At 54.7% G+C, this 57,671-nt stretch carries 52 protein-coding genes and 1 pseudogene (1 of these 53 running past the window's edge); 36 read left to right on the top strand and 17 right to left on the bottom strand.

All coding sequences use genetic code 11. From position 1 onward, the window contains the following. Positions 1-331 carry the 3' portion of a DUF1178 family protein gene (locus B2T33_RS08135; protein WP_063088954.1) on the top strand. Its footprint begins 104 nt before the window's first position, so 331 of the gene's 435 nt are visible here — the last part of the coding sequence; its start codon lies off the left edge, out of view; its stop codon occupies positions 329-331. 15 nt (positions 332-346) lie between these two features. On the opposite strand, the gene ubiG is transcribed toward B2T33_RS08135, so the two are convergent. After that, positions 347-1,105, bottom strand: coding sequence for a bifunctional 2-polyprenyl-6-hydroxyphenol methylase/3-demethylubiquinol 3-O-methyltransferase UbiG (ubiG, locus tag B2T33_RS08130; RefSeq protein WP_197145499.1), 759 nt, complete (start codon positions 1,103-1,105; stop codon positions 347-349). 423 nt (positions 1,106-1,528) lie between these two features. Between ubiG and B2T33_RS08125 the strand changes: the two genes are divergently transcribed. The 11 genes from B2T33_RS08125 to B2T33_RS08075 all read left to right on the top strand — a co-directional run bounded on the left by B2T33_RS08125 (position 1,529) and on the right by B2T33_RS08075 (position 16,533). Beyond that, the gene (locus tag B2T33_RS08125) at positions 1,529-2,749 is read left to right on the top strand and encodes an aspartate kinase (protein WP_008891699.1); all 1,221 of its coding nucleotides are present in this window, start codon (positions 1,529-1,531) and stop codon (positions 2,747-2,749) included. Positions 2,750-2,888: 139 nt separating this feature from the next. Beyond that, positions 2,889-3,917: an NAD(P)H-dependent flavin oxidoreductase gene (locus B2T33_RS08120; RefSeq protein ID WP_197145498.1), complete on the top strand. Its 1,029-nt coding sequence runs from the start codon at positions 2,889-2,891 to the stop codon at positions 3,915-3,917. A gap of 5 nt (positions 3,918-3,922) precedes the next feature. Then, complete coding sequence (ptsP, locus tag B2T33_RS08115) at positions 3,923-6,205, top strand: phosphoenolpyruvate--protein phosphotransferase (protein WP_008891697.1); 2,283 nt, start codon at positions 3,923-3,925, stop codon at positions 6,203-6,205. Positions 6,206-6,373: 168 nt separating this feature from the next. Then, complete coding sequence (locus B2T33_RS08110) at positions 6,374-7,576, top strand: helix-turn-helix domain-containing protein (RefSeq protein WP_252723958.1); 1,203 nt, start codon at positions 6,374-6,376, stop codon at positions 7,574-7,576. A 180-nt stretch (positions 7,577-7,756) separates the two neighbouring features. Then, a complete protein-coding gene (ispG, locus tag B2T33_RS08105; protein ID WP_197145496.1) occupies positions 7,757-8,881 on the top strand; it encodes a flavodoxin-dependent (E)-4-hydroxy-3-methylbut-2-enyl-diphosphate synthase in 1,125 nt (374 codons plus the stop codon). A 128-nt stretch (positions 8,882-9,009) separates the two neighbouring features. Beyond that, positions 9,010-10,251 carry a histidine--tRNA ligase gene (hisS, locus tag B2T33_RS08100; RefSeq protein WP_286791665.1) on the top strand — a complete coding sequence of 414 codons (1,242 nt, stop codon included), beginning with the start codon at positions 9,010-9,012 and terminating at the stop codon, positions 10,249-10,251. Positions 10,252-10,258: 7 nt separating this feature from the next. Beyond that, positions 10,259-11,605 (top strand): glutamyl-tRNA reductase, encoded by a 1,347-nt coding sequence (gene hemA / locus B2T33_RS08095; RefSeq protein WP_008891693.1) that lies wholly within the window; start codon positions 10,259-10,261, stop codon positions 11,603-11,605. Then, positions 11,602-12,684 (top strand): peptide chain release factor 1, encoded by a 1,083-nt coding sequence (gene prfA, locus B2T33_RS08090; RefSeq protein ID WP_197145495.1) that lies wholly within the window; start codon positions 11,602-11,604, stop codon positions 12,682-12,684. The genes hemA and prfA overlap by 4 nt, the downstream gene beginning before the upstream one ends. A gap of 2 nt (positions 12,685-12,686) precedes the next feature. Then, positions 12,687-13,589 (top strand): peptide chain release factor N(5)-glutamine methyltransferase, encoded by a 903-nt coding sequence (gene prmC / locus B2T33_RS08085; protein WP_197145494.1) that lies wholly within the window; start codon positions 12,687-12,689, stop codon positions 13,587-13,589. Between the two features lie 292 nt (positions 13,590-13,881). Next, the gene (locus B2T33_RS08080) at positions 13,882-14,658 is read left to right on the top strand and encodes a DUF4167 domain-containing protein (protein ID WP_197145493.1); all 777 of its coding nucleotides are present in this window, start codon (positions 13,882-13,884) and stop codon (positions 14,656-14,658) included. Positions 14,659-14,940: 282 nt separating this feature from the next. Next, positions 14,941-16,533 carry a type IV secretory system conjugative DNA transfer family protein gene (locus B2T33_RS08075; RefSeq protein WP_197145492.1) on the top strand — a complete coding sequence of 531 codons (1,593 nt, stop codon included), beginning with the start codon at positions 14,941-14,943 and terminating at the stop codon, positions 16,531-16,533. Between the two features lie 9 nt (positions 16,534-16,542). Here B2T33_RS08075 and B2T33_RS08070 read toward each other — a convergent pair whose 3' ends face one another. Beyond that, positions 16,543-17,313 (bottom strand): MOSC domain-containing protein, encoded by a 771-nt coding sequence (locus tag B2T33_RS08070; protein WP_197145491.1) that lies wholly within the window; start codon positions 17,311-17,313, stop codon positions 16,543-16,545. A 373-nt stretch (positions 17,314-17,686) separates the two neighbouring features. Here B2T33_RS08070 and clpB point away from each other — a divergent pair, with 373 nt between their 5' ends. After that, positions 17,687-20,278, top strand: a complete 2,592-nt coding sequence (gene clpB / locus B2T33_RS08065; protein ID WP_197145490.1) for an ATP-dependent chaperone ClpB — start codon at positions 17,687-17,689, stop codon at positions 20,276-20,278. Positions 20,279-20,403: 125 nt separating this feature from the next. After that, positions 20,404-21,207 (top strand): DUF4197 domain-containing protein, encoded by an 804-nt coding sequence (locus B2T33_RS08060; RefSeq protein ID WP_286791664.1) that lies wholly within the window; start codon positions 20,404-20,406, stop codon positions 21,205-21,207. 10 nt (positions 21,208-21,217) lie between these two features. Here the strand turns inward: B2T33_RS08060 and B2T33_RS08055 are convergent, their stop codons facing one another. Both B2T33_RS08055 and B2T33_RS08050 read right to left on the bottom strand, forming a co-directional pair. Next, positions 21,218-21,640, bottom strand: coding sequence for an ATP-binding protein (locus B2T33_RS08055; RefSeq protein WP_197145488.1), 423 nt, complete (start codon positions 21,638-21,640; stop codon positions 21,218-21,220). A 27-nt stretch (positions 21,641-21,667) separates the two neighbouring features. Next, a complete protein-coding gene (locus B2T33_RS08050) occupies positions 21,668-23,488 on the bottom strand; it encodes an AMP-dependent synthetase/ligase (RefSeq protein WP_197145487.1) in 1,821 nt (606 codons plus the stop codon). Between the two features lie 417 nt (positions 23,489-23,905). Here B2T33_RS08050 and B2T33_RS08045 point away from each other — a divergent pair, with 417 nt between their 5' ends. The 7 genes from B2T33_RS08045 to B2T33_RS08015 all read left to right on the top strand — a co-directional run bounded on the left by B2T33_RS08045 (position 23,906) and on the right by B2T33_RS08015 (position 32,303). Then, entirely contained in the window at positions 23,906-25,681 is a 1,776-nt protein-coding gene (locus B2T33_RS08045; protein ID WP_064779479.1) for a M3 family oligoendopeptidase, read from the top strand. 1 nt (position 25,682) lies between these two features. Continuing rightward, complete coding sequence (locus tag B2T33_RS08040) at positions 25,683-27,062, top strand: ABC1 kinase family protein (protein WP_286791663.1); 1,380 nt, start codon at positions 25,683-25,685, stop codon at positions 27,060-27,062. Between the two features lie 773 nt (positions 27,063-27,835). Continuing rightward, complete coding sequence (locus tag B2T33_RS08035; protein ID WP_008891681.1) at positions 27,836-28,999, top strand: Re/Si-specific NAD(P)(+) transhydrogenase subunit alpha; 1,164 nt, start codon at positions 27,836-27,838, stop codon at positions 28,997-28,999. Continuing rightward, the gene (locus tag B2T33_RS08030) at positions 28,992-29,423 is read left to right on the top strand and encodes an NAD(P) transhydrogenase subunit alpha (protein ID WP_286791662.1); all 432 of its coding nucleotides are present in this window, start codon (positions 28,992-28,994) and stop codon (positions 29,421-29,423) included. The genes B2T33_RS08035 and B2T33_RS08030 overlap by 8 nt, the downstream gene beginning before the upstream one ends. Before the next feature lie 12 nt (positions 29,424-29,435). Beyond that, positions 29,436-30,833, top strand: coding sequence for an NAD(P)(+) transhydrogenase (Re/Si-specific) subunit beta (locus B2T33_RS08025; RefSeq protein WP_286791661.1), 1,398 nt, complete (start codon positions 29,436-29,438; stop codon positions 30,831-30,833). Between the two features lie 132 nt (positions 30,834-30,965). Then, on the top strand, positions 30,966-31,700 hold the full coding sequence (locus B2T33_RS08020; protein ID WP_286791660.1) for a hypothetical protein: 735 nt from the start codon (positions 30,966-30,968) through the stop codon (positions 31,698-31,700). Between the two features lie 15 nt (positions 31,701-31,715). Then, positions 31,716-32,303, top strand: a complete 588-nt coding sequence (locus B2T33_RS08015; protein ID WP_286791659.1) for a hypothetical protein — start codon at positions 31,716-31,718, stop codon at positions 32,301-32,303. Positions 32,304-32,424: 121 nt separating this feature from the next. On the opposite strand, the gene rpsU is transcribed toward B2T33_RS08015, so the two are convergent. After that, on the bottom strand, positions 32,425-32,628 hold the full coding sequence (gene rpsU / locus B2T33_RS08010) for a 30S ribosomal protein S21 (protein ID WP_008891676.1): 204 nt from the start codon (positions 32,626-32,628) through the stop codon (positions 32,425-32,427). A 361-nt stretch (positions 32,629-32,989) separates the two neighbouring features. Here rpsU and B2T33_RS08005 point away from each other — a divergent pair, with 361 nt between their 5' ends. From B2T33_RS08005 to B2T33_RS07990, 4 genes are read left to right on the top strand one after another with little or no spacing between them, the layout of a single operon-like run. Further along, on the top strand, positions 32,990-33,403 hold the full coding sequence (locus B2T33_RS08005) for a hypothetical protein (RefSeq protein ID WP_286791658.1): 414 nt from the start codon (positions 32,990-32,992) through the stop codon (positions 33,401-33,403). Continuing rightward, complete coding sequence (locus B2T33_RS08000) at positions 33,396-34,628, top strand: HlyD family secretion protein (protein ID WP_286791657.1); 1,233 nt, start codon at positions 33,396-33,398, stop codon at positions 34,626-34,628. Before B2T33_RS08005 ends, B2T33_RS08000 begins: the two co-directional genes overlap by 8 nt. A 52-nt stretch (positions 34,629-34,680) precedes the next feature. Then, positions 34,681-35,265, top strand: coding sequence for a peptide deformylase (gene def, locus B2T33_RS07995; protein WP_197145481.1), 585 nt, complete (start codon positions 34,681-34,683; stop codon positions 35,263-35,265). Further along, a complete protein-coding gene (locus tag B2T33_RS07990; protein ID WP_286791656.1) occupies positions 35,266-35,961 on the top strand; it encodes a COQ9 family protein in 696 nt (231 codons plus the stop codon). 113 nt (positions 35,962-36,074) lie between these two features. On the opposite strand, the gene B2T33_RS07985 is transcribed toward B2T33_RS07990, so the two are convergent. From B2T33_RS07985 to purE, 3 genes are all read right to left on the bottom strand, one after another. Further along, positions 36,075-36,755 carry a thermonuclease family protein gene (locus B2T33_RS07985; RefSeq protein WP_286791655.1) on the bottom strand — a complete coding sequence of 227 codons (681 nt, stop codon included), beginning with the start codon at positions 36,753-36,755 and terminating at the stop codon, positions 36,075-36,077. Positions 36,756-36,934: 179 nt separating this feature from the next. Then, positions 36,935-38,020 carry a 5-(carboxyamino)imidazole ribonucleotide synthase gene (locus tag B2T33_RS07980; RefSeq protein ID WP_286791654.1) on the bottom strand — a complete coding sequence of 362 codons (1,086 nt, stop codon included), beginning with the start codon at positions 38,018-38,020 and terminating at the stop codon, positions 36,935-36,937. A 103-nt stretch (positions 38,021-38,123) separates the two neighbouring features. Next, positions 38,124-38,624: a 5-(carboxyamino)imidazole ribonucleotide mutase gene (purE, locus tag B2T33_RS07975; RefSeq protein WP_008891667.1), complete on the bottom strand. Its 501-nt coding sequence runs from the start codon at positions 38,622-38,624 to the stop codon at positions 38,124-38,126. 283 nt (positions 38,625-38,907) lie between these two features. On the opposite strand from purE, the gene B2T33_RS07970 reads away from it, so the two are divergent. Then, the gene (locus B2T33_RS07970) at positions 38,908-39,720 is read left to right on the top strand and encodes a GGDEF domain-containing protein (protein WP_286791653.1); all 813 of its coding nucleotides are present in this window, start codon (positions 38,908-38,910) and stop codon (positions 39,718-39,720) included. Positions 39,721-39,768: 48 nt separating this feature from the next. Here B2T33_RS07970 and B2T33_RS07965 read toward each other — a convergent pair whose 3' ends face one another. Further along, complete coding sequence (locus tag B2T33_RS07965) at positions 39,769-39,975, bottom strand: YdcH family protein (RefSeq protein WP_008891665.1); 207 nt, start codon at positions 39,973-39,975, stop codon at positions 39,769-39,771. A gap of 120 nt (positions 39,976-40,095) precedes the next feature. Here B2T33_RS07965 and B2T33_RS07960 point away from each other — a divergent pair, with 120 nt between their 5' ends. Together B2T33_RS07960 and B2T33_RS07955 are read left to right on the top strand one after the other, a co-directional pair. Further along, on the top strand, positions 40,096-41,202 hold the full coding sequence (locus B2T33_RS07960; protein WP_286791652.1) for an ATP-dependent 6-phosphofructokinase: 1,107 nt from the start codon (positions 40,096-40,098) through the stop codon (positions 41,200-41,202). Positions 41,203-41,230: 28 nt separating this feature from the next. Further along, entirely contained in the window at positions 41,231-41,695 is a 465-nt protein-coding gene (locus B2T33_RS07955; RefSeq protein ID WP_286791651.1) for a TIGR02444 family protein, read from the top strand. A 12-nt stretch (positions 41,696-41,707) separates the two neighbouring features. Here the strand turns inward: B2T33_RS07955 and B2T33_RS07950 are convergent, their stop codons facing one another. Beyond that, entirely contained in the window at positions 41,708-42,325 is a 618-nt protein-coding gene (locus tag B2T33_RS07950) for a UbiX family flavin prenyltransferase (protein WP_064779464.1), read from the bottom strand. 115 nt (positions 42,326-42,440) lie between these two features. On the opposite strand from B2T33_RS07950, the gene B2T33_RS07945 reads away from it, so the two are divergent. Both B2T33_RS07945 and B2T33_RS07940 read left to right on the top strand, forming a co-directional pair. Next, the gene (locus tag B2T33_RS07945) at positions 42,441-42,605 is read left to right on the top strand and encodes a YdcH family protein (RefSeq protein WP_008891661.1); all 165 of its coding nucleotides are present in this window, start codon (positions 42,441-42,443) and stop codon (positions 42,603-42,605) included. 395 nt (positions 42,606-43,000) lie between these two features. Next, a complete protein-coding gene (locus tag B2T33_RS07940; RefSeq protein ID WP_286791650.1) occupies positions 43,001-44,896 on the top strand; it encodes a propionyl-CoA synthetase in 1,896 nt (631 codons plus the stop codon). A 97-nt stretch (positions 44,897-44,993) separates the two neighbouring features. Here the strand turns inward: B2T33_RS07940 and B2T33_RS07935 are convergent, their stop codons facing one another. Beyond that, a complete protein-coding gene (locus B2T33_RS07935; RefSeq protein ID WP_286791649.1) occupies positions 44,994-45,566 on the bottom strand; it encodes a GNAT family N-acetyltransferase in 573 nt (190 codons plus the stop codon). A gap of 100 nt (positions 45,567-45,666) precedes the next feature. On the opposite strand from B2T33_RS07935, the pseudogene B2T33_RS20390 reads away from it, so the two are divergent. After that, positions 45,667-45,846 (top strand): annotated as a pseudogene (locus B2T33_RS20390) (helix-turn-helix domain-containing protein); the annotation flags it as partial. A 51-nt stretch (positions 45,847-45,897) separates the two neighbouring features. Further along, on the top strand, positions 45,898-46,569 hold the full coding sequence (locus tag B2T33_RS07930; protein WP_414716636.1) for a LysR family transcriptional regulator substrate-binding protein: 672 nt from the start codon (positions 45,898-45,900) through the stop codon (positions 46,567-46,569). Between the two features lie 5 nt (positions 46,570-46,574). Here B2T33_RS07930 and B2T33_RS07925 read toward each other — a convergent pair whose 3' ends face one another. The 3 genes from B2T33_RS07925 to B2T33_RS07915 all read right to left on the bottom strand — a co-directional run bounded on the left by B2T33_RS07925 (position 46,575) and on the right by B2T33_RS07915 (position 49,538). After that, a complete protein-coding gene (locus tag B2T33_RS07925; protein WP_210513922.1) occupies positions 46,575-47,384 on the bottom strand; it encodes a DeoR/GlpR family DNA-binding transcription regulator in 810 nt (269 codons plus the stop codon). Positions 47,385-47,550: 166 nt separating this feature from the next. Then, the gene (locus tag B2T33_RS07920; RefSeq protein WP_008891656.1) at positions 47,551-48,231 is read right to left on the bottom strand and encodes a DUF1013 domain-containing protein; all 681 of its coding nucleotides are present in this window, start codon (positions 48,229-48,231) and stop codon (positions 47,551-47,553) included. Between the two features lie 299 nt (positions 48,232-48,530). After that, a complete protein-coding gene (locus B2T33_RS07915) occupies positions 48,531-49,538 on the bottom strand; it encodes an NAD(P)H-quinone oxidoreductase (RefSeq protein WP_286791647.1) in 1,008 nt (335 codons plus the stop codon). A gap of 89 nt (positions 49,539-49,627) precedes the next feature. Here B2T33_RS07915 and B2T33_RS07910 point away from each other — a divergent pair, with 89 nt between their 5' ends. Then, entirely contained in the window at positions 49,628-49,822 is a 195-nt protein-coding gene (locus B2T33_RS07910; protein WP_064779454.1) for a DUF1192 domain-containing protein, read from the top strand. 491 nt (positions 49,823-50,313) lie between these two features. Further along, entirely contained in the window at positions 50,314-50,760 is a 447-nt protein-coding gene (locus B2T33_RS07905) for a DUF1465 family protein (RefSeq protein ID WP_008891653.1), read from the top strand. Positions 50,761-50,871: 111 nt separating this feature from the next. On the opposite strand, the gene B2T33_RS07900 is transcribed toward B2T33_RS07905, so the two are convergent. Both B2T33_RS07900 and rpmE read right to left on the bottom strand, forming a co-directional pair. Continuing rightward, positions 50,872-52,695 carry an adenylate/guanylate cyclase domain-containing protein gene (locus B2T33_RS07900; protein ID WP_286791646.1) on the bottom strand — a complete coding sequence of 608 codons (1,824 nt, stop codon included), beginning with the start codon at positions 52,693-52,695 and terminating at the stop codon, positions 50,872-50,874. A 256-nt stretch (positions 52,696-52,951) separates the two neighbouring features. Then, on the bottom strand, positions 52,952-53,176 hold the full coding sequence (rpmE, locus tag B2T33_RS07895; RefSeq protein ID WP_008891651.1) for a 50S ribosomal protein L31: 225 nt from the start codon (positions 53,174-53,176) through the stop codon (positions 52,952-52,954). 267 nt (positions 53,177-53,443) lie between these two features. Between rpmE and cyaY the strand changes: the two genes are divergently transcribed. Next, a complete protein-coding gene (gene cyaY / locus B2T33_RS07890; RefSeq protein ID WP_063088989.1) occupies positions 53,444-53,782 on the top strand; it encodes an iron donor protein CyaY in 339 nt (112 codons plus the stop codon). A gap of 49 nt (positions 53,783-53,831) precedes the next feature. Then, on the top strand, positions 53,832-55,628 hold the full coding sequence (locus tag B2T33_RS07885; protein ID WP_197145471.1) for an ABC transporter transmembrane domain-containing protein: 1,797 nt from the start codon (positions 53,832-53,834) through the stop codon (positions 55,626-55,628). A gap of 179 nt (positions 55,629-55,807) precedes the next feature. On the opposite strand, the gene B2T33_RS07880 is transcribed toward B2T33_RS07885, so the two are convergent. Then, the gene (locus tag B2T33_RS07880; RefSeq protein ID WP_197145470.1) at positions 55,808-56,980 is read right to left on the bottom strand and encodes a M23 family metallopeptidase; all 1,173 of its coding nucleotides are present in this window, start codon (positions 56,978-56,980) and stop codon (positions 55,808-55,810) included. Between the last annotated feature and the right edge of the window lie 691 nt (positions 56,981-57,671).

Genomic DNA, 57,671 nt, shown 5'->3' with positions numbered 1-57,671 from the left:
CCCGGTGTGTGGAACGTCAAATGTTGGCAAGGCCCTGATGGCGCCGCGTCTGCGCACGTCACGCCAAAAAGAGGTCGCTGCTGAAAAACAACAGCAAAAGGCGATTGCCGAAGCGACCCAGGCCGCAATTGCCGAAATTCGCAAACAGGTCGAAAGCAATTGCGAAAATGTCGGCAACAAGTTTGCCGAAGAAGCCCGCAAAATCCATTATGGCGAAACCGAAAAGCGCGGCATTTATGGTCAGGCGTCGCTTAAGGAAACCGCCGAACTGGTCGATGAAGGCATCGATGTCATGGCGTTGCCGTGGGATGACGGAACCAAAAAGAACTGACGCGATCCAAGAAGATCAGTCAGGCTTTCGTGCAATCACCATATAATTCACATCAAGATCGCGCGGGGCGGGCGACCATGTGTCGTTGAACGGGTTGTAAGCCACCCCGGTAATGTCTTGAAGGTCCAGACCCGCACCACGCAGATAGCCCGACATTTCCGATGGTTTGACAAATTTGCGCCAGTCATGGGTGCCCGCAGGCAGCCAGCGCAGAACGTATTCGGCGCCGATCTTGGCCAGTGCCAGTGACTTGATCGTGCGGTTCAGTGTTGCAACAAACATCAAGCCACCCGGTTTGAGCACCGATGCACAAGCCTGCATGAAGAATTGCGGGTCATCGACATGTTCGATGACTTCCATGTTCAAAACGATATCAAACTGCTTGCCCTCATCGGCCAGCATTTCAGGTGTTGCGCAGCGATAGTCGATTTCAAGGCCGGATTGTGCGGCATGGATTTTGGCGACTTCGATATTGCTTTCAGACGCGTCAATCGATGTCATCTTTGCGCCCATGCGCGCAAGCGGCTCGGACAACAATCCAGCCCCACAACCAATATCGATGATTTCGATGCCTTTAAGCGGCTCAATCGTTTCCGGGTCGCGGCCAAGATGCGCACAGATATTATCGCGCAGGATTTGCAGGCGCACCGGATTGAATTTGTGCAGCGGCTTCATCACGCCATTTGGATCCCACCACTTTTCAGACATCGCAGAAAAACGTGCGATTTCATCGGCATTGGCGGTGCGGCTGGTGGGTGCGGATGCGTCCGACATGGTGTGGCTCCGAAGGCGTAAAACAACGTTGCTGTATGACGCCCTGTTTACGCGTGCGCGCACGGCAAGGCAATACTCACCTGTCAAATGACGGTGCGATGGCGGCGATCTGGCAGAAATTCAAAGCAAGGCAGCCATGTTCCGATGATGCATATCATCAGGGTTATTGGGTAATTTTCGCATGATATGCGACCCAATTTGCCGCATTCGGACGGTTTGGGACATTTTCAGGTCAAAAAAATTGCTCTCACGCAATTTATCGGCATCCTTGACGCTTGTTTCGCGGGGATTATGGCAGTATTGATTACGCCGCTTGGATCAGGGGAAGCGCCGCAAATTCGGCATGCTTACCCGGGCCGGGACCGGATCACATGCCGTCACGTTCGGACAGCCGATGGACGGCGAGCATAGCGGGGATACTTCATGGCCCGTATTGTCATGAAATTTGGCGGCACTTCGGTCGCCGATGTCGAGAAAATCAAGAATGTCGCGCGCCGGGTGAAATCCGAGGTCGATGCCGGCAATCAGGTTGCTGTTGTCGTGTCCGCGATGTCGGGCAAAACCAACGAACTGGTTGGCTGGGCGCAGGAAGTTTCGCCGATGTATGATGCACGTGAATATGACGTGATCGTATCGTCGGGCGAACAGGTGACTGTCGGTTTGCTGGCGATGGCGCTGCAAAGCATGGATGTGCCTGCACGTTCCTGGCTTGGCTGGCAGATCCCGATCAAGACCGACGGCGCACATGCCAAGGCCCGCATCAAGGAAATCGACACTACCGAGCTTGATAAGCGCATGAATGGCGGCGAAGTCGTTTGCGTGGCCGGTTTCCAGGGGATCGCACCCGATAACCGCATCACCACCCTTGGGCGTGGTGGTTCGGATACGTCGGCGGTCGCCCTTGCCGCGGCACTTAACGCAGATCGTTGCGACATCTACACCGATGTCGATGGTGTTTACACCACCGATCCGCGCATTGTGCCCAAGGCGCGCAAGATCGAAAAGATTACCTACGAAGAAATGCTGGAACTCGCATCTCTTGGTGCAAAGGTTCTGCAAACCCGTTCTGTCGAGATGGCAATGAACCATCGCGTCCGGGTGCAGGTCCGTTCTACCTTTAGTGATGCAGAAGGAACACTTGTTGTAGACGAGGACGAGATCGTGGAACAGGAAGTCGTCAGCGGAATTGCCTATAGCCGTGATGAAGCCAAGATCACCTTGGTGAAAGTTGCGGACAAGCCGGGTATTGCCGCTTCAATCTTCAGCCCGCTGGCTGATGCCAATATCAATGTCGACATGATCGTGCAGAACGTCTCAGAAGACGGCAAAAGCACGGACATGACCTTTACCGTTCCGCGGGGTGAATTCCAGCGTGCGCTTCAGGTGATCGAAAAGAACAAAGACAAGATCGCCTATCAGGAACTGCTCAGCACCTCTGATGTGACCAAGGTGTCGATCATTGGTGTGGGTATGCGTTCCCACGTCGGTGTTGCGCGCAAGATGTTTGAAACCCTTGCGGAAAAAGGCATCAACATTCAGGTCATCTCGACCTCGGAAATCAAGGTCAGTGTTCTGATCGCCGAGGAATATACCGAACTTGCCGTTCGTGCATTGCACACGGCATACGGTCTGGATGCCGAGTAAGTTCAACAGTTTGGCGATTAAGCCGCTGTTAAATTACCTGTAATAATACATACTAGCTGGAGCAGTGTGTTTCAGCCTTTGTAATGAAATGGCAGGAGACCACTGGTCTCCTGCGTTTCTGCTTTGGGGTACAGAGAATATGAGTGATCCGAAAATTGACGCCGCACGGGCGCGCCTGGAAAACCTGTGGGCATCGGGCAAGGAATTCCTTGGCACCGACTACGCCATCATGGCCGGCGCCATGTCCTGGGTTTCAGAGCGTCACCTTGTTTCGGCGGTCTCCAATGCGGGTGGTTTTGGTGTGATTGCCTGCGGGTCGATGACCCCGGATCTGTTGTCGGCTGAAATCGCCGCCACCAAGGAAATGACCAATAAGCCGTTTGGCGTCAACCTGATCACCATGCACCCGCAGCTTAATGAACTGATTGAAGTGTGCCGTGAACACAGCGTTGGGCATGTGGTTCTTGCTGGCGGCCTGCCGTCATCAAACTCGATCAAGCAGGCCAAGGAATTTGCCAAGGTTATCTGCTTTGCCCCGGCACTGGTTCTGGCCAAGAAGCTGATCCGTTCGGGTGCTGATGCGCTGGTGATTGAGGGCAGCGAAGCTGGCGGCCATGTTGGCCCGGTATCGCTGACGGTTCTGGCACAGGAAATCCTGCCGGAAGTTTCCGACATTCCTGTTTTCTGCGCCGGGGGTATTGGCCGCGGTGAAGCGATTACCGGCTTGCTTGAGCAGGGCGCATCGGGTGTTCAGATCGGCACGCGGCTTGTTTGTGCCGAGGAATGCATTGCGCATCCCGATTTCAAGAAGGCCTTTATCCGTGCAAGTGCCCGCGACGCGGTCACCACGGTGCAGCTTGATGATCGTTTCCCGGTTATTCCGGTACGTGCGCTTGCCAACAAGGGCACGGAAGAATTCCGCAATACCCAGCGTGCCGTGATTGAAAAGTTCCGCGCAGGCGAGCTTGACCAAGGCGCTGCACAGCTTGAAATTGAACATTTCTGGGCCGGTGCCCTGCGCCGTGCGGTGATCGATGGTGACGTCGAAAGCGGATCGGTTATGGCAGGACAGTCGGTTGGTATGGTAAAGAAAGAACAACCGGTTTCCGAAATCCTCGAAGAGTTGGTCGAACAGGCCGTTCAATCCCTGGTTAAGAGAGACAGCTAAGTCAGATGAGCATTCCGTCCGCCGCAGTCACAGGTCCGCGACGCCTTCTAAAGCGTGTGCGCGACGTCATGGCTGGACCGGGGACTGCTGAAGAACGCCTCGGACAGATTGTGACCATCATTGCTGCCGATATGGTTGCAGAGGTGTGCTCGGTCTATGTGATGCGTGCGGGCGAAGTGCTGGAACTGTTTGCGACCTGTGGTCTGTCCAAGGAAGCGGTTCACTTGACCCGCCTTCGCGTGGGTGAGGGGATTGTTGGCTTTGTCGCCGCCCATGCGCGTCCGCTTAACCTCAAGGACGCGCAAGGCCACCCGAACTTTGCCTATCGTCCGGAAACCGGCGAGGAAATCTATCATTCGATGATCGGTGTGCCGATCCTGCGCGGGGGCCGCATTATCGGTGTGCTTGCCGTGCAGAACCGGACCGAACGCCTGTATTCCGAGGACGAACAGGAAGCCCTTGAAAACGTCGCCATGGTGCTGGCCGAAATGGTCGCCGGTGGCGAACTTGTCAGCCGCGAGGAACTGATCCCGGCCGATGGCATCGCGTTGTTGCCGCTGCGTCTGGGCGGGGCGCGTCTGGCACCGGGGATTGGCAAGGGCATTGCCGTTTTGCATGAGCCGCGCATCGTCATTGACCGCATGGTTTCTGACGACCCGGAAGAAGAACTGACCCGCCTGCGCGAAGCCATGCACGGCCTTCAGAACCATCTTGATAAGATGCTGGAAGCTGTTTCAGGCATCAACGGCATGGATGAAGGCGATGATCCGGGTGATATCCTTGAAGCCTATCGGATGATTGCCCAGGATACCGGCTGGCTGAACCGCATTACTGAGGCGGTGCATACCGGCCTGACGGCCGAGGCCGCGGTTCAGAAGGTGCATGACGATACCCGTGCACGCATGGCGCAGGTGACCGACCCCTATTTGCGTGAACGGTTGCACGATCTTGAAGATCTGGCCAACCGATTGCTGCAACATCTTTCGGGGCAGTATCAATCCCCGGCCTTTGGCGATCTGCCCGATGACATCATTCTGGTGGCGCGCAATATCGGCCCGGCAGAACTTCTTGATTATGATCACACCCGTCTGCGCGGTCTTGCCCTTGAAGAAGGCTCGCACACCTCGCACGTCGCAATCGTTGCGCGCGCGCTTGATATCCCGGTTCTGGGCGGCGTTAAGGGTGTGCTTGATAAGGTCGAGGCCGGTGATCCACTGATTGTCGATTCCGATAACAGCCAGCTTTTCGTTCGGCCAAGCGAAGACGTCCGCGCAGTGATTGACGGCGCGTTGCGCGCCCGGGCAGAGCGAAAAGCGCTTTATGCCCAGATGCGTGACCTTCCGGCGGAAACGACCGATGGGGCGGAGATTTCACTTAACGTGAATGCCGGGCTTCTGATTGATGTTCCGCATGTGATTGAAAGCGGGGCGGACGGGATTGGTCTTTATCGGACGGAAATTCCGTTCATGGTGCGATCCGCCATGCCCGACATTACCGATCAGACCCGGCTTTATGATCGTATTTTTGAACAGGCCGAAGGCCGGCCGGTGGTTTTCAGGACTCTTGATGTGGGCGGTGACAAATTGCTGCCCTATTGGGAGGATATGACAGAAGAGAATCCGGCGATGGGCTGGCGATCGATCCGGATCACACTGGATCGTCCGGCGGTGCTTGTGCATCAGTTGCGCGCACTGATCCGGGCCGGGCATGACCGCGATCTTTATGTCATGTTCCCGATGATCGCCGAAGTTGCTGAATTTGATCAGGCAAAGGCGGTTCTTGACGAGCAGCTCAAACGTGAAGCCGTACGCGGATTTATCCCGCGCAAGGTCGAAGTCGGAGCCATGCTTGAAGTTCCCGCCCTGATCTGGCAGGCTCCGGCCTTGCTGCAACGGGTTGATTTCCTCTCGGTCGGGACGAATGATCTGTTGCAGTTCATGTTTGCTGCTGACCGCGGCAATCCGAGGATCGAGGGCCGTTATGACACGCTGTCGCCAAGTGTGTTCGCATTCATGCGCCAGTTGGTGACATTGTGCGATCAAAAGGACGTTCGCCTGACCATCTGTGGTGAAATGGCAGGACGTCCGCTTGAAGCGATGGCCCTTATCGGTTTGGGAATTAAACGCTTGTCGATGGCGCCTGCCTCTGTTGGTCCGGTCAAGGAAATGGTCAGAAGCATGTGTAAGTCTGAAGTCGAGAGTTATATTCTGACGATAATGGATAATCCGACCAGATCATTGCGTTCGCGTCTTAAGGCTTTCGCAATAGATCACGGTGTAAAACTTTAAAAACAATCGCTTTTGGTGGGGATATCTGCTAGTTTTATTGCTAGATCGTAACGTGGGGGTGCGCAGTTGGCGATCAAAAAGCGAAAGGAAGATCATTTGGATGACGAAACCCGAGAACGCCTTCGTTTCAGGCCTTTGTCCGGGGATTCGTCTGCAAATGACAGTGTGATGGACGAACATAAAGACCAGATCGGTGGTTATACCGAGGTCGGGAGCCTTTTGAAGGCGACCCGCGTTGGTTTGGGGCAAACAGTCGAAGACGTTTGCCGCATGCTTCGTATTCGCAAAATTTACATCGAAGCCATTGAAAGCAGCGACTATGCGGCATTGCCGAATGGTCCGTATGGCCTTGGCTTCGTAAAGGCATACGCCGAACATCTTGGACTGGACGGTGCAGAGATCGCACGTCGCTTCCGCGCAGAAAGCAATGCGCCGGCCGTGCGTAGTGAACTGTCCTTCCCAAAACCCGTTCAGGAAAGCCGTGTACCCGGTGGGGCGGTATTGCTGATCGCGGTTATGCTTGGTCTTGGTGCTTATGGCGGATGGTACTACCTGTCGAGCCAGGGCAAAACCATTGCCGATCTGGTTGATCCGTTGCCAGAGCGACTTGCAAGCTACTCGACAACGGCAAGCCAGGATTCAGCGCCGCGTAATCTTGAAAACGCCGCAGATGCACAGGCCGCCGAGGCAGAAATAACAACGCCTGCACCGGTCATTGCCGATCAGGGGACACCAGTTGCCTCTGCACCGGAAAGTGCCGGCAACGCGGAAGCATCGGTTGAAGAAACCACCGTTTCCGAGGCCCCGGTCGCAGAACCCGCATCTGAACCCGTAGCTGAAGTCGCAGAAGCCACCGAAGAACTGGCAGAAGCACCAGTTGTTACCGAGGAAGTTGCCGAAGCCCCGGCGCAGGAAGCTGCACCCGTTGCCAACGAAGTGGTAACCACCACAGAACAGGCACCGGTTGAAGCCGAAGTCGCAGAGGCACCAGCCGCAGAAACGCCGGCAGCACCGGCAGCGGAAGTTGCATCGGTTCCCGCGGCACCCGAAGTTGACGAGGCCGGTGGCGCACGCGTATTTGGCGCGGTCAATGTCGATAGCCGTGTCACCATTTCGGCGGTGGAAACCAGCTGGGTTCGTATTCGCGAGGCAGATGGCAATGTTCTGCTGACCCGGATGCTGACAGCCGGTGATACCTATATGGTTCCGAATCGTGACGGTTTGAAACTTGAAGTCGGCAATGCCGGTGCTCTTACCTATAGCATCGATGGTTCCGAAGCCCAGCCGGTTGGGGAATACGGTGCGGTGATTTCGGACTTCTCGCTTGATGTCGGTGATCTGACCCAGGCAGAAGAACCAACCGTTCAATAGGTTTGGCCAACGCCTGCGGGCGATGAAAACAGACAAAATGCGAAAGGCGATCCGAACGGGTCGCCTTTTTCGTGACAGCTATGCGAAATCTGGCGGAAAATCTGTTAGCCAACGGTTTCTAAACCGCGTTTGATAAGCTATATACACCCCCAAGACATCTAAAACATTTTGGAACCGGAAATGAGCGTCCGCCCATATCGCGATATTGAACGCCGTCAAAGCCGCAAAATCCGTGTCGGTGACGTGGAAGTTGGCGGGGATGCACCGATCTCGGTGCAGTCGATGACCAACACCCTGACCACCGATGTGAACGCGACCGTTGCGCAGATCCATCGACTGGAAGAAGCAGGTGCGGATATCGTTCGTGTATCCTGCCCGGATCGGGAATCAACCGCGGCCCTGAAAGACATCGTCAAACAGGTGCATGTCCCGATCGTGGCCGACATCCATTTCCATTACAAACGCGCGATCGAGGCTGCCGAAGCCGGCGCCGCTTGCCTGCGCATCAACCCGGGCAATATCGGTTCGACCGAACGTGTGCGTGAAGTTGTGAAGGCCGCCAAGGATCATGGCTGTTCAATGCGTATCGGTGTCAATGCCGGGTCGCTTGAAAAGGAATTGCTGGAACGTTACGGCGAACCATGCCCAGAGGCGATGGTTGAAAGTGCGTTGAACCACGCCAAAATCCTTGAAGATCAGGATTTCCGCGAATTCAAAATCTCGGTCAAGGCATCGGACGTGTTCCTTGCGGTTGCCGCCTATTACGGTCTGGCCGAGGCATGTGACTATCCGCTGCATCTTGGCATCACGGAGGCTGGCGGTCTGCGCGGTGGTACGGTGAAGTCATCGATTGGCATGGGCAACCTGCTTTGGGCCGGTATTGGTGATACCTTGCGTGTATCGCTGTCTGCCGACCCGGTTGAGGAAATCCATGTTGGTTTTGATATTCTGAAATCGCTGGGTCTTCGTACCCGCGGGGTTCAGATCATTTCTTGCCCGTCTTGCGCGCGTCAGGGCTTTAACGTGGTCGAAACAGTGGCAGAGCTTGAAAAGCGCCTTGCCCATATTTCCACCCCGATTTCGCTGTCGATCATTGGCTGTATCGTCAATGGTCCGGGCGAAGCACGTGAAACGGATATTGGGCTGACCGGTGGCGGTGGTGGGAACCACAAGATGTATATTTCCGGCCGCCCGGATCACAATATCAGCACGGAAAAGATGGTCGACCATATCGTCGAACTGGTCGAAGAACGTGCTGCCAAGATCGAAGCCGAAGAAGCCGCCAAGAAAACCGCGGCGGAATAGCAAAGCTTTATTGAGTATTTTTGGCTTTCCGCCACACCGGCGGAAAGCTATTTTCATGTTCGCATGTGTTTGCGCCGATTGATGTTTCGCGCAAATATCTGGAATTCAAGTTAGATCGGAGACCCAAAGTGGCATCGCTTCAACCCGTCCGTGGCACGCACGACCTTCTGCCGGAACAGAACCGTCTGCAGGATTACATCGCGAATACCGCACGCGAAATCGGCGAGTTGTATGGCTACCATCGCATGACCACGCCGATCTTCGAATTTACCGAGGTGTTTGCACGCACCCTTGGCGATACGTCCGACGTCGTGACCAAGGAAATGTACACCTTTGAGGATCGCGGCGGCGAACAGATCACGCTCCGTCCCGAAGGAACGGCGGGTATCGCGCGTGCCTATATTTCCAATGGCATGCAGCAGATGTCCCCGGTCAAGGTCAGCTATTATGGCCCGATGTTCCGCTATGAACGCCCGCAAAAAGGCCGTCAGCGCCAGTTCCACCAGATCGGTGCCGAACTGCTTGGCGTCGAACAGGTCGCGGGCGATATCGAAATGATCGGCTATGGCGCGCATATCTTAAAGGCCCTTGGTCTTTGGGACAGCATCACGCTTGAGCTTAACACCCTTGGTGACCCGGAAAGCCGTGCGGCGTATCGCGATGTGCTGGTTGATTACTTCAAGGGCCATTTTGACAAGCTGTCGGAAGACAGCCGTTCGCGCCTTGAAAAGAACCCGTTGCGTATCCTTGATTCCAAGGACGAAGGCGATCGTGAACTGGTGGCCAACGCGCCGTTGTTTGCCGAATACCTCAACGAGCATTCCAAGGAATTCTTCAAGGGCCTGACCGAGGGGCTTGGCGGTATCGGCATCAATTATGAACTGAACCCGCGTCTGGTGCGTGGTCTTGATTATTACTGCCACACCTGTTTCGAGTTCACCACCAACACCCTTGGTGCACAGGGCACTGTTATGGCCGGTGGCCGTTATGACGGGCTGATATCGACCATGGGTGGTCCGCAGACGGCCGGTGTTGGTTGGGCTGCGGGTGTTGAACGCCTGGCATTGATGGTGGGCGAAGCCCCGGCGGGTGCACGCCCCGTGGCACTGATCCCGATGGGGGACGCGGCCGAGGCCAAATGTCGCACCCTTGCCCAGACCCTGCGCGAAGCGGGTGTCGCGGTCGAGCTTGGCTATTCCGGCAACATGAAAAAGCGCATGAAGCGTGCGGACAAGGCCAATGCCTGCAAGGCCGTTATCCTTGGGGATGATGAACTTGCCAAGGGTGTGGCCCAGTTGCGTGACCTAGACAGTGGCGAGCAGCAGGAAGTGGCGCTTGATCAACTGGCTGATGTGATCGGCAAAAAGTGAGAATGGTGTGACGGACGCGATTTCGCATGAGGATGCCGGGGATTGGCCGCTGGATCGCCTGATGGTGATCGGCACCAATCATCGGCGTTCAAGCGAGGATACCCGCGACCGTCTTTTTATCGAAGAAGCCCGTCTGCCACAGTTTTTGGCCGCCATTGAACAGGCCCGTCTCGGTCAGGCGGTTGTCGTTTCGACCTGCAATCGCACCGAAGTGCATCTTTTGGCGTCCGAGGCCGAACGCGGGCGCGAACGCCTGATTGATCTGATGTCGCTTTGGGCGGATCTGGATCGGGATCAGCTTGCGACCGAGCTTTACATCCGGTCTGGTCGGGATGCGCTTCGCCATATGTTTGCGGTCGCGGCGTCACTCGACAGTCTGGTGATCGGCGAGCCTGAAGTTTTTGGTCAGGTCAAGGATGCCCACCGGATCGCGCGCAAGCATGATCTGGTCGGGCGCGAGTTGGAGCTGGTCTATCAGACGGCCTATGCCATTGCCAAAAAGGTCCGCAATCAGACCGGGATCGGGCAGGGGGCTGTATCAATTGCCGCCGCGGCGCAATCGGTTGCGCGCGACCTGCATGGGGATCTTGGCGACTGTACTCTGCTTTTGGCGGGGGCTGGCGACATGGGGGAACTGATTGCCGCATCGCTGGCCGAACGGGGTATCGGCCGCATTCTGGTAACAGATCGCTTGGCGGCCCGTGCGCGTCTGGTGGCGCGCCGGCTGGATTGCCACTGGTCGGAAATCGATGATCTGGACCGGCTTTTGGCCGAGGCAGACCTGGTGCTGACAGCAGGTGGATCACGGCGTTACATGATCGACAAGGATCGTGCGATGGCGGCGGTCAAACGTCGCCGGTTTCGCCCGGTTCTGATGATCGATACGGCCGTGCCGGGGGATATTGATCCGCAGGTCGACGAGATTGACGAGGTTTTCTTTTACCGGATCGAGGATCTGGAAAAGATCGCCGCCGAAGGGCGCGGTGGCCGCGAAGAAAAGGCCGATCAGGCCTGGGCGCTGATTGAAGCGGAGATTGATAACTTTGTGCGCGACCGTGCGCAGCGCGCAGCCGTGCCGGCAATTGCCGATCTGCGCAAACGGTTTGAAGCGGTACGCGCAGATGCGCTGGCTGAAAGTCATGGGGATGCGGAAAAGGCGACAAGGCTTTTGATCAATCGCCTTTTGCATACGCCGACACAGGCATTGAAAGATTTGGCGACGACAACAGACGGTGCGGGCACCGTCGAATGGGTGAAGGCCCAGAAACTGTTGTCGCGCCTGTTTGAACTTGAAGACAAGCCGCTTGGTCGCGATGACGTGCCAAGCGACCCTGAACAGGAGAATAAAGAGTGAGTTTGGACCTTGGGAAACTCGAAGGCGTTACGCGCCGGTTCGACGAACTCAATTCGCTTCTTTCAAGCGGAGAGCTTGATGGGGATGGCTTTTCCAAGCTGTCGCGCGAACATGCAGAATTGGCCCCGGTGGTCGAGGCGATCGAAGCTTATAAAAAGCTTCTGAACGATCTGGAAGAAGCCGAGGAAATCCTGGCCGATCCGCAAAGCGATCGCGATATGCGCGAAATGGCCGAGGCCGAAAAATACGACCTTCAGGATAAGCTGCCCGAGGCAGAGCGTCAGATGAAACTGATGCTGATCCCGAAAGACACAGCCGACACCAAGAACGCCATCCTCGAAATTCGCGCCGGCACCGGCGGGGAGGAAGCCGCTCTGTTTGCCGCTGATTTGTACCGCATGTATCAGCGTTACGCCGAAGGCCGCGGCTGGAAATTCGAACAGATGGATGCCAGCGAAAACGACCTTGGCGGTTTCAAGGAAGTGATCGTCAACGTATCGGGTACGGATGTGTTTGCCCGCCTGAAATTTGAAAGTGGCGTGCATCGTGTTCAACGTGTACCGGTGACCGAGGGTGGCGGGCGTATTCATACCTCGGCTGCGACCGTGGCCGTTCTGCCAGAGGCCGAAGAAGTCGACATCAAGATCGATCCCAAGGATCTGCGCATTGATACCTATCGATCGCAGGGTGCGGGTGGTCAGCACGTTAACACCACCGATAGTGCCGTGCGCATTACCCATATTCCGACCGGTGTGGTTGCCGCCAGCCAGGAAGCAAAGTCGCAGCACAAGAACAAAGAAAAAGCGATGAAGATGCTGATGTCGCGTCTTTATGATCAAGAACGCGAAAGCAAGGACAGCGAGCGTGCGGCCGACCGTAAATCACAGGTCGGGTCGGGTGATCGTTCGGAACGCATTCGCACCTATAACTTCCCGCAAGGCCGCGTGTCAGATCACCGCATTAACCTTACACTTTATCGCTTGGATGATTTCATTGCCGGTGGTCCGGCGGTTGATGAAATGATTGATGCCCTGATCGCCGAAGAGCAGGCCCAGAAGCTTGCCGAAATTGAAAGCTGATCATGTCTTCTGACACCCCATCGACCCTTGGCAGCCTGATGGCTGAGGCCGTCGCGGCCTTAACCGATGCCGGTATTGAAAACGCGCGGATGGATGCGCGTATTCTTCTGGCGCGCGCCGCCGGTGTTGATGGGGGCAGGATCAGTGCATGGCCCGAAGATACTGTGCCTGATGACAAGGCCGAAACCTTTCGGGGCATGATTGCCCGCCGGGTCGGGCATGAACCGGTCGGTCGTATCTTGGGCGAGCGTGCTTTCTGGCGCCATACTTTCAAACTGTCACCCGAAACGCTTGAGCCCCGCCCCGATAGTGAAACACTTGTCGAATGGGCGATTGATTTCCTTGAGGACGCAGATGCGCCGCGGATTGTTGATTTTGGCACAGGGACGGGGTGTTTGTTGTTGTCCGCGATTGGCGATCTGCCAGGCGCGACCGGCATCGGACTTGATCTAAGCGCGGGTGCGGTGGCCTGTGCGCGTGAAAATGCCAAGCTGCTTGAGCTTGATGATGTGGTCGAATTCCGCGTCTCGGATTGGGACAGCGCCCTTGATGAAAAAGACCGGGCAGAGGGATTTGACCTTGTAATGTCAAACCCGCCCTACATCACCGCCGACGAGATGACGACCCTGTCGCCGGAGGTGCAAAAGTTTGACCCCCGTCTTGCCCTGACCGATGAGGGGGATGGCTTGGCGGCCTATCGTGTTTTGTCGCGTGTTGCGTTTGACCTGGCAAAGCCCGGCGGTTTCGTCATCTTTGAAATCGGTCGCGGGCAGGAAAACGATGTCGGCCAGATGCTGGTTGAGGCCGGTTTTGTCGGGGTGGAGTATCGCGAAGACCTTGGCGGAATTGTCCGCTGCGTTGCGGCAAAGAAAACCCGTTGTTCCGTCGGACGTTGCGTAATCTGATATTTCCGCACCTGTGATGTAAAAAAAGCGCAGGCGAGTGAAAAAAACAGTTGGAATAACCCGTCAAGCCATATAGGTTGAATCGAACGGGCCGGGTGCCCAACGCGCTTATGAAAGCGCCGTGTTCCCCTGTAAACAGTCGACAATCTCCGTTCCTTTCAAGGTTCCCGGCAGGTTTGTAAAAATAATGCCGTGATCGGCGCTGTTTAGCGGGAAATATGTTTTTCAGACGGAGTGGTTCCGGAGCCGATGATGCTACCGGATTGTCCTTCAACACCAAAGTCATGTTGATATGAGAAATAACAATAAACGTCCGCGCGGACGGCAACAGTCGAATAAACGTCCAGTAAATCCAAAATTTCAGAATTTTGACAGTAATGGACCGGACGGCCGCGTACGCGGTAACGCCCAACAGGTCTATGAAAAATACATTTCCCTTGCGAAGGATTGCACCGACGATCCGGTTCTTGCGGAAAACTTCTATCAGCACGCGGAACATTACCACCGCATCCTTCAGGCTGCCCAGGAATGGGAAAACCAGCGCCGTGAGGAACGTGGTGGTGACAACAATCGTCAGCGCAACAATCGTGGCCGTGACGACCGCAGTGATGGCCAGTCAAATCAGAACGATGATCAACAGGGTGACGCCAACGAAAACGCAGAATCTGCGTCAAACAATGGCGATGAAAACACCCCGGTAGAGGCAGAAAACACTTCTGCTGAAACGTCGGATGATGATGGTGGCCGTCCGAAACGCACGCCGCGTGCGCGTCGTTCGGATGCACGTGGTCCGGGCCGTGGTCGTCCGCGGAAATCAGATGATGACGCCAGCGCAGAGGAAAGCGCACCGGCAGAAGCATCTGGTGATGATGCACCGGCAAGTGCCGACAAAACCGACACTGCAGAGCAGGGCGAAGACGGTGAAAAGAAACCGCGCCGTGCCGCAAGCGGTACTGCACGTACCCGTGGCCGCCATCCGACGGCCCGCCGCGGTCGTAGCCGCGCAGCTGGTCGCGATGACGAAGAAGGTGCCACCTCTGACGAAGGATCCGAGCCGGTTTCGGCCTGATCTGACCCGAGGCGGTCTTTCAACATGACAAACACCCCTGCAAGCCCGTCGCTTGCAGGGGTGTTGTCGTTTGGATCATCTGCAAAACGGCGCATTCACCCAAAGACTCAGTGCTTTAAGGGTCATAAAACTGTATAAGCATATAATTGAGCATCTCGTGCAACCTTCGATTATTTTTCGCGCGGGTGCAGGGACAAATCATCAATAAAACCGTGGAAGCAAGATCGGGATAAAAGAACCGGCATCTTTTCACGGTGCAGGCGCATTCGTGGGGAGTGATAGATGGGGACTGGCTTATTTCGGGTCGTCATGGTTTTGCTGTGGGCTCTTGGCGGTATGGTTATCGCCCTTGGGCTGTTTAACGGTGATTACGAGTTGGCCCTTTTGGGGGCTGTCTGTTTCATCGTCCCGATGTTCATTCCGCTGGTTGTCATCATCCTGAACCGAATGAAGCCATCATCATCGTCCAAATCACAAAAGAAGAAACTGGGCGGAAAAGGGACTGGTGGTCGTGGTGAGGGTGCGTGGGCCACTCTTGAAGACCTTAACGGTCGCAAGCTGCTTGAAAGCAATCCGTCCTTCGTTCTGGGGCGTTGGGGCGAGGACAAGCGCCTGATCGGGGCCAAGGGTCTTAAGCGGGTGATTACCTTTTCGACCAAACCCGAAGAATTCTATCGCGCCTCGGCAGAGCCAAACGCGCTTTTGCATACCGGTAATCTGTTTGTCTATGAACGGCATGGCAGCATTTTTCGCGCCATTCATGATCGCCGTACCAAGCTTGGACAAAGACTGATTGTCATTGATCCGCACAAACAAACCGGCGTCGAAACCCAACAGTTCAATCCGTTCGATTTCATCCGCCAGCAGGGGGAAGGAATGATCACGGATACCGGCTTTATCGCCGATACGCTTTTGGCGCCGGTATTTGTCAAGGAACTCGATGAACAGGAAGTCCGTATTGCACGGACGTTGTTGCAGGGCTTTATCGTTTACACGATCCAGCGCAGCGCCAAGGAAGACCGCAACCTTGCCGAGGTACGCCGCAACCTGATCATGCCATCGCACCGGTTCTACAAAACCCTTGAAGAACTGATGGGGATTGAGTCTGCGGATGGCCGCATATCCGAGGTCGCGCTGAATATCCTCGATATGACTGAAGATCAGCGGATGAAGATCATCGAGGCCTGCCGTGCCGCCACCGAAGAATTCGACAATCCGCAAATCGCACGTCTGGTCAGCAAAAGCAGCTTCACACTTGAAGACATCAACAGTGGCCCGGTTTCGATCTTTATCGTTGGTCAGCTTGGCGGTGATAACCCGGAAGTTCAGCCATCCTTCAGCCGCGTGATGCTGACAGGTATGATGAACCTGCTTAATCAGCGTGGCTGGAAGTCGGGCGATCCTGAATTCCTGGTTTTGTTGGATGGGATCGAAAATGTTGGCCGGATGCCCTTGTTCGAGCGGCTTCTGGGCGGTGGATACGGCGAGGGGATGATCGTCTGGCCGGGGTTCTCAGGTGTCAGTGGCCTGATGGATGTTTGCCTGAACTGGGAAAATGTCGTTGGCCGGGTGGACGCGATTTCGGTTCTGAGTCAGGAAGGGGCGTTTAACCTGGATTGGGTTTCGGGCCTGACCGCAATGTCGAAATTTGATGACACCGGCGGCGGCAAGGATACCAGCCGTCCGGTGCATTTACGGTCCCAAGATAATCAGCCCATCCTGCGATCAGCCGAAGTGGCGCGCTTCCCCAAGGAAGAACAGATATTGTTCCGCAAGGGATGCCCGCCCATTCGTGCGCACCGCATTGATTGGTATCATGACGAGATGTTCAAGGGCATCGCCGTACACGCCCCGACATTCAATTCCGGCAACTGATAACGGCCCTTAGGCGACGGTCACGGTCAGCTTGTCACCCGGTGTGATCATGCCGTCTTCAAGCGCTTCGATGTAAATCCCCATATAAAGGTGGTTTACCCCTTTGCGCAGCATCTGTGGCACATTGATATCGGAAATCGCCGTGTCGGGATTAACGCTTGTTGCCTTGCAGCGCGTGATCGGGTGGACAACGCGGAACGACACATCATTGATCTTGATGATTTTGTCTTCGTTCCATTCAAGCTCTTTCCACGGCTCCAGCCCATCAATCAACAGGTTGCCGCGAAAACGCATCGGATCGATTTCGCTTTGCACTATGCGCGACCCGAAATCACGGATCGATGCCAGGTTCAGCAGCGATATGTAAGGTTCCTTCATGTCGCCGAAATTCGTATCGGGGACTGAATAGATTTTCGGCGTGCCGGCGATCTCGTTTTTCAGAAACGCCTTTAGGAAATCCTCAACCACGGTGCGGCCCATGCTATCGTCCAGCTTGCCTTTGCAGATGGCGCGGCCATTTCGAAGGATGGTCAGGGTGCAGGTGGCGTCGTCATATTCGGTGCCGATTTCAGCAAGCTTTGGCGTGTTGACCAATTGCAGGAAGTTGCTTTTGCGGGCCCATTCATGAACGCCTTCCTGTCCGACAGATGATTGGGTTGCAATCACAAAGCGACGATCATCGGTAATCATGTGGTGTGCGCTGATTTTTGCCTGTTTAAGGTCAACACCGCGCATTCCCTTGACCGGGTATCTTTTGATGGCTTTGAGTTCGATCGTCATGATCATTATTCCTGTATGGCGCTTTGGCATGCCGGAAAAACGGGACGAATGGCATGTCAGGTTTGTTTATTCGGGCGACGTTAGAACGTTGTTTTGCCAAGGGCAACCCCGAAGGGACTGGCTGGCAATGTCATTAGTTCAGTATCCTCATATGATATCTAGAATAATGACAGAAAGTTGTGCTGCGGTGCACAAATAATTCTTGCAACTTTTGTAGGGGTATATGGTTGCAAACACGCTAGACTGAGACATATCAATGTTGTCGCTGTCGAAATAATCTATAATTTTAGAATTCGGTAATGACACCAATGCCGTGGACGCTTCCAAGAAGGTCCAAATCGTTTGAATACTGTTGGCTCAAGGAGTGACAGGAATGGAATTTGAAAACTTTACGGATCGGTCAAAAGGTTTTCTGCAATCAGCGCAGTCGCTTGCGTTGCGTGAAAACCATCAGCAATTTGTCCCGATTCATCTGCTTAAGGTGCTGCTTGACGACGAAGAAGGTCTGGCAGCCAATCTGATCAAGGCATCCGGCGGTAAGCCCAAACTTGCCCAGGAACGGTGCGCGCAGGAACTGGCGAAATTGCCAAAGGTTTCCGGCGGCAATGGTCAGATTTATCTTTCATCTGAATTTGCCCGTCTGATTGATCAGGCACAGGAAGTCGCCAAAAAAGCCGGTGACAGCTTTGTCACGGCTGAACGGCTGCTTCTGACCATTGCACTTGATCCGAAATCAACCGCGGGCAAGGTGCTTGCAGATGCCGGTGTTACGGCACAGGCGCTGAACGGTGCGATCAATGACATTCGCAAGGGCCGCACGGCCGATAGTGCGGGGGCCGAAAATCAGTATGAGGCGCTTAAGAAATATGCCCGTGACCTGACCGAGGCCGCGCGCGAAGGTAAACTTGATCCGGTCATTGGTCGTGATGAGGAAATCCGTCGTGCGGTGCAGGTTCTGTCACGCCGGACCAAGAACAACCCGGTTCTGATTGGTGAGCCCGGGGTTGGTAAAACCGCAATTGCCGAAGGTCTGGCACTGCGTATCGTCAAGGGTGACGTTCCCGAAACGCTTAAGGACAAGAAGCTTCTGTCGCTTGACCTTGGTGCGTTGATTGCCGGTGCAAAATTCCGCGGTGAATTTGAAGAACGCCTGAAAGCGGTGCTGAGCGAGATTGAATCAGAGGCCGGTCAGGTCGTTCTGTTTATCGACGAACTGCATACGCTTGTCGGTGCTGGTAAGGCCGAAGGATCGATGGATGCATCGAACCTTCTAAAACCGGCTTTGGCCCGCGGCGAGCTGCACTGTGTGGGTGCGACGACCCTTGATGAATACCGTAAACATATCGAAAAGGACGCGGCGCTTGCCCGTCGTTTCCAGCCGGTATTTGTCAGCGAGCCGTCGGTTTCCGACACGGTATCGATCCTGCGCGGGATCAAGGACAAGTACGAGCTTCATCACGGGGTTCGCATTGCCGATGCCGCACTGGTCGCAGCCGCAACGCTTTCGAACCGATACATCACGGATCGGTTCCTGCCTGACAAGGCAATCGATTTGATGGACGAAGCATCGTCGCGTCTGCGTATGGAGCTTGATTCCAAGCCAGAGGAAATCGACGAACTGGATCGCCGGATCATCCAGCTCAAGATCGAGCGTGAAGCGCTCAAGAAAGAGCAGGATAGCGCATCCAAAGACCGTCTTGGCCGTCTGGAAAAGGAACTGGCAGAGCTGGAAGGCAAATCGGCTGAGCTGACCGCGAAGTGGGAAGCCCAGAAGAAAGAACTTGCCGCATCGACCCACATCAAGGAACAGCTTGATCAGGCCCGTGGTGAACTTGAACGTGCGATGCGCGATGGCAAGCTTGATCGTGCCGGACAGCTTCAATACGAAGAAATCCCGGCCCTTCAGGCACTGCTTGAAAAGGCGGAAAACGATCCGTCGCGTGGCATCAAGGAAGAAGCGGTTACCGAAAAACACATCGCGTCCGTGGTTTCGCGCTGGACCGGTATTCCGGTCGACAAGATGCTCGAGGGTGAGCGTGAAAAGCTTCTTGAAATGGAAGACACGCTGCGCAAACGGGTTGTCGGTCAGGATGATGCCGTTCGATCAATCTCGAACGCGGTGCGCCGTGCGCGGGCTGGCTTGCAGGATCCAAACCGACCGATCGGTTCGTTCCTGTTCCTTGGTCCGACGGGTGTTGGTAAAACCGAGCTGACCAAGGCCCTTGCCCAGTTCCTGTTTGATGATGAACAGGCCATGGTGCGGATTGATATGTCCGAATTCATGGAAAAGCATGCGGTGGCCCGCCTGATCGGTGCGCCTCCGGGCTATGTTGGCTATGAGGAAGGCGGTTCGCTGACCGAGGCGGTACGTCGTCGTCCGTATCAGGTTGTCCTGTTTGACGAGGTCGAAAAGGCACATCCCGATGTGTTCAACGTCCTTCTGCAGGTTCTTGATGAAGGCCGCCTGACCGATGGGCAGGGCCGGGTTGTGGATTTCCGCAATACGCTGATTATTCTGACCTCGAACCTGGGCGGGGAAATCCTTGCCAATCAGGAACCGGGTCACGACAGCGGCGAAGTCCGGGCCCAGGTCATGGAAATCGTTCGGGCATCGTTCCGTCCGGAATTCCTCAACCGTCTGGATGAAACCATTCTGTTCCATCGTTTGCATCGCGATCAGATGAGCAAGATTGTCGATATCCAGCTTGGTCGCCTTGATAAGTTGCTGGTTGATCGCAAGATCACCCTGAAACTTGATGATGCCGCCAAGGACTGGTTGTCTGAGAAGGGCTATGACCCGGTTTATGGGGCCCGTCCGCTCAAACGCGTGATCCAGCGTTATCTGCAGAACCCGCTGGCGATGCAGATCCTCGAAGGCGGGATCAAGGATGGTGACACCGTTCCGGTCTCGACCGAGGCCAATGACCTTTTGCTCAATGGTAAAAAGGTCGAGGTTGTTGAATAAGGTCGCCTGATACCTCACATGCAAAACCCCGGTTGGTTAACCGGGGTTTTGTCTTTTTCGGGCCATGTTTTTTGGCCATTGTCTTGTTTGCTGATACACAACAATCAAAAACCGCAGGGTCGCAGATGCGCAAACGCAATTCCGATTTCCTTTTTAAAACCGGTGCAGTGGCACTTGTCATGGGTGTTATGGCTGCCGGTACAATCGTTCCCGCAAATGCCCAGTCGTTTTTTGACAAGGCCAAAGAAGCCCTTGGCGATGCGATGAATTCATCGGGATCGGCAAGCACGTCCGGTGGTTCTGGTTCTGGCGTTTCCGCGCTTTCATCGGACACGGTCGAGCAGGGCTTGAAACAGGCACTTGATATGGGTGTTGAATTGGTCACCGACCAACTTGGCGCGGTTGACGGTTTTAACGCCGACCCGGTTGCGCATATTCCATTGCCCGACGAAGTTCAGACCGCGCAGAAATTGTTAAGCGCGGCGGGGCTTGGCAGTTATGCCGATGAAATCGAATTGCGCATGAACCGCGCGGCTGAACAGACCATGCAGGATGCTGGCGATATCTTGGTCAATGCGGTGCGCCAGATGACGGTCGCCGATGCCAAGGGCATTTTGCAGGGCCCGGATGATGCCGCGACCCAATATCTGCGCCGCGTGTCGGGAACTGATATCGAAGGGCGTCTACGGCCAGTGATAACCGATGCGTTGTCCGACACCGGGGCGTTATCGCTGTATGATCAGATGCTGGGAGAATATGACCAGCTACCGTTTGTGCCGGATCTAAAAGCATCGCTGACGGATCACGCAACCGCCAAGGCGATGGATGGTTTATTCCATTATATCGCCGTGCAGGAAGCCGATATCCGAAGCGACCCGACGCGTTGGACCACGGATATCCTCAAAAAGGTCTTCTCAACCGTAAACTAGGGGCGCGCGCCTAGCGGTACTTTTCCGGCAACGGTTCCCAGCGATCGCGCATATCTGCAAGGGTTTCGTCGGGCACCATATGGATGCTGCCGAAACGGCCATGGCATTCGACAATCTGCAACAGAATGTCGTGCTTTTCCGCCATGTCGATATAGGCCTTCATTTCCCAGAAGCGGGTGAAGGTGTTGGACACAACAACGTCATATCCCTCCGACAGGGCGTTATGGCATTCGGCTTCGCAGCGGGCGTGGGTTTGCGACAGGCGGGTGCCGTCAAACTCGTAAAACCCTTCATGGTCGACCATGAACATGTCGGCTTCCAGATGAACGGCACCGGTCGCCTGACAAAGATTTCTGGCCAGTGTCGATTTGCCTGATCCGGGAAGGCCCCGGACCAGGGTGAGGGTTTGTTTGATTTCTTTGGGGCGGGTCATCGTCAATCTGGTCTGTGGTTTGTCTTATTATTGGCCGCTGCGTTTACGCTGATAAAGGCCATCAAGCTGCTTGGCATAGGCTTCGCGGATTTTGTGGCGACGAATTTTCATCGACGGCGTCAGCATCTCGTTGTCGATGGTAAAGGCTGCTTCGGCAAACATGAAGCTGCGTACCTTTTCAATCGTCGACAGGCGTTGATTGACGTGATCAATCGCAGTGCGGATGACTTTGCGGAATTCTTCGTTTTTGCCAAGGACTTCAATATCATTTGATAGCCCGTTATCGCGGGCAAATTCGCGCATGAAGTCTTCGTCCGGCCAGACAACCGCCACCAGATAGGGTTTGTCATCGCCATAGACCATTGCCTGCGAGATTTCAGTTTCAAGCGTCATCAGGCCTTCGATCCGCTGCGGCGAGATATTGTCGCCACCGGAATTGACGATGATATCCTTCTTGCGATCCGTGATCATCAGGCTGCCCTGTTCATCGAATTTGCCGATGTCACCGGTATGCAGCCAGCCATCAATGATGGCTGCGGCCGTCACGTCAGGCAGGTTCCAGTAGCCTTTCATCATGCTTTCGCCGCGCAGCAGGATTTCACCATCTTCGGCGATTTTGACCTCGGCCCCCACCATCGGCGGGCCGACTGTGCGCAGTTTGTTGTTTTCAGCACGGTTGCACGAAACCACCGGGGCAAATTCGGTCTGGCCATAGCCCTGCAGAATGCGAATGCCGCATGACACAAACAGAACGCCCAGTTCATAGTTCAGGGGGCCACCGCCCGAAACCATGGCCTTGATCCGGCCGCCAAAACGCTGGCGCAGCTTGCGACGCAGAAGGAGTTCGCAGACAAAGTTCTGAAGCTTTTCTAGAAGGTTAAGCCGTTCGCCTTCGTAATTCTTGCGTCCCAGACGCAGGGTCAGGTTAAACAGCTTTTGCTTGATGCCGCCTTCCTTTTCGACCATGCGGCTCATGCGCTGATAGAGCATCTCATACAGGCGCGGCACAGCCGTCATGATGGTCGGGCGGACTTCGGCCAGGTTGGCGGCCAGTTTATCAAGCCCCTCGGCATAATAGATCTGGGCATCAATACTGATCGGGAAGTAAAGCCCCGCAGTATGTTCATAGGAATGCGACAGCGGCAGGAAGGACAGGAAGATTTCCTCGTCAATGCCAAGGGTTTCGATGATGTCAAACGCCCCCATGCAGTTCGACAAGATCGCCCCATGGCTTAGCATCACACCCTTGGGCGAGCCGCCCGTGCCGGATGTATAAATCAGGCAGGCAAGATCATCGCGCTTGATCTTGGAAACCCAGGCATCAACGTCATGGGTCAGGCCGCGCCCCTTGGCAATCAGATCGTCCCAACGTGAAATGGTGATATCACCAACAAAGCTTTGGCCCCATTCTTCCATCATGATCGCATGGCGGCAGCGCCCGCTATCAAGGGCGGCGTGCAGGAAGGGCTGGGCGAGTTTCTTGGTCGAGATGATGGCAATCGCCGCACCACTGTCCTCGATCGCGTGAAGGTGGTCGCGCTCGGTATTGGTGGTGTAGGCCGGAACGGTCATTGCGCCAACGCACATGATGGCAAGATCGGCTATGCCCCATTCGGTGCGGTTTTCCGACACCAGCAAAACCCGGTCCCCGGGACGTACGCCAATGTCATAAAGCGCACGTGCAAGGGCCCGGACCTGATCGGCGGCCTCTTGCCAGGAGGTGGGGACAAATTCCTTGCCTTCCGGGTCCTTGGTCCAAAGAAACGGCGTATCGCCATGTTTCTTTGCCTTGTCGAAAAACATGGTCGGCAAGTTTTGCCAGTCGGCATAATCCTGCAAACTCGTCATGACGTTTCCTTGCCTCACTTTTTGATCCCGGGAACGGGCAATCTTTGCGCTGCCCTGATGGGGACGTTCCAATAAACCTTATACCTGCACAACGGCCGCGCAGATTGGAATAAACGAACGTTCCAAGATGAATTTGTTATCAGGGATTGCACAATTGCGCAGCCTGAAAATGACATTTTAAAGTCCGAATTGTCACCGATATCACAGCAACGTGCGTTTCAATGCCTTGTTCCGGCGCAAGTGTACTGCAAATTGCAGTTTGTTTGGGCTGGATATGGCTTTGCGGTTGTCGATGGTGCAAGGAACGATATGATCGAGCCAGCAATTTGAAACCGTATCTGTCAACAGGTCTGGTGCTATGGCTTTGACAGGCTATATATCGGGTCAGGATGATCAAAGAGACTGTCTGGAGGACAAATGAACGCGATCAACAAGAATTTGCCGACCTGGGATCTGACCGATCTCTATAACGATCTGAAAGACCCGAATATTCGGCGCGATCTTGATGATGCCAAAAGCCGCTCTCAGGCGTTTCAGAAAAGCTATCAGGGCAAACTTAACGACCTGACCGGTGATGAACTGGCAGCCGCCATTGTCGAATATGAAGCCATCAGCGAAATTTGCGGCAAGATCGGCTCGTTCGCCCAGCTTAAATATGCCGGCGATAGCTCGGACGCAGCCATTGGCCAGTTCTATCAGTTCGTTCAGGAAGAAATGACCGGCATTTCCAGCCTGTCGCTGTTCTTTGGTCTTGAGATTAACCGGATCGAAGAAGCATCGCTCGATGCGAAATACGAACAAAGCGAAGCGCTGCGTCGTTATCGCCCGTGGTTGGATGAAAACCGTGCCTTCCGCCCGCATCAGCTGTCGGATGAGGTCGAGCAGGTCCTGCATGAACGCCGCGTTGCCGGATCAGCCGCATGGGTGCGCCTGTTTGATCAGACCATGGCAGAGCTCCGCTTCCCGATTGATGGCGAAGAACTGACCATGTCAGATGCCGCCAACATGCTGTCATCAAGCAAGGTCGAAGATCGCAAGAAAGCCGCGAAATCCATTGGCGACGTTCTGGGCAAGAACATCAAGCTTCTGGCGCACATCACCAATACCCTTGCCAAGGACAAGGAAATTGATGATCGCCTGCGCAAATTCCCAACCCCGGTATCATCGCGCAACCTGTCCAACCAAGTTGAGGACGAGGTTGTTGATGCGCTCAATACCGCCGTTAAAAACAGCCATGCCGATCTGTCGCATCGCTATTACCGTCTGAAGGCGAAATGGTTCGGCGTCGATCAGCTTGATTACTGGGATCGCAATGCGCCGCTACCTGATGATGATGATCGTCAGATCGACTGGGATACTGCGCGTTCGACTGTTCTTAAGGCCTATGGCGAATTTTCGCCGGAACTGGCAGAAGTCGGTCAGAAATTCTTTGATAATCCGTGGATCGATGTGCCGCCGCGTGCGGGCAAGTCATCGGGTGCCTTTGCCCATCCGACCGTGCCGTCAGCACATCCGTACCTGCTTTTGAACTATCACGGCAAGACGCGTGATGTGATGACGCTTGCCCATGAGCTTGGCCATGGTGTGCATCAGGTGCTGGCGGCAGAGCAGGGCTATTTCCTGTCTGATACGCCGCTGACCCTTGCGGAGACGGCATCGGTGTTTGGTGAAATGCTGACTTTCCAGTCGATGCTGCGTTCGGAAAGTGATCCGAAGATGAAGCGCATCATGCTGGCTGGCAAGGTCGAGGATATGCTCAACACCGTCGTGCGTCAGATCGCGTTCTTTGAATTCGAAAAGCGCGTCCATGAAAAGCGCCGCGAAGGTGAATTGACCGTCGATGAGATCTGCGAGATCTGGATTGCCGTACAGCATGAAAGCCTGGGCGATGCCATCCGTTATGAAGACGAATACAAGTACTACTGGTCTTATATTCCGCACTTCATCCATTCGCCGTTCTATGTCTATGCCTATGCCTTTGGCGATTGCCTGGTGAACTCGCTTTATGACGTTTATCAGGGTGCCGAAGACGGCTTCCAGCAGAAGTATCTTGATATGCTGAAAGCCGGGGGCACCAAACGGCACAAGGAACTTCTGGCACCGTTCGGACTTGATGCATCGGACCCGGCCTTCTGGCAGCGGGGCCTTAATATGATCAAACGCATGATCGACGAACTGGAGGAGCTTTCCTGATATGAGTGATAACGACGATGATTATACCGCCGCGAACGAGGAAAACAGGTTTGGCGGGCGGGTTCGTCGTTATGCACGGGTGGGCGCATCGGCCAGCAAGCTGGCCGCGCGCCTTGCCACCGGGAAGATGTTCGGCGGCGAGATTGATCACGCCAAATACGCCGCCGAACTGACCTCGGCCCTTGGCGGGCTCAAGGGGCCGTTGATGAAGGTCGCCCAGATCTTATCCACCATCCCCGATGCCCTGCCCAAGGAATATACCCAGGCCCTGGCCGAACTTCAGGCCGACGCACCAAGCATGGGCTGGCTGTTTGTCAAACGCCGCATGCGAAGCGAACTGGGGGCGGGATGGCAATCGAAATTCACCGAATTCAGCCACGATGCGATGGCGGCCGCGTCACTTGGGCAGGTGCACAAGGCAACCCTGCCCGATGGGCGTGATGTGGCGTGCAAGCTGCAATACCCGGATATGTCGGCAACCGTTGAGGCCGACCTTAAGCAGCTGCGCGCAGCCTTTGCGATATACAAACGCTATGACAGCGCGATTGACGCGCAAAACATTCAGGAAGAACTCACCGCCCGCCTGCGCGAAGAACTCGACTATGAGCGTGAAGCCAAGCATATGCGCCTTTATCGCCATATGCTGGCCGATGTAGATTGCGTTCATGTGCCCGAACCGGTTGATGAACTGACCACCAAGCGGCTTTTGACCATGACCTGGCAAACCGGGCAGAAGTTCAAACACTTCCTTGAAAGCGATCCCGATCAGGATGCGCGCAATCAGGTGGCGCTTAATATGTTTCGCGCCTGGTATGTGCCGTTTTACCGTTATGGCGTGATCCATGGCGATCCGCATCTCGGTAATTACACCCTGCGGGATGACCTTTCGGTCAATCTTCTGGATTTCGGCTGTATCCGCATTTTCAAGCCGGATTTTGTAAAAGCGGTGATCACGCTTTATGAGGCCCTTCGTGACGAGGACGAGGAAAAGGCCGTTTCAGCCTATGAAAGCTGGGGATTTGAAAATCCATCACGCGAACTGATTGATGTGCTTAATATCTGGGCCAGCTTTGTGTATGGCCCGATCCTGGATGACCGCGAACGCAAGATGGGTGAAACCAATTCTGTCGCCTATGGCGCCGAGGTCGCAGGCAAGGTGCATCAGGAACTGCGCCGTGTCGGTGGAGTCAAACCACCCCGCGAATTCGTTTTGGTTGACCGCGCGGCGGTTGGGCTTGGCGCGGTGTTCCTGCGTCTTGATGCTGAGGTGAACTGGTATCGCCTGTTTAACGATCTTGTTGGTGACTTTGACGTGGCAAAACTTGAAGCTCGTCAAAAAGATGCGCTGGCCCAGATCGGGCTGGAGCGCCCCGACCAATAAGGCGCGCCACGCGCATTCACCCACATGTCCGGACCCCAAGCGAGTCGGGTTTTCAATGCAGAGTCGAGCGCCCGTTTGGGCAAATTGCGCGATGGAAAATCCGATTTTTGATGTCTGATCCGGTTTGGTTTCCCAAAAATCGAGAATATTTTTGCGAACCTTTTTGCGTTTGCAACGTTCCCTATTGCGTGCCCATTTGGGAATAAATGAAGACTTGGGCGTTTATTTGTAAGATAATATTCACTTACAACGTGAGGCGAAAACAGGGGAAACTGCCAAAAATCAACGTTCTATTGTGTGACGATCCGGATCAGGACCTGTTCCATAATGGAAATGAAATGTGCGAATTTCCGCACATAATGGATTTTTCGATATATTAACTGATATAAAGTTAAAGTGCTTTTTTGTCGGTTTTTCGGATTGTGGTTGCCGATCAGAAATCGCATCTTGCTTTCAACGCAGACATGCAGGGCGTCATTGATTGTTTGTCCTGAGCACCAATGGCGGGTGGGACCTGATATGTCAGCAAGGTTTTTTGCCTTGTAATGCGTGGTGGGAAAGTGGGCGGTTTCTTCTGCGATTGCTGAAGAACCGCCTTTTTCTTTTTCGGGCCGCTTTAGATGTAGGTGTGCTGGCCCGGATGATTTGAACTGGACAAGGGTTGCCCGGTGATCGGTCCAAAAGGAACGCAAAACGACGTTCTGGAACCGGTTGCTTTGAATGAAGACGGATTGTCAAACTGACCAATCATTTAGGGAAGGAGGTCAAACGCGATGAAACTGGCCGTTCCAAAGGAAATATGGCCCGGGGAAAAGCGCGTTGCCGTCACGCCAGAGACCGTTAAGAAGCTTAAGGCTCTGGGGTTTGACGTTGCAATCGAGGCTGGCGCCGGAATAGACGCCGCCATACCGGATGATCGCTTTGTCGATGCTGGTGCAACCATTGCCAAAACAATGAAAACCACCGTGAAGGATGCTGATGTCATCTTCAAGGTGCGCCCACCTGTCATTGACGGCAAAACCAACGAATTAACCGCCTATAAAAAGGGGGCCGCCGTTGTGGCCCTGCTTGAGCCATACGACCGCAAGGACCTGATCGAAGCGATGGCAAAGGCCGGTGTTGATGGCTATTCGATGGAGCTGATGCCGCGTATTTCACGTGCACAGTCGATGGATGTGCTGTCCTCGCAATCCAACCTGGCGGGCTATCGCGCCGTTCTGGATGCCGCCCATGAATTTGGCCGCATCTATCCGATGATGATGACGGCGGCGGGCACACTTGCACCTGCACGCGTTGTCGTGGTCGGGGCCGGTGTTGCCGGCCTTCAGGCGATCGCAACGGCCAAGCGCCTTGGTGCTGTTGTATCGGCATTTGATGTGCGCCCGGCGGTGAAAGAACAGGTTCAGTCGCTTGGCGGGACCTTTATTGAAGTCGAAGACGACACGGCGTCTGATGCCGAAACATCCGGCGGCTATGCCAAGGAAATGTCGGACGACTACAAGAAAAAACAGGCTGAAAAGCTGAAAGAGGTTCTGACCAAGACCGACATCGTCATTACTACGGCCCTTATTCCCGGCCGTCCGGCACCGGAAATCGTCACCGCCGATATGGTGGCGGGCATGAAACCGGGCTCGGTCATTATTGACCTGGCGGCTGAGCGTGGTGGTAACGTTGCCGGTGTGAAGCTTGGTGAAACGGTGATGACCGATAATGGCGTCAAGCTGATTGGTCCTGCCAACATCACCAGTTCCGTCGCAACCGATGCAACGGCGATGTATGCCAAGAACCTTTTGAACTTCATCACCCTTTCTGTCGATAAGGACAAAGGCACGCTGTCGTTTAATGGCGAGGACCAGATCATCGCCGAGACGCGCCTGACCCATGATGGAAAGGTCGTTCATCCGAAATTCGGCGGGGAGGAGGTCGCAAATGGCTGATCAATCCGTAGCCCAGAATGCAAATGAACTCCGCGATGCCGCCCTTGGCCTTGCGGAAAAGGCCGCAAAGCTTGCCGATATTCTGGCAAGTGGCGCGTCCGATGCCGCAGGCACGGCCGCGGTTGCGGTACAGGGATCGGGCGTCAGCCCGACGGTCCTGGGCCTGACCGTTTTCGTTTTGGCCTGCTTTGTTGGCTATTACGTCGTGTGGAAAGTTACCCCGGCCCTTCATTCACCCCTGATGGCTGTGACCAACGCCATTTCGTCGGTGATTATCGTCGGTGCGCTTCTGGCAGCAGGCCCGGTGGAGATGAACTTCTCCAAGATGATGGGCTTCATTGCGGTGGTGTTGGCCTCGGTCAACATTTTTGGTGGCTTCATCGTCGCCCAGCGCATGCTGCATATGTTTAAGAAAAAGAAGTAGGGGGAACACACAATGTCGGAAAACCTATCGGCTTTCCTGTATCTGGTGGCCTCGGTCTGCTTCATTCTTTCGTTGCGCGGACTTTCGTCACCTGAATCGGCCCGAACCGGGAACATCCTTGGCATGGTGGGTATGGCAATTGCCATCTTTACCACGCTGGCAAGTCCGGCTGTGCTGTCATACACAACCATCATCGTCGGTATTCTGATCGGTGGTGCCATCGGTACCGTCATCGCGCTCAAGATCCAGATGACTGCCCTGCCACAACTTGTTGCGGCCTTCCACTCGCTGGTCGGTCTGGCGGCGGTGTTTGTCGCCGGTGCAGCACTTTATTCGCCGGGTGCCTATGGCATCGGAACGGCGGGCAATATCGGTGCGGCCAGCCTGATTGAAATGGGCCTTGGCGTTGCGATTGGTGCGATCACCTTCACGGGATCCTTGATTGCGTTCGGTAAATTGCAGGGTATCGTTTCGGGCACGCCTGTCCGGTTCAACGGGCAGCATATGCTTAACCTTGCCATCGGGATTGCCATTGTTGTCTTTGGCGTCATCCTTGTGGTGACTGAAAGCCATACCGCCTTCTGGATCCTTGTTGCACTGGCCCTAGTTCTGGGTGTTACGCTGATCATTCCGATTGGCGGCGCAGACATGCCGGTCGTTGTTTCCATGCTGAACTCGTATTCGGGTTGGGCGGCATGCGGCATCGGCTTTACGCTTCAGAACAGTGCGCTGATCATTACCGGGGCGCTTGTCGGTGCGTCGGGTGCGATCCTGTCCTACATCATGTGTAAGGGCATGAACCGCTCGATCTTCAATGTCATCTTTGGTGGCTTTGGCGCAGAGGGCGAAGCAGCCGCAGGTGCTGGCGGCGATGGCGATCGTTCGGTCAAATCCGGATCGGCCGATGATGCATCCTTCATCATGAAGAATGCATCTAGCGTTATCATCGTGCCGGGCTATGGCATGGCCGTCGCACAGGCACAGCATGCGCTGCGTGAAATGGCCGATATCCTCAAAGCCGAGGGTGTCAAAGTCCGCTACGCCATCCATCCGGTGGCCGGACGTATGCCGGGTCACATGAACGTGCTTCTGGCCGAGGCCAGCGTGCCCTATGACGACGTGCTGGAAATGGAAGAAATCAACCGTGATTTCGGATCGGCGGACGTGGCCTTCGTGATTGGTGCAAACGACATCACCAACCCGGCCGCCAAAACCGACCCGGCAAGCCCGATCTTCGGCATGCCGATCCTTGAAGTTGAAAAGGCCAAAACGGTCCTGTTCGTCAAACGCGGCATGTCAGCCGGTTACGCCGGCATCCAGAACGAACTGTTCTTCAAGGACAACACCATGATGCTGTTCGGCGATGCCAAAAAGATGTGCGAAGAAATCGTCATGCATCTCGATAACTGATCAGACCCTACGGTTTGAAACGGCAAAAGGCGGCTCCGATGGGGCCGCCTTTTTGCTTTGAACATTTATGAGGACTTCTACAAAGTCGTGTAGAGTAAAAGCCAATTTTCTGCCTTTTGAAGGAGTTGCGAATTGGATAACGCACTAAAAATTGCACGCAGCTTGGGGAAAGATGCAGCTGTCATCAGGATTCTGAGGAATAAAGATCACGCTACACAACTTCTTGATGAGACATTCTGTGTGTCAAGTTCAAACAGGCGAAACGAAAGTGAGGTTGTTTTTGAGAATGCGCGAACAATTGAGCAAAGTGCTCTCCATCGATGTATTCATTTAATTGATGCAGGAATAGGGCAAATAGGAGACCAAAATCCATATGCACTCGCTTTGATAACTCGTGGGCATATGGAAAGCGTGGCTCAGCTTGGTTACTTTTGCTACCAAGTGAGTGCATTTCTGAGCCAGTCTATTTCTATCGGTGATCTTCGGGATAAGTTATATGCGGGTCTTATGGGATTTGCACACAAGGAAATGCCGGATAGCCCGAAGCCTATTCAAGTGATGAAGTGCATGGACAAATCGGATGTCTTCTTTTCGCGACTAACCGATAGCAAGGAAGCGGGAGGGCTGCGAGATGATTACGAATGGGTCTCGAATTACTGTCACCCGAACTTCCTGTCATTTCAGTTAATGATGCCGGGTGCGGTTGATGAGGACTACAGTTCAAGTAAAGGTAGAGTTTTGACAAAGCAAAACTCATACCTGATCTTAAGTCTTGCGATATCGACAGACCGCCAGAGGCTATTTTCTGAGCGTTTTGTTGATCTTAGAAAACAACTGCAAAATAAACTCGCTCAGGGAAATTGCTAATTTTCGGAAGGTCGCATGTTTCGGTTGGTAAGGGTTTCTCTGCTTTTGGTGGTTGTGCTGTCCGTGGCACTTGTCGCGTCCATGGGGCTGACGATCCTGACCTATGTCCGGCTGACGGCCGAGGAGCCGATTGCCAAGATGTATTTCGAGCCGCTTGAGGACAATCTGTTCGAGGCGCATTTGGCGGCGGGCGAAGGCGCGGATGTCGGTATCTTTGAGATTTATGGCGATCAGTGGCGAATTGATGCCGAGTTCATCAAGCTGAAACCCTGGGCCAATGTGATGGGCATGGATGCCCGCTATAAGCTGGTGCGTTTTGAGGGCCGCTATCGCGATATCAATGATGAAAACACCAAGCCAAAGATGGCCTATGATCTGGGGCAGGGCGATGCGCTGGATCTGATGAACTATCTGGCGGAATGGAATTTCCTGGTCGATGCCGAATATGGCAGTTCGACCTTTACCGATATCAGGCAAGATACGCTTTATACCGTTTACCGCACCCAGTCGGGCATCATTGTGCGGTCTGAGCCGATGCCAGACCCAATTGGTTATGAGCCCACAATGCTCGATGACATCCGCTCGTGGGTATCGGGGAATTAGGACCCTTGAAAAACCAAACCCGCCCGGATTGCTCCGAGGCGGGTTTGGCGCACGGGTCCGAATTTAGCAAGCTAAATTCGATCGTACAGTCACGTTCGAGATACCCCGAAAGTGAAAAAGACTAGAAGCCTTCGCGCTCGATGCGCTTACGCTCCAGCTTGCGGGCACGACGGATTGCTTCCGCCCCTTCGCGAGCTTTCTTCTCCGACGGCTTTTCAAAGTGGCGACGGAGTTTCATCTCACGGAAAATGCCCTCGCGCTGCATCTTTTTCTTAAGCGCTTTCAGAGCCTGATCGACATTGTTGTCGCGAACGATTACCTGCACGGAAACCACGCTCCTTTCAAAAAAACAAAAACACCCGGAGTGCGGAATGCCCCCCGGTTGGATTTACGATCAAACTGACCGTGGGCTGTATATAGTGCAAATCTGGCAAAAAGAAAAGAGGGAAGGGGATATTCGCCTTGGGCGTTTATTGGCCGCGTTTTGGCGAACCCTTTGGGCAATTACCGGGTTTTCCGGTTTGCTTGCTTTAAAACCATGTGGCGATAACCATACGGTAGAAATGCATTAAAGGTTGTTATAATGCTTTGAGATAACAACATCTATTGCCTGATCCTGATCGGGTAGATGATCTGGTTTCCCCGGATTTCCGGCCGGGATATGCAAACAGCTCGGAGGATGGGAAATGGAAGGTGGTTTGCGCGAAACGGCGATTGCACATGCGCCGTTTTTTGTCACTGCCCCCGGTGAAACAGATGTTTTATTCACCATTGTTGTCTGGTTCGTGGTGCTGGCGGTGTTCGGTGCTGGGGCGCTTTATCTTAGCCTGCATGCACTTCCCGAACGCATGGCCCATCACGCCAACCATACGCAAATCCAGCTGATCAGTATCCTGACCCTTCTGGCATTGTTTACCCATAACAACCTGTTCTGGTTGGCTGCCCTTGTGATTGCGGTGGTTCAGGTGCCGGATTTCTATAGCCCGCTCCAGTCGATTGCCCAGTCTGTCAAGGCAATGGCGCGCAACAAGGGGGCTGTTGACGACTCGCCCGTTGCGTCAGAGCCAGTAACGACGCAGGAGAATGCCAAAGATGTTTGAGCTTCTTTTGTGTTCGCTGTTCACCATCCTGCCCGATTACCTGTTTCGCCGTTACAAGCAGGGCAAGCGGATCGGCAAGGAAATCACCCTGTTTTCCGTCTGGTATGAGTTGCGCTACGGCATTGTTGGCTGTGCGATCCTGACGATCACGCTTATTGCCACGATTTTCTATTTCCATCCATCGACCATGAATGTGTCGTCATTTTTCAGAACCGTGACGATCCTGCCGGAAAAGGGCGGGCGCGTGGTCGAGATTTATGTCGATAACGATCAGGTCGTCGCGGGCGGCGATCCGCTGTTTCGTATTGATGATAGGGTAGAACGCGAAGCCGTCGCCATGGCCGAGCAACGCATTGCCGAAATCCGCGCGCAGATGGATGTCACCCGTGCTGACCTTGCCGTCGCCGAGGGCAATGTTGAACAGGCCCGCGGCGCCTATAATCAGGTGCGTGACGAGCTTGAAGTCAAAGCCGATCTTTTGTCGCGCGGGAACAATGCGGTATCACGCCGCGAGGTCGAACGCCTGGAAGTATCGCTGACAACCCGGCAAGGCGGGCTGAACGCCGCCCTTGCAAGCATGACGGTGATTGAAACCAAACTTCAAAGCCTGCTTCCGGCACAGCTTGCCAATGCGCAAGCGGCACTAAGGTCGGCAGAGGCGGAGCTTTCCAAAACTGTGGTGCGTGCCGGTGTGGCCGGAAAGATCCAGCAATTTGCCCTGCAGGTTGGTGATTATGTCAGTCCGGTCCTGCGTCCGGCGGGTATCCTGATCCCGGAAAAGGATGGCGAGACGATCTATCAGGCGGGCTTTGCCCAGATCGCAACACAGGTGGTCAAGCCCGGTGTGATTACCGAGGTCACCTGTGCGTCATTGCCGTTTGAAATCATCCCGATGGTGGTAACTGACGTGCAGCCGGTCATTGCTGCTGGCCAATTCCGGCCAACAGACCAGTTGCTTGATATCACTGATCGCGCAAGGCCGGGCACCTTCCTGGCCAAGATGGTGCCGCTTTATCCGGAAACGATCCGTGATGTGCCGCTTGGCAGTAAATGTGTCGCCAATGCCTATACCAACACCCATGATCAGCTTGAAGATCCTGATATCGGAACGGGGCGGTGGCTATTTTTGCACATGGTGCAAACAGTGGGTGCCGTGCATGCCATCCTGTTGCGCGTGCAGGCATTGATTTGGCCGATCCAGACTCTGGTCTTTGCGGGACACTAGGGGCAGGGCATTAGGACTTTACAGCCGGTCGTTTTTGGTTGGATATAGGGCCATGTCGATCCTTAAAATTGCCCGGATGGGCCACCCGGTTCTGCGCCGCGTTGCAGACCGTGTCGAAGACCCGCTTGATCCCGAAATTCAGCGCCTGATTGCTGATATGAAGGACACCATGAAGGATGCCGGGGGCGTTGGCCTTGCGGCACCACAGGTGTTTCAGTCCTTGGCGATCATGGTTTATTACGTGCCGGCCCTTCGCAAAAGCGACGATCCCGACGATGGCGAGGTGCCCTTAAGTGTCCTGATCAACCCGGAAATCGAGCCGATTGGTGATGAAATCGTTGATGGCTGGGAAGGGTGTTTGTCGATCCCGGGCCTTCAGGGTGTGGTGCCGCGATGGAACAAAATCCGTTACCGCGGGTTAAATGAGAAGGGCGAAGATGTGGAACGCACCGCTGGTGGTTTCCATGCCCGCGTGGTTCAGCACGAATATGATCATTTGATCGGGGTGATGTATCCCGAACGTATGGAAGATATGTCGTTGCTCGGTTTTAACGAGGAATTGCGCGAAAACCCGCCCGAGACTACCTTTAGGCAGTCGGTTGCGACCGACGCCGGATCTGATGACGAGGAGGCCTGAATGTCTGTTACTGAAAGCATGACCCGTCTGCAAGCCCAGCGCGAAGCACTGGTCGAGGCAGCCCTTGAACATGTGCCGTTCGATGGCTGGACCAAACAGTCACTTCTTGCGGGGGCAGAAGACCTTGACCTTGCACCGGGCGAGGTGGACCGTTTGCTTCCCAATGGCATTCGTCAGGCCATAGTTACGTATGTCGAGATGACTGATCGCAAAATGATCGCCGCCCTTGATGAAAAGGGCCTTGAGAACCTGAAAATTCGTGACCGCATCGCAACGGCGGTTAAAACCCGCCTTGAACTGGTCGAGGGGCAAAAAGACACTGTTCGTGCGGCTCTTGCGTTTATGACCCTGCCGCAAAACGCCGCCCTTGGTCTAAAACTGACCCATGGGACGGTGGATGCGATGTGGGTTGCAGCTGGTGATACCTCGACCGATCATAACTGGTACACCAAGCGCATGTTGCTGGCGGGTGTCTATGGATCAACCCTTGCCTATTGGCTGGATGACACGTCCGAAGGCCATGCCGATAGCTGGGCCTTCCTGGATCGCCGGATTGGCAATGTCATGCAGATCCCGAAAATTACCGCCAAAATTGGTAAGGCAGGCAAATTTGCCGCAGCCCCCTTTAAAATGGGGGCCAAGATTGCGCGTTGCATGCCAACGCCGGGCCGGATGCGCCGCCAATTTGGTGGCTGACAGATAGCCCTGCTAAAAGCCCGCTGAAAACAAAAACGCCACCGTGCATTGTGCCGGTGGCGTTTTGAGTTTTGAGGGAAGGAAACTTTTGCGGACGCAGTGATGCGGCTTGATCAGAAGGTATTGGTCAGGAAGCTTAAAAGCGTCATGTCGGGTTTGTTGGCTTCTTCCATTTCAGATGCCAGATCAATCTCGATCGGGTTTTCCGGGCGCTGTGGTTCAAGCTCATCCTCAATCAGGGTTTTAAGCGCGTTGGCGTCATCGGCTTCCTGAAGGTCATATTTTGGCGGCTTGGCAGCAAGGGCGACCAGTTCGGACGGCGGGGTGCCCATCCAGATGCCCTTTTTGTTGTCTTTGGCGAACTTCTGATCACGCAGATAGGTGGTGCAGCTCGGATGGGTGTCGCAGCTGACCATATCGACCATCGCCCATCCGGCGCGCAGAATCAGACGGTTCAGATCGACCTGACCCATCTGGCATTCGGTCAGCATCGGGAACAGTTGAACGTCCGAGACCTGCTGACATTTGATCGCATAGTTTTCGATGATGCGATCAAGCGCCTGGGCCGCCGCAGCACCACACTGGAATTCAACCGATCCGGCCCGGCAGATCATGCCGGGTTTTGGCGCGCGAATGCCAAACAGTTCGACAATCAGATTGCCAAAGCGCAGCTTGTCGCCTTCGATCACATCCGGGAAGCCTGCGGCCCCCGGTGTGGCCGTGGCTTGGTTCGTGCGGCTTTCAACAGCGATCAGGCCAAGGGTCAGTGAAAGAATGATCAGAAGTTTTTTCATCACATGTCATCCGTAAAGAGTTTCCTGACCCTTCAACAGCAAACCGGATGCCAATCAACTGGGCATAAAATGCCAGTCGAGTGATGTTTTGTGTAACGTTATGAATCACATACGAAAAAGCCCCGGACACGCTTGGCATCCGGGGCTTCTTCTTGTTTTGGTCGGACGTCGGGGATGCCTTATTTTGGCAGAACCCAGGTCACATGGCCCATCTTGCGGCCGGGCTTTGCTTCGGCCTTGCCGTAAAGGTGCAGTTTGGCATTTGGCTCGGTCAAAATTGCCTGCCAGTCATTGATGTCGTCACCCAAAAGGTTCTTCATGCGGGCCTTGGAATGATGGGTCGGATCACCCAGCGGCAGGCCGCATACAGCCCGGATGAACTGTTCGAACTGGCTGGTGATGCAGGCATCAATCGTCCAGTGACCGGAATTGTGCGGACGCGGGGCGACTTCATTGACCAGAATGTCACCATCGGTCGTGACAAACATCTCAACCGCCAGAAGCCCGACAAATTCCATCGCACTGACCAGTTTGATCGCGATGTCTTCGGCTTTTTTCGAAAGATCGTCTGCGATTTCCGCCGGGGCAACGGTGACATCAAGGATGTGATTGGTGTGCACGTTCTCGACCGGGCAGAAACAGGCGGTGTCGCCTTTTACGCCACGGGCAACGATTACGGAAATCTCGCGCTCGAACGAGATGAAGCCTTCAAGGATGGCCTCGGCTCCGCCCATTTCAGACCAGGCTTCGGCAAGGTCGGTATCAGCGGCAATCTTGACCTGTCCCTTGCCGTCATAGCCAAGTTCGGTGGTTTTCAGAACCGACGGACGGCCAAGCTTGGCAACGGCGGCCTCAAGATCAGCAAGGGATCGAACCGCCTCAAACGGCGCGGTGCCAATACCATGATCATTGCAAAACGTTTTCTCGCGCAGGCGGTTTTGCGAAATGTGCAGGCATTTCCAGCCCGGACGAACCGGCACAAGATCCGCCAGCAGTTTGACGCTGTCGTGCGGGACGTTTTCAAATTCAAACGTCACAACATCGACATCCTCGGCAAAGGCGCGCAGTGCATCAAGGTCGCTGTAATCGGCAACGGTCGCCTTGGCGCAGACCTGTTCGGTCGGGCTATCGGCACCCGGGCCAAACACATGGACCTTATAGCCGAGCTCCGCCGCACAGAAGGCTGCCATACGGCCAAGCTGACCGTTGCCCATAATGCCAATGGTGCTGCCCGGGGCGATGATGCGCGTGTCGAAATCCGTCATGTATTCCTCGATCAAAACTCGCCCATCTGTCGGGCAATCGTCAAATCTGGTGCAATCAAACAAAAACGCGCCCCGTCGGGGGCGCCTTTTTCAGATCAGGAGATCAGGGTGCCGGGTCGACCGGCTCGTCTGCGACCGATGCGGTCTGGGCTGCGCGCCAGTCATCAAGGCGGGCGGCAAGGCCATCATCCATCAGCGCCATTATTTCGGCTGCCATCAAACCGGCATTTTTGGCACCGGCAGAACCAATGGCAAGGGTGCCAACCGGAACGCCGCCCGGCATCTGAACGATGGAAAGCAGGCTATCAAGGCCCTTAAGGGTACGGCTTTGAACCGGAACACCCAGAACCGGAAGCGGGGTCATGGCAGCTGCCATGCCCGGAAGGTGGGCCGCCCCGCCGGCACCGGCGATAATGACCTTAAGGCCGCGCGACTTTGCCGTTTTGGCATAGTCATACAGGCGATCAGGCGTGCGATGGGCGGAGACGATCTTGGTCTCGTACGCGACGTTCAACGCATCAAGGACATCTGCTGCATTTTTCATGGTTTCCCAGTCTGACTGGCTTCCCATGATAATGCCGATGACCGGGGTTTGATCGCTCATATTGGCGGCTCCGTTTCGGGCGGTTTCATGAAGGCCCGCATTATATGCAGCAAGTTCTATCATGCAAGCTTGCTTGCGGGATTGTCTTATCGGGAAAAGCCTTGTATATGATGTTGGCCTTATTAAGAAATTCATGAATTAATGGCAAATCGCAGCCAATGTCACTCAGGATTGAAAATCTTGGTGAATTAATTGCGTTTTTGATCTATTATTTACCATTGCCTTATATAACTGTGCAGGTAGCACGCGAAGGTCAGACATGAAAGTCACAAGACCAGGATCAATGACACCCTCTATGGGGGGCGGGGATGGACGATATCCATCAAGCCCTTACGGGATTCTTGCATATGGCAAGGATGCGGGCCGTCGTCGTGCGCCAAATCAGGACCATCAGGTTGATATCGACACCGACGCCATACCCGATCCGGTCGACAAGACACCCTATCACACCCCCGATATCGCAAACGTTCTGGGTATCCCGGATCAGCAGGTTACACCTGCGGTAGAACAGGCGATTGGTCGCCTGATGGTGCGCATCAATGGCCTGACTGAAAATCTCAATGAACTGAAACAACGCCAGGCTCATCTGGCCCGCAACGAGGGCCGCGATCCCTTTACCGGCGCGATCAGCCGGCCGGCTTTCATGCAGATCCTTGAAAACGAAATGTCACTGGTTGGCGCGGACCGGACAAGCCGCATGGTTTTGATGTGCGAGTTGGCCAATCTTGACGATATCCTGCAACTTCACGGGCAGGACTGCAAAGACGGCCTGTTTAACTATGTCCGACGCATCATGGCCGATTTCATCATGGCGCCGCATCATCTGGGATATCTCGGCTGCAATGACTTTGCCGCCCTGATGTACAATGTTGACGAGGAAGATGTCTGGCAACGCGTTGACGCCATTACCCGATGGCTTGATCAACATCCCTATAATCACAAGGGCAAACCGATCCCGGTTGTGCCGGTATTCGGGCTTTACCACGCGCAAAGCGGTGATACGCCGGCCTCGGCCCTGAAGGCGACAGATGCGGCCCTGCGTGCGCACAAGGAAATGTATCTGGCCCGGCTGGATCGCATTCCGCAGGGCATCTGATTACTTCCCATTTTACATCAGGCAGATTTTGACGTGGCCGTTGGTAAGTCAGGCAATAATGTCTGGGACCAGCTGCGACTCGATATAAAGGATCTCGTCTTTCAGGGCCAATTTGCGCTTTTTCATCCGGCCAAGACGCAGTTGATCATGATGGGGGGCCTGAACCATTTGTTCGATGGCGACGTCCAGATCACGGTGTTCCTCGCGGAGCGAAAGAAGTCTCTTTTCAATCTCGATCTGATTGATTTCGTCCATTTTTGATCCAGCTTAATAACCAATGCGAGGGGACAGTGATAATACCAGATATCATGTTGGCAACCCATATGATTTGTACCACCCTGTAAAACAAATTTGCCACGATCGGGAAGGAAACAAATGCGCATCGGAGTTTTGACCAGTGGCGGTGATTGTGCCGGATTGAACGCGGTTATTCTTGCAGTGGTCCGCCGTGCGGTTCTTGGCTATGGCTGGGATGTTGTCGGTATTCGTCAGGGAACCCATGGCCTGATGCAGGACCCGCCCCAGGCCATTGACCTTAATGATCAGGTCAATAGTGACGGGTTGCTGCGCCTTGGCGGTACGATCCTTGGCACTGTGAACAAGGGCGATCCGTTCCATTATCCGATGCCTGATGGCAGCTTCGCCGACCGATCGAGCGAAGTCATTGAAGGCTATCACAAGCTTGGCCTTGATGCGCTGATTGGCATTGGTGGCGATGGCAGCATGGCGATCCTGCATCGTTTGGCCAAGATGGGCGGTATCAATCTGGTGGGTATTCCCAAGACGGTTGATAACGACCTTGCCCAGACGGAATATTCCATTGGCTTTACCACGGCGGTGAATGTCGCAACAGACGCCCTTGATCGTTTGCAGCCAACCGCGGCATCCCATGAACGGATCATGATCCTTGAGGTCATGGGCCGTGATGCCGGGCATATCGCCCTGTTTGCCGGGGTTGCGGGCGGAGCGGATGTCATCCTGATTCCGGAAATGGATTATGACCTTGATGAGCTTAGCCAGCATTGCCTCAATATCCGCAAAAGCGGCCGCAACCATGCGCTGGTGATCGTTGCCGAGGCGGTCAAACGTGATGACGGATCGGCGGTAACCCTTGGCGATGACGGCCAGAAAGTCCGTTATGGCGGCATCGGCCATTGGCTTGCCGATGAGCTGGGCGCGCGAACCGGCTGGGAAACCCGTGTGACGGTGTTGGGGCATGTTCAGCGCGGTGGCACGCCGTCACCGCGTGACCGTGTAATTGCTTCGGCCTTTGGGGTGCATGCGGTGGATTTGATCGCAGAAAAGAAATTTGATCGTGTCTGCGCCTGGCAACAGCGCAAAGTCGTCGATGTTGCGATGGAAGATGTTATTGTCGGCCCGCGGCTTGTTGATACCGAAGGCACGATGGTCTCGACCGCCAAGGGGCTTGGCGCCTATATGGGGCATCCGCCGAAAGTTGCCAGAACGGCCAAAACCGTTTGATATCCAATAAAAACACAGCAGGTTGGGAATGGATCAGGAAGAAGTCTGGGCCTTTACGGTCGCGATGTACGGTCGCGATGGCGTCGCCAAGCTGTGCCTTGATCTTCAGGAACGCTGTGACCTTGATGTGAACATGCTGCTTTTCATGTTCTTTCTGGGCCAGAAGGGATTGGCACCGCTGAGCATTTCAGCACTTGAGGCATCTGTGCGTGACTGGCGCGAAAACGTGATCAAGCCACTGCGCCAGACACGGCGACACCTGCGCGATGATGGGCGTGCTAGTGCACAGGAATTGCGTCAGAAGGTCAAATCAGACGAATTGCAGGCCGAACGCATCGAGCAGCACATCCTGTGCGAAGCGGTGGAAACCGTGCCCAGTGATGATCCGATGGCCGCCGCCCACGCCTATTTGTCACCCAACCGGTTTGCGTTGGATCAGCAGGCCTGTGACAAGGTGCTTGGCGACCTGACCCGGATGATGGGGATCGCCTAACGCCCGGTTATTCTATTCGCGTGTTTTGGGTTTGCCGGTGACCGGGATTGGGTTGGCGGCCTCGGTATCGCCCCAGCGGGCGGTTTCCGGCAGATCAATCTCAAACAGATCAAGAATCCGCCCGCAGCTTTGTGTCACCATTTCATCAAGTGATTGCGGCCGGGCATAGAATGCCGGGACCGGCGGGGCAATGATCGCGCCGTTTTCTGTTGCCAGCGCCATGTTGCGGATATGGCCGGCATGAAGCGGTGTTTCACGTGCCATCAGGACAAGACGCTTACGCTCCTTAAGGATCACATCGGCGGCACGCGCGATCAGATTATCTGCGACTCCGCTTGCGACCTCGGCCAGAGACTTCATCGAGCAGGGGGCAATGATCATACCGCGCGCGCGAAAAGAACCCGACGCAATCGATGCACCGATATCGGCATTGTCATGGACAACGTCAGCCATCTCCTTGATTTCGCGGATTTTAAAATCGGTCTCATAGGCGATGGTGCGCTCGGCTGCTTTGGAAAGAACCAGATGAGTCTCGATTGGCGTGTTTTTCAGCAACTGTAAAAAACGTATGCCGTAAATCACACCCGATGCGCCGGTTATGCCAATGATAAGTCGATCTTTTTGCGTCATGCCAATCCTTGCCGGGCTGTGTTCTTGTTCACGTTTCTGATCGAAACACTGGAAATCATGTTACGAAATTAATACCATCTTGTTGTGGGCAATGTCAGATATAAGGAGTAGGCGAATGAGCGTTCAAAGCCATATCGAAGCTCTAACTGCCAAACATGCTGCACTAGAGCAGGAACTCCACCTCGAGACGCGCCGCCCGGCGCCCAACGATTCCGTTGTTGCAGACATTAAACGCCGCAAGCTTGAAATCAAGGACGAGATAAACCGAATAACCCATTAGCCGTTGTGGCATGGCCAAACGCGTGATCAAGAACACGCGATCCCCCATGCGAACGGTTTGACGACCTCAAAGATTTCCTAACTCTTGCTTTTGCCGCCTCATCTTAACGCCCACGCTTGAGGCGGCAACTTTATGTCTGCACTTCAAAATCACGGGCAACTTCCCACATTCATCATATCGCTGCAAACAGATACGAAACCCCTGACTGAGGGGATCAACCACGTATCTGTTTTGAGTAATTGTAATCCGCAGAAACCAAGGATTACAGGGCGCTACCAATGTCTAAGGGGTATGTGTGAATTAAATCGGTATTATGATGCCGATTTACGAGCTTATGGCTCCGCATGCGTCCAAATTCGACGCCAGACCAAACGCCGCGGGAGGGTATTTCACCAATGACCGGTCGCTATCAGGAAATCTACGAACGTTCGATCGCCGACAAGGAAGGCTTTTGGGCAGAAGCTGCTGAAAACATTTCCTGGTACAAGAAATGGGATCGCGTTCTTGATGACAGTAACGCGCCGTTTTACCGCTGGTTTGTCGGTGGCAAGGTCAATACTTGCTATAATGCGCTTGATCGTCACATCGAAAACGGCCGGGGTGATCAGGCGGCTCTGATCTATGACAGCCCGGTCACCAACACGGTTCAGACATTCACCTATTCCCATCTGCGCGACGATGTTGCCCGTCTCGCCGGGGCACTGCATGCGCGCGGGGTGACCAAGGGCGACCGGGTGATCATCTATATGCCGATGATCCCGCAGGCGGCGATGGCGATGCTGGCCTGTGCGCGGATCGGCGCGATCCATTCGGTCGTCTTTGGCGGTTTTGCATCCAACGAACTGGCGACCCGTATCAATGACGCCAAACCAAAACTGATCCTGACCGCAAGCTGCGGCATCGAAGGATCGCGCGTCATTGAATACAAACCGCTGTTGGATAAAGCCATCGCCATGGCGGATCACAAACCCGAAAGCGTCATTCTGTTCCAGCGGCCACAAAGCGATGCGTTGCTGATGGATGGCCGAGATTACGACTGGGAAGTCGAATGTGCCAAGTCCGCACCGTCAGACTGTGTCCCGGTTGATGCCACCGATCCGCTTTATATCCTTTATACGTCCGGCACGACCGGTCAGCCCAAGGGCGTTGTCCGTGACAATGGCGGCCATATGGTGGCCCTCAACTGGTCGATGAAGAACATCTATGATGTCGACGCCGGTGACGTTTACTGGGCGGCGTCTGACGTTGGCTGGGTGGTTGGCCATTCCTATATCGTTTATGCGCCGCTTCTGGCCGGTTGCACGACGGTGATGTATGAGGGCAAACCGGTCGGAACGCCGGATGCCGGTGCATTCTGGCGGGTCATTTCCCAGCACAAGGTCAAGGTGCTGTTTACCGCACCGACCGCGTTCCGTGCGATCAAACGCGACGATCCCAAGGCCGCGCATATGGCCAATTACGACCTTGGCAGCCTTAAGGCGCTGTATCTGGCCGGTGAACGTTCTGATCCCGATACCCTGCAATGGGCGGAAAACAGTCTTGGCGTTCCGGTGATTGACCACTGGTGGCAGACTGAAACCGGCTGGTCGATTTGTGCCAACCCGCGCGGAATTGAACTGCTTCCGATCAAGTACGGCTCGCCAACGGTGGCAGCTTGCGGTTGGGATGTGCAGGTTCTCGACGAGGCCGGAAAGCCGCTTGAACGCGGTCAGATTGGTGCGCTTGCCGCCAAATTGCCGCTGCCACCGGGGACGCTTCCGACCCTTTGGCAGAATGATGACCGGTTCAAGTCATCCTATCTTGAAGAATTCCCGGGCTTTTATGCCACGGGGGATGCCGGTTTTATTGACGAAGATGGCTACATCTACGTCATGTCGCGCACTGACGACATCATCAACGTTGCCGGGCACCGCCTGTCGACCGGGGGCATGGAAGAAGTGCTTTCAAGCCATCCAGATGTTGCCGAATGCGCGGTCATTGGTGTGCATGATGATCTTAAGGGGCAATTGCCGCTGGGCTTTATCGTGTTGAAGTCCGGGGTCACCCGCCCGCATGACGCGATCTTGGCCGAAGTCGTTGCCATGGTCCGCGATCAGATTGGCCCGGTGGCGGCATTCAAGAAGGCAACTGTGGTCGAACGCCTGCCCAAGACCCGATCGGGCAAGATCCTGCGCAAGACCATGCGTTCCATCGCCGATGGTGAAAGCTATAACACCCCGGCAACGATCGATGATCCGGCAATCCTTCCCGAAATCGCCGAGGTCCTCAAAGAAATCGGTTATGCAAAATAGATAGACCCGTCCATCACAGATGCAAACTCCCGCTCCCAACTTAACGGAGCATCCTTGCACCCGCTTTTGCTTTCAAAGGCGGGTGCTTTTTTTAGGATCAAGTTTTGGGAATGATCGGGCTGTTGTCGCCAAGCGGCCGTTGCATCAGGACCGAGTCAAGCCAGCGGTCAAACTTGTAGCCGACCTTTTTGAAGGTACCGACCATTTCAAAGCCATGGCGTTGATGCAGGCTGATCGACGCCTTGTTCGCACTATCCCCGATCACGGCAACCATCTGGCGCCACGGGCCCTCTTCGCACCGTTTAATCAGGGCCGCCATCAGAAGGCTGCCAACCCCCTGGCCAACACAATCATGGGCCACATAGATCGAATTTTCGACCGTATGGCGATAGGCCGTGCGCGGGCGATAGGTGCCAGCGTAACAATAACCCACAATAGTATTGCTGAGGACCGCAACAAGATAGGGCAGGCCTTTATCGCGAATGGCGGCGAACCGATTGGCAATTTCGGCCTCGTCTGGTGCTGTTTCCTCAAACGATGCAGTGCCATGCAGAACATGGTGGCGATAAATCGCCGTGATGGCCGGGATGTCGTCAAGTCCGGCGTCGCGGATGGTGATGTTTGGTAACAGGGCTGTGGCATCGTCTTGGGCTGCGGTGTTCGAAGGCATGTTTTTTATCCGGCATGATGATGTTTGAGCTGACATTACGCCCAAATGCAGCATAAGTTTAGCTTTGATAAATTATGCCTAGCATAAGGAAAAGTTTGGTATGCGTGCACTTAACCTTGATCAGCTTCATGCCTTTGCCGATGTTGTCGCACTGGGAAGTTTTTCTGCCGCAGCCGATAAGCTTAATCTCAGTCAGCCTGCCATTAGCCAACAGGTGCGTCAGCTTGAAACCCGCATGGGTGTCAAATTGATTGAACGCGTTGGCAAACGTGCCGAGGCCACACCGGCGGGATTGGCCCTTTTGGCCCATATCAGCGACATTGATGCCTCTGTGCGCGCGGCCGAGGATGCCGTGGCCGGATTTTCAAGTGGTGCAGCCGGTCGCGTGCGGATCGGAACCGGGGCGACGGCCTGTATCTATTTCCTGCCGGCAATTCTGGAAAAGCTTCAACGCAGCTTCCCAAAACTCGAAATCATGGTTCGTACTGGCAATGCTGGCGACATCGTTCGTGCGATTGAGGACAACAAGCTCGATATCGGCCTTGTGACCATGCCATGCAGTGGGCGGAGCCTTTCGGTAACGCCGATCATGACCGATCCGTTTGTCGCAATCTTTCACGCGGATGCCGATGTCGGGGATGTTATTCGCCCTGTCGATCTGGAAGCGATGCCACTGGTGCTTTATGAACGCGGCGGATTGACGCGCACATTGGTCGATGATTGGTTGCGCAAATCCGGGGTTAATGGTCGTTCGGTGATGGAGCTTGGCAGTGTGGAGGCGATCAGGGAACTTGTCGGCGCAGGCATCGGTGCGACGATCCTGCCCGAAATGGGCGCAAGACCAGATCGAACCCAGTTTCCCATCAAGACCCGCCCGTTGTCACCGCCACTCGTGCGCGAACTTGCGCTCATCATGCGTCGCGACAAAACTCTGACCCCGGGACTGCAGGCCGTCTGCAATAGCCTGAAAGCAGCCGCTGACGGGCGCAAAACTGATCCGTAAACCGGTCAGTCTTCCTCAGAAATGAAGAAGGTTGGAAAATCCGCATCCGGCTCCGGCGCGTGAAGCGCCACACCAGCCGTCGTGATCATTTCGGCGATATGATCTGGCGGCGGGCAATCGGTGAAGAACGCGCTGACATCGCGGATGGAGCCGCCGCGCACAACGGCGTTGCGGCCAAACTTTGTGTGATCGGCAACCAGATAGGATTTCCGCGCATTTTTCAGGATGGCAGATCGGGCGCGGACTTCCTGTTCATCGAAATCAAGAAGGCTGCCATCCGGATCAATCCCGCCAACGCCAAAGATGCCGTAATCAACCTTGTAGCTGTTAAAGAACGCCTCGACCTCGGGACCAAGGACATCCCGGTCACGATTGCGCAGGCGTCCGCCAATCAGGGTCACTTCAAAGCTGTCATTGGTGGCCGCGACATAGGCGACATTGAGGTTATTGGTGAAAATCCGAAGATCGCGGTGTTGCAACAGCGCATTGGCGACAAGTTCCGGGGTGGTACCAATCGAAAAGAACAGCGACGCCCCGTTGGGAATTTCGCGCGCTACCAGGGCCGCGATCTTGCGCTTGTCATTGACGTTCAGAACCTTGCGCGCCCGATAGGCGATGTTTTCATGCTCAAGGGCGGGTTCAACACCGCCGTGGCGACGGCGTAGCAGGCCCTCATCGCACAGCGCATTCACGTCGCGCCGAATGGTTTGCGGAGTGACGTCAAAGCGTTCGGCAAGTTGTTCGATGGTGCGAAAGCCATCAGCACGGACAAGTTCGACAATGCCTGCCTGGCGTTCGGTTGGGCGTTTTTGCATGGAAACGTGTCTTCGGTGTTGTTCATTTGAAAAGCAGCCGAATGGTATGTCGCCACCATGTCGGTTGCGTTACCGTTTCGCGGCAATACTATGAAACAAACCTTACGCAAGCAGGACGTAAACCCCAACGAAAAAGGCCGCCCTGTGGGCGGCCTTTGAAATTCGATCAGGATTTGAAGAGGTTTTCGGCCGCTTCCATGTAATCGGAAGTCTTCGGCTCGTCTTTCTTCTCGTCCTTTTTCTTGCCGGGATAATCCGGTTCCGGATTGATCTGCAATTCTTCCGGCAGCGGATCCGGCTCGACATCCTTGGCGATCTTTTCCGGGTTCTTCGAACGTGCGATCACGACCTGTTTTTCAAGGTCAAGCTCGGTGCAAAGGCCCATGGTGACCGGGTTGCGCGGCGTCAGGTTGGCCGAGTTCCAGTGCGAACGATCACGGATCTTGCCAATGGTGTCCTTGGTGGTGCCGATCAGCTTGCAAACCTGCGCATCGGAAAGTTCCGGATGGTGTTTGAGAAGCCATGCAATTGCATTCGGGCGGTCCTGACGTTTGGAAACCGGGGTATAGCGTGCACCCTTTGACTGCGCGCGCGGGCGCGGCAGGTCGGATTTCGCCATTTTCAGGAATTCGCGCGGGTCTTTTTCGCAACGCGCGATTTCTTCTTTGGTCAGCTGACCATTGGCAACCGGATCGAGGCCAACGATACCTTGGCCGACGTCGCCGTCTGCGATGGCCTGAATTTCAAGCTCATGGAGTTCGGTAAAGGCAGCAATCTGCCGGAACGACAAGCCGGTATTGTCGATAAGCCATACAGCGGTTGCTTTGGGCATGAGGGGCTGTGCCATATTTCCTCCTGTTTCCTTCTTTCTCTCTGGAGACCGGCGATGGGTATAAGGCCCAAAAAGCGCGGGAATGTCTGCCCCAGAATATAATCTCTTTAGGTGGTCCGGCAATGCAGCAAGGTCAACCGCGGGGTTGCTGCGCATCATCGGATCCGCCATTGCGTTCTTTTCGATCAATGTGCGGGTAAATGCAACAATCTGTTGCGGCGTTCTGAAAAGAATATTTCTTTCAGGACCGCAAGCATAGCAATGTTGCCTTGGATCGGTCAGATAAAACTTATCAGACCTTCGTCCATACGCGATCAGTCGACTTCCAGTATCACTTTTCCGATGTGTGCGCCACCCTTCAATGTGGCATGTGCCTCCGATGCCTGCGCAAGCGGGAAGGTCTTGTAAATTACGGGCGCAACTTGACCGGATTCCAGAAGCGGCCAGACTTTTTCGCGCAACGAATTGGCAATTGCGCCTTTGTTGGCAACTGGCTGCGCACGCAGGGTTGATCCCATCAGCGTCAGACGTTTGAGCAACAGCGGGGTAAAGTTGGTTTCCGCCTTGGGTCCGCGCAAAAACGCAATGATCAGAATGCGGGCTTCAAATGCAGCTGCCTTGAAATTCCGGTTGACATAGTCGCCTGCGACCATATCCAGAATAACATCTGCGCCTTTGCCATCGGTTGCGGCTTTGACCTCTTCGACAAAGTCCTGGGTCTTGTAGTTGATTGCGACATCTGCCCCGAGGTCACGGCAGGCCTGACATTTGTCGTCTGATCCGGCGGTGGCAATCACCTTGGCGCCAAATGCTTTGGCAAGCTGGATGGCGGTGGTGCCGATCCCCGATGTGCCGCCATGCACCAGAAATGTCTCGCCCGCCTTCAGATCAGCTTTGTCAAAGACGTTATGCCAGACCGTGAAAAAGGTTTCCGGTACCCCGGCGGCGGCTATCATCGACATGCCTTTCGGCACCGGCAGGCATTGCGCCGCTGGCACTGCGGCATATTGGGCGTAGCCGCCGCCGGTAACCAGTGCGCAAACCTTATCCCCGCATTTCCAGTCAGTGACGTTTGATCCAACGGCAACAATTTCGCCTGACAGTTCAAGGCCCGGGATTTCTGACGCACCGGGCGGGGGCGGGTACATGCCGGCAACTTGCATCAGGTCCGGTCTATTCACCCCACTTGCCGCAACCCGCACCAAGACATCATCCGGGCCATGGTCCGGCACAGCGACATCACCCAGCACAAGGGCAGTGGGTGCGGTGTCTTTCGTGATCTCGACGGCTTTCATCTTTTCGGGAAATTCTGGATTGGACATCGGGACCTCGTTGGCGAAAACTGCGTTTTATACCTATCTAGGACATGAAGGAAATTCAATGCCCCTGACCTGACAGGGAATAATGGAGGATGATTGTGGACGAAGAAGAGTTTGCTGTTCTCAAATCGGGTGAATTTGGCTTGCCGCGCAATCTTGAAGGAATGTCGGTCACCAGTCTGAAAGACTATCGCGCCGCGCTGGAGCGTGAAATTAAACATGTGGATGAGACGCTCGAACACCGCAAAGGTGTGACCGAGGGTGCAGAAGCATTGTTCAAGAGCTGAAACCCCATCTGGATGCTTCGGAGCGGCATGTTCGATTACTAGACGTGAGGATGATTTTTTTAAACCTGCGGTTAATTGAAAATTAAACTTGCCGTCTTATATGTGGAATAGAGGGTCATCTGATGGCTCTCTTGTCGAACGTGATGTTTCGATGCCTCCCTGTTAAACTGAGCCGCCCTTTTTTGGGCGGTTCTTTTTCTTTGTGATTGATTTTTAGCGACTTAGTGGCCTGCCGATTAAGGCAGTGCGCATCTGCGTGCCCGTATTAATCTGTAAAAAGATACGGGTTAATACGTATTGTCACATTTGTGCCATGAATAGCCTTGACCGCCTCTTAAGCGCTGGCTAAAGTTCGCACACAACAAAAACAAAACCAAAAAAAGTCCGGCAAGTTTAGCAGGTTGAGGTGAGACCGCCCCGAAAGTGGGCGGTCTTTCTATTTGCGCAATTCCCGTCTTGAAGCCGCTCAAAACCTTCCCAATATATTCAGGATGACTCACGAGCATCCCCCGACGTCAAAGGCGGCGTCGTATCAAAGCAATTTCTCGGTTGTTCATTTTTCGCGTACCTACGATGAAGCCTTTACGCTGCTGATAGAGGCACGGAATTACCTTTCCGCCCATCGAGGCCAAAGCAAGAAACAGGGCAGTCGCGAAGCCGTTGCACAATGCGTCGAAGAGATGCGCATGACCACGCGATTGATACGGGCAATGGCGTGGCTTCTTGCCGTGCGCGCTGTTGAAGCGGGGGAAATCCCATGGGATGAGGCTGTCGATATTGATGATCTGATGGTCGATCTTCGGGTCTGTACGGTCAATCCGCACGAGGAATATGGTTTTCTCTCGCCCGGTCTTCTCGACCTGATGGGGCGTGCCCATTCACTTTATATGCGTACCGCCCGTATGGAATTGCAGGTCGCCGCACGCTGCAACGGCTAATAGACCTCAGCCTTACCCGAACATCGTTTTGCCCAGGACTGGTTGCGGCGCGGTTGGTTGATACCGACCACAGCGCATTCTGGTGATCACGGGATATAGAAGAGGGGCAGCTCAGCTGCGGGCTTGAACCTGGAAGACCTCAATCGGGTCGGCAAAGCCCTTCATCTGGCGTGTACCTTGCGAGACAAAGCTTGCCCGACTGCCGCTATAGGTATTCTTGACGTTTTCTGAAACCAGTGTTTCGTCACCGCCTGCTTGCGCACAGACACGTGCGGCCAGCTGCACCACACTGCCAAACAGGTCGTTTTCCTCGGCAATGGCTTCACCGGCATTGATGCCGATGCGGATCTGGAATTTCAGGTCCTGGCTGGCATTGTGGGACGCCATGTTCTTCTGGATTTCAATGGCGGCTTCTACCGAACTCGCCGAGGACGGGAACACGGCCATGATACCGTCGCCCATATGTTTGACTTCCTTGCCATAATTGTTGATCAGGGCCGTGCGCACGATCTGGTTATGGATATGCACCATCTGCTGTGCGCCATGATCCCCCAGTTCCTGGGTCTTGGCCGTGGAATTGACGATGTCGGTAAACATTAGGGCATGAAGCTTTTTGCCACCGGCACCTTGTGGGCCAGCCGCGGGCTTGTCACTCCAGTCATTGATTGCTTTGGCGACCGATGACGTGATGCTCTTTTCATCCTTGATATAGGCGTCCATCGACTGGCGGCCCGCGCCATACATATCCTTGTATTTCGGCTCAAGAATATAGTCGTCGACATTCTTGCAGAAAGTTTCGGCCATGCTTTTGTTCGCGCCCATCGCCGAAATGCAGTCCCGCAAAATGACGCGCCCGTCCTTTTGATCCAGCGCGTGTTTTTCACTGCATGCATCACAGGCCCCGGCGACATATAGGTTAACGCCAAACTTGTGATAGGCATCAAGCGAGGTCACTTTACGCTGAATGGCTTCGATCGATCCGGTGATGAAGTCGCGCATCTGTTCGCGCGTCGCCCGCATTTCGCGTGTTTCGACCAATGGCTTTTCGGGCGTATCGTCAATCGGCTCCGGTACGGCCTCTGCCGGTGTGTCGTCCTGCGCGTCTTCTGCGACCTCTACGTCCGTGTCGCCATCCTCACGGGCCATTTCGGCCGCCATTTCTGCGGCTGACTTGCGGCGCACATCCGAACCAGATCCCTGTGTGTTGCCCGTGCGATTACCGGTGCGGGCCGATTTGGACCCTGTCGAACGAAAAGATGCCATTGAAGATCTGCGTGCACGTCCCTTGAACTTTTTGGTCAGCGCCATCAGCATCGGTACGACGCTGGCCAAAAAACCAACGGTGAAGGACAGGAAGTTCGCCTTGTCATAAAAGCCCTGACTGATCTTGAGCCCCATCCCGGGCAGGAATTCAAGCCCCTTGGCCGCAAGCAACATGGTCGCAAGGCCAACCGCAATCGCAACACAGAAGGCGACCATCATCTTAAGGCCAAGGCCAATAAGGGTCTGGCTTTCTGCAACCGATGCAGATGGGCGAACAGCTGCTGGCTTCTTTTCGCTGGCAGGTGCCGCATCGTTGGGCTTGTCGGCAGATGTATCTGCCTTTGGCATCATTGGGGCGGGGGCAGGACGCTGCACATCGGCTTTGGGCGGGGCTGACCGCTTTGGCTTTGCCTGCGGGTTGGTGTTTTCCAGTCTGCCCTGACCGCGCGTCTCATAAATCACATACTCGTCAGAGCTGTTGGTTGCGTGGTCGTAAACCTCGCGAATGACTTTCACGCCTGACACGTGATTGGCGCGCTCGATCTGTTTGGCTTCCTCTTCTGCCTGCTTTCTTTGCGCACCAGTAAAGTGACCGTGGATCTGCCACCGGCCTGAACGGTCTTTAACATAGACCTCATAGCTAACCTGGTTACGTGCTGTCACTTGATTCATCTAAGAGCCTGATCATGCGTGCAAGCAGAACAGGGCAGCAGAATCGGTGCCGCCTTATCCTAACGAATGGGATTATGGCAAAAAAATGCCGAAATCACCATCAGATATGCTCAATAACAGCCAAGAGTTGTTCCAACCACAGCTTTTTACCGTCGGCAGCTATGCAAATTCAGGGTTTAGACAAAGAAAAACGCCCGCGGCATCAAGAAGATGCGACGGGCGCTGATCCCACAGAACACAGAAGCGTGTTCTTTGCTTAGTTGCCGATATTGAAACCAGCGAAGCGCTTTTTGAACTTAGCAAGCTGCCCGCCGCTGTCCAGAAGACGGTGAACACCAGTCCAAGCCGGGTGGCTTTTCGGATCGATGTCGAGCTTCAACACATCGCCCGGATTGCCCCAGGTCGACTGCGTGGTGAAGGTGCTGCCGTCAGTCATCTGAACGGTGATCTCATGGTAATCGGGATGGATATCTTTTTTCATCGCCTATCACTCCGGAATTTGAAGCGCGGTGTATAGTGTAAAAAATCGGCTCGCGCAACCCCTGTAACCGGTAATTATCCGATTAACGCCAAATGAGGGGAGTGCAGTAGCGATCAGGCGGTCGTTTAACAGTGGTTGACCCATGTTTCAAGCTTTTCTCGCACCCGTGCTTATGCATACTTGCACAGGCCTCTTTATATAGTATGGTGCGCCAACAATTGATTGTCGCCTTGCCGGGGCATTGGACCCCGATGATAGACGGAGAATATGACTGTGGCCCTTGAGGAAACCCGCTTCCATCAGCTTGCAGACGAAACCATCGAAACGCTGTCTGATGTTATTGATGATGCCTTGGGCGATGACCTTGATGTTGATCTGCAGTCCGGCATCCTGACCATCGAACTCGATTCGGGCGAACAATTCATCATCAACAAGCATGGTCCGAACCGTCAGGTCTGGCTTTCTTCGCCAGTCAGTGGGGCAAGCCACTATGACTTTGATGAAGACAACGAAACCTGGACCTCGACCCGCGGTTCGACCACGCTCCATGATCAGCTTTCGGCTGATCTCGCTGTCAAAACCGGGAACAAGCTTGATCTTGGCTGATCTCTTTACATCGGCCGCGTGGTTACCACTGCATACGGAATAAAGTGCCTTGGCGCGTACACCGACTTCTTCTGCAAAACTCACCGATCGTGAAACCAGCCGGAACCTCTCGTCGCTCCGTGCCATTGTTCCGTTCGTCACAAAATACCGTTTGCAGCTGTTCGGCGCGCTGATCGCACTGGTGACAGCTTCTGGCACCGTACTTGCGCTTGGCAATGGCCTGCGCATGCTGGTTGACGAAGGCTTTGCCGAAGGTGATGGCGCGCTGCTTGACCGGGCGTTGTTCGTTCTGTTTGCGGTAACCCTGTTGCTAGCGGGCGCAAGTTACATGCGCTTCTTCCTGGTTTCCTGGATCGGGGAACGTGTGGTTGCCGATATCCGTTCCGCCGTATACCGCCATATCATCCGACTAGACTCAGCCTTCTTTGAAGTCACACGAACCGGTGAAGTTCTTTCGCGTCTGACGACCGACACCACATTGCTTCAGGCTGTCATTGGCTCAAGCGTTTCGATCGCGCTTCGCAATGCCCTGATGTTTGTCGGGGGACTGACGATGTTGGCCATCACCAGTCCCAAGCTCACAGCCCTTGTCTTGCTGGTGGTGCCGTTGGTGGTCATTCCGATTGTCGGATACGGCCGACGCGTGCGGCGTTTGTCGCGAGAGTCGCAAGACAGAGTAGCCGACGTCAGCGCCTTTTCCGAAGAAACCCTCAATGCGCTGCGCACGGTGCAGGCCTATACCCACGAAGAAATCGAAAGCCAGCGTTTCAGCGGCCATGTCGAAGGGGCCTTCAGAACGGCGGTCGCGCGTATTTCCGCCCGCGCCCTTCTGACTGCGATTGTTATCGTCATGGTGTTTGGTGCGGTCGGCACCATCCTGTGGATTGGTGGTCATGATGTGCTTGATGGCACGATCTCGGCCGGGGAACTTTCGGCCTTTGTCTTCTATGCGGTGGTGGTTGCCGGATCGGTTGGCGCCATCAGTGAAGTGATAGGTGATTTGCAACGCGCGGCCGGTGCGGCGGAGCGCCTTGTTGCGTTGTTGTCGACTGAACCTGAAATCAAGGCGCCGGAAAACCCCTTCGCGTTGCCAGTACCCCATCAGGGCCATGTCAGTTTCGAAAACGTTACCTTCCATTATCCTGCCCGTCCGGATCGCTCTGCTCTTGAGGGGCTCAGCCTGTCGGTCAAGCCGGGGGAAACGGTTGCACTTGTTGGCCCTTCGGGTGCAGGCAAGACCACCGTGTTTCAGCTGCTGCTGCGCTTCTATGATCCGGCAAGTGGTGTGATCAAAGTTGACGGGATCGACATCAAGACGGCCGATCCGGTCGCGGTGCGCGAACGCATTGGTCTTGTCGCACAGGATCCGGTGATCTTTGCTGCCAGTGCCTGGGACAACATCCGTTATGGCCGTCCGGGGGCAAGTGATGCTGATGTGCGTGCGGCTGCTGACGCCGCGCACGCCAGCGAGTTCCTTGACCGCTTGCCAGATGGCTTTAATACCTTCCTGGGTGAAAAGGGTGTGCGCCTGTCGGGCGGTCAGCGTCAACGCATTGCCATTGCGCGCGCGATCCTGCGCAATCCGGCCATCCTGCTTCTGGATGAAGCCACCAGCGCGCTGGATGCTGAAAGTGAACAGGTTGTTCAAAAGGCACTTGAAACCATCATGAAAGAGCGCACCACGCTCGTGATTGCGCATCGTTTGGCAACGGTTCTGCATGCAGACCGGATTGCTGTGATCGATGATGGCAAGCTAGTAGCAGTCGGGACGCATCAGGAACTGCTCGAAAGCTCCCCGCTTTACGGGCGCTTGGCCAAGCTGCAGTTTGAACGCGACGCAGCTTGATCTCAGGATAAAGCCAAAGCGTGCCGTATAGCGGTCCTCGATCCGTTTTCTTTACTGCCACATTCTTTCGACCCAAAACGCTGAGCCTAGGCTTCAGCAGCGCAGACATCGGTCTCGGTGTCGCAGAAACAAAAAACCCGCCACAAGGGCGGGTTTTTGATCTTGGACCAATCGGGGTCTTATTCGGCGCTGGCGATCTTGCGGTTGCCGATTGACAGTTCAGCATACTGTTTGCGCAACACATCAGAATCCGCCAGGAAGCGATCAAGCTCTTCACCCTTAAGCGTCTTGCCACTTGGCATCTTCACGCGGATCGGGTTGACCTGTGCATTGTTCTGCAGGATCTCGTAATGCAGGTGCGGACCGGTGGAGCGGCCGGTTGTGCCAACATAGCCGATGATATCGCCCTGCTTGACGCGTGATCCCTGCTTCAGGCCCTTGGCAAAGCCATTCATATGGGCGTAGGCGGTGGCATAGGAATCATTGTGGCGGATCTGGATGTAATTTCCATAACCGCCATTGCGGCCAATCTTGGCAATCGTGCCGTTACCGGCGGCAAAGATCGGTGTGCCGGTCGGGGCAGCAAAGTCGATCCCCTTATGCATCTTGGTATAGCCAAGAATCGGGTGCTTGCGTTTGCCATAACCCGATGACAGACGTGCGCCGTTGATCGGTGTCCGCATCAGCGCGCGGCGATAAGATTCGCCCTTCTGGTTATAGAAGTCGGTTTCGCCGTTGCTGTCTGTATAGGAATAAAGCCGAACCTCATGACCGCTCAGCGTCATGCTGGCATAAAGCACATCGCCATAGCGTACGCGTTCACCGGCATCGTTTTTCAGTTCCTGATACATGATCTCAAAACTGTCGCCGGGTTGAATGTCGCGCTGGAAGTCGACTTCATAGGAATAAAGCTCGATCAGTTCCATCAGAACCGGGATCGGAACACCGTTGCGTTCCGCGGCCAGAAACAGGCTTTGCTCGATCGTGCCCGACGCAACATTGCGCGAAGGTGTCAGTTCGATTTTGTCCGAGGATGCCTGATAGCCGTCATCAGTGCGCGAGACCGAAACAATGGTTTCCGGGTCCGGCTGGAAGCTCATCTGGTCCAGAAGTTCGATATCGTCCTGCGCATCAGCAGCATAAACAAGGTCGAATTCCTGACCGGCACGCAGTTTGCGCGGGTTGAATACATCGCGCAGGGCTTCGATCGCGTTATAGGCAGATGTCCGCTCAAGGCCTGTGGCGGTCAGTGTCGCCATCAGGTTGGATCCCTTTTCAAGGACAACCGTCTCGCGGCGTGGTTCAAGATCCGGGATACTGGCGGTTTCGGTGACGTCGGCGTCACCCCCCATAACATGGCTCTCTGCAGCGCTGGCAGACAGGGCAGTATCCGAGGCGTTCGAATAATGATCAGATAGCAGATATCCGGTTGTTCCCCCCAGAATTACCATCACGCTCGCAATAGAAACCAAGTCTCTTCCGGCCATTGCCGCAGAACTCCCCTAAAAGCCATTTGTCAGTTCACCCGGGCCGTCGCTCTTGTTGGCAACATCGCCAAGAACCTTATACATAAAAGATTTGGCGATGTGAAATGCGAATTGCCGCAGGTAAAAGTGGAACCCGTCCCGACATAATGGCGCGATTTCCTTTACGAACCGTTGAGGGAATCCTGCTGCCTTGGTCACGATGGGCGGCGATCATGTGCCAGCCCACAGTGGCAAGAACATGGCAGCCGAAAACAAAATGAAATCCAGTTCACAGGGCTGCCGATCAAGCGCGCAATATGACATATATATATGTGTCGTTATCCTGCTGTTCTTGATGTGGGCAAACGACGGCTTCTGATGGGGCAAATGGGCTATATGGAATGACGGGCATGTCGACCGGCCTGATCCATGTTCAACCATGGTTTCTCAACCACGGGATGAAGGGTGAATTCCCCCGGTTCCGGCCAGTTTTGGCCCTTTTTACAAAAATGTCTTTTTCTGACGTTTTTTCTCAAAAAAGGGTTTGACAGTTTTGGGAGTGGGGCCTATAACCCGC

It is taken from the genome of Thalassospira sp. UBA4513, assembly GCF_002388495.1.
In the GTDB taxonomy this organism is placed as follows: domain Bacteria; phylum Pseudomonadota; class Alphaproteobacteria; order Rhodospirillales; family Thalassospiraceae; genus Thalassospira; species Thalassospira tepidiphila.
Note: the sequence above shows the minus strand (reverse complement) of the source record. Positions and strands in the feature narration are given on the sequence as shown.

Bases quoted from the DNA above. Each gene is read 5' to 3' on its own strand.
- ubiG (WP_197145499.1), bottom strand. From the start codon at position 1,105: ATGTCGGACGCATCCGCACCCACCAGCCGCACCGCCAATGCCGATGAA.
- B2T33_RS08125 (WP_008891699.1), top strand. From the start codon at position 1,529: ATGGCCCGTATTGTCATGAAATTTGGCGGCACTTCGGTCGCCGATGTC.
- B2T33_RS08120 (WP_197145498.1), top strand. From the start codon at position 2,889: ATGAGTGATCCGAAAATTGACGCCGCACGGGCGCGCCTGGAAAACCTG.
- ptsP (WP_008891697.1), top strand. From the start codon at position 3,923: ATGAGCATTCCGTCCGCCGCAGTCACAGGTCCGCGACGCCTTCTAAAG.
- B2T33_RS08110 (WP_252723958.1), top strand. From the start codon at position 6,374: ATGGACGAACATAAAGACCAGATCGGTGGTTATACCGAGGTCGGGAGC.
- ispG (WP_197145496.1), top strand. From the start codon at position 7,757: ATGAGCGTCCGCCCATATCGCGATATTGAACGCCGTCAAAGCCGCAAA.
- prmC (WP_197145494.1), top strand. From the start codon at position 12,687: ATGTCTTCTGACACCCCATCGACCCTTGGCAGCCTGATGGCTGAGGCC.
- B2T33_RS08080 (WP_197145493.1), top strand. From the start codon at position 13,882: ATGAGAAATAACAATAAACGTCCGCGCGGACGGCAACAGTCGAATAAA.
- B2T33_RS08075 (WP_197145492.1), top strand. From the start codon at position 14,941: ATGGGGACTGGCTTATTTCGGGTCGTCATGGTTTTGCTGTGGGCTCTT.
- B2T33_RS08070 (WP_197145491.1), bottom strand. From the start codon at position 17,313: ATGACGATCGAACTCAAAGCCATCAAAAGATACCCGGTCAAGGGAATG.
- clpB (WP_197145490.1), top strand. From the start codon at position 17,687: ATGGAATTTGAAAACTTTACGGATCGGTCAAAAGGTTTTCTGCAATCA.
- B2T33_RS08060 (WP_286791664.1), top strand. From the start codon at position 20,404: ATGCGCAAACGCAATTCCGATTTCCTTTTTAAAACCGGTGCAGTGGCA.
- B2T33_RS08055 (WP_197145488.1), bottom strand. From the start codon at position 21,640: ATGACCCGCCCCAAAGAAATCAAACAAACCCTCACCCTGGTCCGGGGC.
- B2T33_RS08050 (WP_197145487.1), bottom strand. From the start codon at position 23,488: ATGACGAGTTTGCAGGATTATGCCGACTGGCAAAACTTGCCGACCATG.
- B2T33_RS08045 (WP_064779479.1), top strand. From the start codon at position 23,906: ATGAACGCGATCAACAAGAATTTGCCGACCTGGGATCTGACCGATCTC.
- B2T33_RS08040 (WP_286791663.1), top strand. From the start codon at position 25,683: ATGAGTGATAACGACGATGATTATACCGCCGCGAACGAGGAAAACAGG.
- B2T33_RS08035 (WP_008891681.1), top strand. From the start codon at position 27,836: ATGAAACTGGCCGTTCCAAAGGAAATATGGCCCGGGGAAAAGCGCGTT.
- B2T33_RS08030 (WP_286791662.1), top strand. From the start codon at position 28,992: ATGGCTGATCAATCCGTAGCCCAGAATGCAAATGAACTCCGCGATGCC.
- B2T33_RS08025 (WP_286791661.1), top strand. From the start codon at position 29,436: ATGTCGGAAAACCTATCGGCTTTCCTGTATCTGGTGGCCTCGGTCTGC.
- B2T33_RS08015 (WP_286791659.1), top strand. From the start codon at position 31,716: ATGTTTCGGTTGGTAAGGGTTTCTCTGCTTTTGGTGGTTGTGCTGTCC.
- B2T33_RS08005 (WP_286791658.1), top strand. From the start codon at position 32,990: ATGGAAGGTGGTTTGCGCGAAACGGCGATTGCACATGCGCCGTTTTTT.
- B2T33_RS08000 (WP_286791657.1), top strand. From the start codon at position 33,396: ATGTTTGAGCTTCTTTTGTGTTCGCTGTTCACCATCCTGCCCGATTAC.
- def (WP_197145481.1), top strand. From the start codon at position 34,681: ATGTCGATCCTTAAAATTGCCCGGATGGGCCACCCGGTTCTGCGCCGC.
- B2T33_RS07990 (WP_286791656.1), top strand. From the start codon at position 35,266: ATGTCTGTTACTGAAAGCATGACCCGTCTGCAAGCCCAGCGCGAAGCA.
- B2T33_RS07985 (WP_286791655.1), bottom strand. From the start codon at position 36,755: ATGAAAAAACTTCTGATCATTCTTTCACTGACCCTTGGCCTGATCGCT.
- B2T33_RS07980 (WP_286791654.1), bottom strand. From the start codon at position 38,020: ATGACGGATTTCGACACGCGCATCATCGCCCCGGGCAGCACCATTGGC.
- purE (WP_008891667.1), bottom strand. From the start codon at position 38,624: ATGAGCGATCAAACCCCGGTCATCGGCATTATCATGGGAAGCCAGTCA.
- B2T33_RS07970 (WP_286791653.1), top strand. From the start codon at position 38,908: ATGACACCCTCTATGGGGGGCGGGGATGGACGATATCCATCAAGCCCT.
- B2T33_RS07965 (WP_008891665.1), bottom strand. From the start codon at position 39,975: ATGGACGAAATCAATCAGATCGAGATTGAAAAGAGACTTCTTTCGCTC.
- B2T33_RS07960 (WP_286791652.1), top strand. From the start codon at position 40,096: ATGCGCATCGGAGTTTTGACCAGTGGCGGTGATTGTGCCGGATTGAAC.
- B2T33_RS07955 (WP_286791651.1), top strand. From the start codon at position 41,231: ATGGATCAGGAAGAAGTCTGGGCCTTTACGGTCGCGATGTACGGTCGC.
- B2T33_RS07950 (WP_064779464.1), bottom strand. From the start codon at position 42,325: ATGACGCAAAAAGATCGACTTATCATTGGCATAACCGGCGCATCGGGT.
- B2T33_RS07945 (WP_008891661.1), top strand. From the start codon at position 42,441: ATGAGCGTTCAAAGCCATATCGAAGCTCTAACTGCCAAACATGCTGCA.
- B2T33_RS07940 (WP_286791650.1), top strand. From the start codon at position 43,001: ATGACCGGTCGCTATCAGGAAATCTACGAACGTTCGATCGCCGACAAG.
- B2T33_RS07935 (WP_286791649.1), bottom strand. From the start codon at position 45,566: ATGCCTTCGAACACCGCAGCCCAAGACGATGCCACAGCCCTGTTACCA.
- B2T33_RS07925 (WP_210513922.1), bottom strand. From the start codon at position 47,384: ATGCAAAAACGCCCAACCGAACGCCAGGCAGGCATTGTCGAACTTGTC.
- B2T33_RS07920 (WP_008891656.1), bottom strand. From the start codon at position 48,231: ATGGCACAGCCCCTCATGCCCAAAGCAACCGCTGTATGGCTTATCGAC.
- B2T33_RS07915 (WP_286791647.1), bottom strand. From the start codon at position 49,538: ATGTCCAATCCAGAATTTCCCGAAAAGATGAAAGCCGTCGAGATCACG.
- B2T33_RS07910 (WP_064779454.1), top strand. From the start codon at position 49,628: ATGATTGTGGACGAAGAAGAGTTTGCTGTTCTCAAATCGGGTGAATTT.
- B2T33_RS07905 (WP_008891653.1), top strand. From the start codon at position 50,314: ATGACTCACGAGCATCCCCCGACGTCAAAGGCGGCGTCGTATCAAAGC.
- B2T33_RS07900 (WP_286791646.1), bottom strand. From the start codon at position 52,695: ATGAATCAAGTGACAGCACGTAACCAGGTTAGCTATGAGGTCTATGTT.
- rpmE (WP_008891651.1), bottom strand. From the start codon at position 53,176: ATGAAAAAAGATATCCATCCCGATTACCATGAGATCACCGTTCAGATG.
- cyaY (WP_063088989.1), top strand. From the start codon at position 53,444: ATGACTGTGGCCCTTGAGGAAACCCGCTTCCATCAGCTTGCAGACGAA.
- B2T33_RS07880 (WP_197145470.1), bottom strand. From the start codon at position 56,980: ATGGGGGGTGACGCCGACGTCACCGAAACCGCCAGTATCCCGGATCTT.